The 56,529-nt window shown below is 62.7% G+C and carries 53 protein-coding genes and 1 riboswitch (2 of these 54 only partly in view); of the genes, 33 read left to right on the top strand and 20 right to left on the bottom strand.

The window, feature by feature from the left end; all coding sequences use genetic code 11:
• Positions 1-546, top strand: partial view of an ankyrin repeat domain-containing protein gene (locus tag ACP7EG_RS21650; RefSeq protein ID WP_426089244.1) — the 3' portion only. The gene continues 1,809 nt to the left of window position 1, outside the view; only the last 546 of its 2,355 coding nucleotides appear in the window; its start codon lies beyond the left edge, outside the window; it ends in the stop codon at positions 544-546.
• A gap of 498 nt (positions 547-1,044) precedes the next feature.
• Positions 1,045-2,085: a porin gene (locus ACP7EG_RS21645; RefSeq protein WP_426089243.1), complete on the top strand. Its 1,041-nt coding sequence runs from the start codon at positions 1,045-1,047 to the stop codon at positions 2,083-2,085.
• Here ACP7EG_RS21645 and ACP7EG_RS21640 read toward each other — a convergent pair.
• Positions 2,082-3,719 carry a putative bifunctional diguanylate cyclase/phosphodiesterase gene (locus ACP7EG_RS21640; protein WP_426089310.1) on the bottom strand — a complete coding sequence of 546 codons (1,638 nt, stop codon included), beginning with the start codon at positions 3,717-3,719 and terminating at the stop codon, positions 2,082-2,084. The genes ACP7EG_RS21645 and ACP7EG_RS21640 overlap by 4 nt on opposite strands.
• A gap of 15 nt (positions 3,720-3,734) precedes the next feature.
• Positions 3,735-4,166: a hypothetical protein gene (locus ACP7EG_RS21635; protein ID WP_426089242.1), complete on the bottom strand. Its 432-nt coding sequence runs from the start codon at positions 4,164-4,166 to the stop codon at positions 3,735-3,737.
• 238 nt (positions 4,167-4,404) lie between these two features.
• Here ACP7EG_RS21635 and ACP7EG_RS21630 point away from each other — a divergent pair, with 238 nt between their 5' ends.
• From ACP7EG_RS21630 to ACP7EG_RS21575, 12 genes are all read left to right on the top strand, one after another.
• Positions 4,405-5,145: a Crp/Fnr family transcriptional regulator gene (locus ACP7EG_RS21630; RefSeq protein WP_426089241.1), complete on the top strand. Its 741-nt coding sequence runs from the start codon at positions 4,405-4,407 to the stop codon at positions 5,143-5,145.
• Positions 5,146-5,190: 45 nt separating this feature from the next.
• Positions 5,191-7,434, top strand: coding sequence for a PAS domain S-box protein (locus ACP7EG_RS21625; RefSeq protein WP_426089240.1), 2,244 nt, complete (start codon positions 5,191-5,193; stop codon positions 7,432-7,434).
• A gap of 28 nt (positions 7,435-7,462) precedes the next feature.
• A complete protein-coding gene (locus ACP7EG_RS21620) occupies positions 7,463-8,269 on the top strand; it encodes a response regulator (protein WP_096233817.1) in 807 nt (268 codons plus the stop codon).
• Between the two features lie 39 nt (positions 8,270-8,308).
• The gene (locus ACP7EG_RS21615) at positions 8,309-8,563 is read left to right on the top strand and encodes a hypothetical protein (RefSeq protein ID WP_426089239.1); all 255 of its coding nucleotides are present in this window, start codon (positions 8,309-8,311) and stop codon (positions 8,561-8,563) included.
• 83 nt (positions 8,564-8,646) lie between these two features.
• Positions 8,647-8,762: riboswitch (TPP riboswitch) on the top strand.
• Positions 8,763-8,841: 79 nt separating this feature from the next.
• Entirely contained in the window at positions 8,842-10,755 is a 1,914-nt protein-coding gene (thiC, locus tag ACP7EG_RS21610) for a phosphomethylpyrimidine synthase ThiC (protein ID WP_426089238.1), read from the top strand.
• Positions 10,756-10,775: 20 nt separating this feature from the next.
• A complete protein-coding gene (thiS, locus tag ACP7EG_RS21605) occupies positions 10,776-10,979 on the top strand; it encodes a sulfur carrier protein ThiS (protein WP_096238285.1) in 204 nt (67 codons plus the stop codon).
• 143 nt (positions 10,980-11,122) lie between these two features.
• Positions 11,123-11,917 (top strand): thiazole synthase, encoded by a 795-nt coding sequence (locus tag ACP7EG_RS21600; protein ID WP_131688316.1) that lies wholly within the window; start codon positions 11,123-11,125, stop codon positions 11,915-11,917.
• Positions 11,918-11,925: 8 nt separating this feature from the next.
• The gene (gene thiD / locus ACP7EG_RS21595) at positions 11,926-12,681 is read left to right on the top strand and encodes a bifunctional hydroxymethylpyrimidine kinase/phosphomethylpyrimidine kinase (RefSeq protein WP_426089237.1); all 756 of its coding nucleotides are present in this window, start codon (positions 11,926-11,928) and stop codon (positions 12,679-12,681) included.
• Between the two features lie 10 nt (positions 12,682-12,691).
• A complete protein-coding gene (thiE, locus tag ACP7EG_RS21590) occupies positions 12,692-13,303 on the top strand; it encodes a thiamine phosphate synthase (RefSeq protein ID WP_426089236.1) in 612 nt (203 codons plus the stop codon).
• A 79-nt stretch (positions 13,304-13,382) separates the two neighbouring features.
• Positions 13,383-14,015, top strand: coding sequence for an ANTAR domain-containing response regulator (locus ACP7EG_RS21585; protein ID WP_096233822.1), 633 nt, complete (start codon positions 13,383-13,385; stop codon positions 14,013-14,015).
• 26 nt (positions 14,016-14,041) lie between these two features.
• Positions 14,042-15,148 carry an S-(hydroxymethyl)glutathione dehydrogenase/class III alcohol dehydrogenase gene (locus ACP7EG_RS21580; RefSeq protein ID WP_096233823.1) on the top strand — a complete coding sequence of 369 codons (1,107 nt, stop codon included), beginning with the start codon at positions 14,042-14,044 and terminating at the stop codon, positions 15,146-15,148.
• Between the two features lie 339 nt (positions 15,149-15,487).
• Entirely contained in the window at positions 15,488-16,342 is an 855-nt protein-coding gene (locus ACP7EG_RS21575; protein WP_426089235.1) for a hypothetical protein, read from the top strand.
• Here the strand turns inward: ACP7EG_RS21575 and ACP7EG_RS21570 are convergent.
• Positions 16,339-16,614, bottom strand: a complete 276-nt coding sequence (locus ACP7EG_RS21570; protein WP_426089234.1) for a hypothetical protein — start codon at positions 16,612-16,614, stop codon at positions 16,339-16,341. The genes ACP7EG_RS21575 and ACP7EG_RS21570 overlap by 4 nt on opposite strands.
• A gap of 109 nt (positions 16,615-16,723) precedes the next feature.
• On the opposite strand from ACP7EG_RS21570, the gene ACP7EG_RS21565 reads away from it, so the two are divergent.
• The gene (locus ACP7EG_RS21565) at positions 16,724-19,033 is read left to right on the top strand and encodes a UvrD-helicase domain-containing protein (protein WP_426089233.1); all 2,310 of its coding nucleotides are present in this window, start codon (positions 16,724-16,726) and stop codon (positions 19,031-19,033) included.
• Positions 19,034-19,289: 256 nt separating this feature from the next.
• Here the strand turns inward: ACP7EG_RS21565 and ACP7EG_RS21560 are convergent, their stop codons facing one another.
• The 3 genes from ACP7EG_RS21560 to ACP7EG_RS21550 form a co-directional block, all read right to left on the bottom strand.
• Complete coding sequence (locus ACP7EG_RS21560; RefSeq protein ID WP_426089232.1) at positions 19,290-20,081, bottom strand: BPSS1780 family membrane protein; 792 nt, start codon at positions 20,079-20,081, stop codon at positions 19,290-19,292.
• A 2-nt stretch (positions 20,082-20,083) separates the two neighbouring features.
• Positions 20,084-21,040, bottom strand: a complete 957-nt coding sequence (locus tag ACP7EG_RS21555; protein WP_426089231.1) for a homoserine kinase — start codon at positions 21,038-21,040, stop codon at positions 20,084-20,086.
• Between the two features lie 83 nt (positions 21,041-21,123).
• On the bottom strand, positions 21,124-21,519 hold the full coding sequence (locus tag ACP7EG_RS21550; RefSeq protein ID WP_096233830.1) for a hypothetical protein: 396 nt from the start codon (positions 21,517-21,519) through the stop codon (positions 21,124-21,126).
• 306 nt (positions 21,520-21,825) lie between these two features.
• Here ACP7EG_RS21550 and polA point away from each other — a divergent pair, with 306 nt between their 5' ends.
• The 4 genes from polA (at position 21,826) to ACP7EG_RS21530 (ending at position 28,569) form a co-directional block, all read left to right on the top strand.
• Positions 21,826-24,585 (top strand): DNA polymerase I, encoded by a 2,760-nt coding sequence (polA, locus tag ACP7EG_RS21545; RefSeq protein WP_426089230.1) that lies wholly within the window; start codon positions 21,826-21,828, stop codon positions 24,583-24,585.
• A gap of 91 nt (positions 24,586-24,676) precedes the next feature.
• Positions 24,677-25,561 carry a dienelactone hydrolase family protein gene (locus ACP7EG_RS21540; RefSeq protein WP_426089229.1) on the top strand — a complete coding sequence of 295 codons (885 nt, stop codon included), beginning with the start codon at positions 24,677-24,679 and terminating at the stop codon, positions 25,559-25,561.
• Positions 25,562-25,803: 242 nt separating this feature from the next.
• Positions 25,804-26,562 (top strand): ZIP family metal transporter, encoded by a 759-nt coding sequence (locus tag ACP7EG_RS21535; protein WP_096233833.1) that lies wholly within the window; start codon positions 25,804-25,806, stop codon positions 26,560-26,562.
• A 270-nt stretch (positions 26,563-26,832) separates the two neighbouring features.
• Complete coding sequence (locus ACP7EG_RS21530; protein ID WP_426089228.1) at positions 26,833-28,569, top strand: ABC-F family ATP-binding cassette domain-containing protein; 1,737 nt, start codon at positions 26,833-26,835, stop codon at positions 28,567-28,569.
• Between the two features lie 42 nt (positions 28,570-28,611).
• Here the strand turns inward: ACP7EG_RS21530 and ACP7EG_RS21525 are convergent, their stop codons facing one another.
• From ACP7EG_RS21525 to ACP7EG_RS21515, 3 genes are read right to left on the bottom strand one after another with little or no spacing between them, the layout of a single operon-like run.
• A complete protein-coding gene (locus ACP7EG_RS21525; protein ID WP_426089227.1) occupies positions 28,612-29,463 on the bottom strand; it encodes a sulfurtransferase in 852 nt (283 codons plus the stop codon).
• A gap of 13 nt (positions 29,464-29,476) precedes the next feature.
• Positions 29,477-30,400: a DMT family transporter gene (locus ACP7EG_RS21520; protein WP_426089226.1), complete on the bottom strand. Its 924-nt coding sequence runs from the start codon at positions 30,398-30,400 to the stop codon at positions 29,477-29,479.
• 56 nt (positions 30,401-30,456) lie between these two features.
• Entirely contained in the window at positions 30,457-31,557 is a 1,101-nt protein-coding gene (locus ACP7EG_RS21515; protein ID WP_426089225.1) for an aromatic ring-hydroxylating oxygenase subunit alpha, read from the bottom strand.
• A gap of 407 nt (positions 31,558-31,964) precedes the next feature.
• Here ACP7EG_RS21515 and ACP7EG_RS21510 point away from each other — a divergent pair, with 407 nt between their 5' ends.
• The 9 genes from ACP7EG_RS21510 to ACP7EG_RS21470 all read left to right on the top strand — a co-directional run bounded on the left by ACP7EG_RS21510 (position 31,965) and on the right by ACP7EG_RS21470 (position 42,364).
• A complete protein-coding gene (locus ACP7EG_RS21510; protein WP_046683420.1) occupies positions 31,965-32,216 on the top strand; it encodes an exodeoxyribonuclease VII small subunit in 252 nt (83 codons plus the stop codon).
• The gene (locus ACP7EG_RS21505; RefSeq protein WP_426089224.1) at positions 32,213-33,124 is read left to right on the top strand and encodes a polyprenyl synthetase family protein; all 912 of its coding nucleotides are present in this window, start codon (positions 32,213-32,215) and stop codon (positions 33,122-33,124) included. The genes ACP7EG_RS21510 and ACP7EG_RS21505 overlap by 4 nt, the downstream gene beginning before the upstream one ends.
• Positions 33,125-34,993: a 1-deoxy-D-xylulose-5-phosphate synthase gene (gene dxs / locus ACP7EG_RS21500; RefSeq protein ID WP_426089223.1), complete on the top strand. Its 1,869-nt coding sequence runs from the start codon at positions 33,125-33,127 to the stop codon at positions 34,991-34,993. It begins immediately after the preceding gene.
• A gap of 190 nt (positions 34,994-35,183) precedes the next feature.
• A complete protein-coding gene (locus tag ACP7EG_RS21495; protein WP_426089222.1) occupies positions 35,184-37,250 on the top strand; it encodes an FUSC family protein in 2,067 nt (688 codons plus the stop codon).
• A gap of 207 nt (positions 37,251-37,457) precedes the next feature.
• Complete coding sequence (locus ACP7EG_RS21490) at positions 37,458-40,022, top strand: hypothetical protein (protein WP_426089221.1); 2,565 nt, start codon at positions 37,458-37,460, stop codon at positions 40,020-40,022.
• A gap of 19 nt (positions 40,023-40,041) precedes the next feature.
• A complete protein-coding gene (locus ACP7EG_RS21485) occupies positions 40,042-41,190 on the top strand; it encodes a cytochrome-c peroxidase (protein WP_426089220.1) in 1,149 nt (382 codons plus the stop codon).
• A gap of 266 nt (positions 41,191-41,456) precedes the next feature.
• On the top strand, positions 41,457-41,654 hold the full coding sequence (locus tag ACP7EG_RS21480; RefSeq protein WP_157750908.1) for a hypothetical protein: 198 nt from the start codon (positions 41,457-41,459) through the stop codon (positions 41,652-41,654).
• Between the two features lie 65 nt (positions 41,655-41,719).
• A complete protein-coding gene (locus tag ACP7EG_RS21475) occupies positions 41,720-42,100 on the top strand; it encodes a glutaredoxin family protein (protein WP_426089219.1) in 381 nt (126 codons plus the stop codon).
• Between the two features lie 72 nt (positions 42,101-42,172).
• Positions 42,173-42,364 carry a hypothetical protein gene (locus ACP7EG_RS21470; RefSeq protein WP_096233840.1) on the top strand — a complete coding sequence of 64 codons (192 nt, stop codon included), beginning with the start codon at positions 42,173-42,175 and terminating at the stop codon, positions 42,362-42,364.
• Between the two features lie 56 nt (positions 42,365-42,420).
• On the opposite strand, the gene ACP7EG_RS21465 is transcribed toward ACP7EG_RS21470, so the two are convergent.
• On the bottom strand, positions 42,421-42,975 hold the full coding sequence (locus ACP7EG_RS21465) for a cob(I)yrinic acid a,c-diamide adenosyltransferase (RefSeq protein ID WP_096238290.1): 555 nt from the start codon (positions 42,973-42,975) through the stop codon (positions 42,421-42,423).
• 150 nt (positions 42,976-43,125) lie between these two features.
• Between ACP7EG_RS21465 and ACP7EG_RS21460 the strand changes: the two genes are divergently transcribed.
• Genes ACP7EG_RS21460 through glcF form a run of 3 tightly spaced genes read left to right on the top strand, consistent with a single transcriptional unit; the run spans position 43,126 to position 46,939 of the window.
• On the top strand, positions 43,126-44,616 hold the full coding sequence (locus ACP7EG_RS21460) for an FAD-linked oxidase C-terminal domain-containing protein (RefSeq protein ID WP_071079449.1): 1,491 nt from the start codon (positions 43,126-43,128) through the stop codon (positions 44,614-44,616).
• A 16-nt stretch (positions 44,617-44,632) separates the two neighbouring features.
• Positions 44,633-45,703, top strand: a complete 1,071-nt coding sequence (gene glcE / locus ACP7EG_RS21455) for a glycolate oxidase subunit GlcE (RefSeq protein ID WP_426089218.1) — start codon at positions 44,633-44,635, stop codon at positions 45,701-45,703.
• Between the two features lie 6 nt (positions 45,704-45,709).
• Complete coding sequence (glcF, locus tag ACP7EG_RS21450; RefSeq protein WP_426089217.1) at positions 45,710-46,939, top strand: glycolate oxidase subunit GlcF; 1,230 nt, start codon at positions 45,710-45,712, stop codon at positions 46,937-46,939.
• On the opposite strand, the gene ACP7EG_RS21445 is transcribed toward glcF, so the two are convergent.
• The 4 genes from ACP7EG_RS21445 to ACP7EG_RS21430 form a co-directional block, all read right to left on the bottom strand.
• Positions 46,932-49,043: a putative bifunctional diguanylate cyclase/phosphodiesterase gene (locus ACP7EG_RS21445; protein ID WP_426089216.1), complete on the bottom strand. Its 2,112-nt coding sequence runs from the start codon at positions 49,041-49,043 to the stop codon at positions 46,932-46,934. The two genes, glcF and ACP7EG_RS21445, sit on opposite strands and share 8 nt — an antisense overlap.
• Before the next feature lie 183 nt (positions 49,044-49,226).
• The gene (locus tag ACP7EG_RS21440; protein WP_426089215.1) at positions 49,227-49,712 is read right to left on the bottom strand and encodes a glutathione peroxidase; all 486 of its coding nucleotides are present in this window, start codon (positions 49,710-49,712) and stop codon (positions 49,227-49,229) included.
• A gap of 1 nt (position 49,713) precedes the next feature.
• Positions 49,714-50,853, bottom strand: a complete 1,140-nt coding sequence (locus ACP7EG_RS21435; RefSeq protein ID WP_426089214.1) for a PilT/PilU family type 4a pilus ATPase — start codon at positions 50,851-50,853, stop codon at positions 49,714-49,716.
• Positions 50,854-50,856: 3 nt separating this feature from the next.
• A complete protein-coding gene (locus tag ACP7EG_RS21430; protein ID WP_426089213.1) occupies positions 50,857-51,900 on the bottom strand; it encodes a type IV pilus twitching motility protein PilT in 1,044 nt (347 codons plus the stop codon).
• 70 nt (positions 51,901-51,970) lie between these two features.
• Between ACP7EG_RS21430 and ACP7EG_RS21425 the strand changes: the two genes are divergently transcribed.
• Together ACP7EG_RS21425 and proC are read left to right on the top strand one after the other, a co-directional pair.
• On the top strand, positions 51,971-52,675 hold the full coding sequence (locus ACP7EG_RS21425; protein ID WP_426089212.1) for a YggS family pyridoxal phosphate-dependent enzyme: 705 nt from the start codon (positions 51,971-51,973) through the stop codon (positions 52,673-52,675).
• 18 nt (positions 52,676-52,693) lie between these two features.
• Positions 52,694-53,524, top strand: a complete 831-nt coding sequence (gene proC / locus ACP7EG_RS21420; RefSeq protein ID WP_426089211.1) for a pyrroline-5-carboxylate reductase — start codon at positions 52,694-52,696, stop codon at positions 53,522-53,524.
• Here proC and ACP7EG_RS21415 read toward each other — a convergent pair whose 3' ends face one another.
• The 6 genes from ACP7EG_RS21415 to ACP7EG_RS21390 all read right to left on the bottom strand — a co-directional run.
• The gene (locus ACP7EG_RS21415; RefSeq protein WP_426089210.1) at positions 53,525-54,241 is read right to left on the bottom strand and encodes an anti-sigma factor; all 717 of its coding nucleotides are present in this window, start codon (positions 54,239-54,241) and stop codon (positions 53,525-53,527) included. It lies immediately after the preceding gene.
• On the bottom strand, positions 54,238-54,795 hold the full coding sequence (locus ACP7EG_RS21410) for a sigma-70 family RNA polymerase sigma factor (RefSeq protein WP_426089209.1): 558 nt from the start codon (positions 54,793-54,795) through the stop codon (positions 54,238-54,240). Before ACP7EG_RS21410 ends, ACP7EG_RS21415 begins: the two co-directional genes overlap by 4 nt.
• A gap of 90 nt (positions 54,796-54,885) precedes the next feature.
• Complete coding sequence (locus ACP7EG_RS21405; RefSeq protein WP_426089208.1) at positions 54,886-55,449, bottom strand: DUF3455 domain-containing protein; 564 nt, start codon at positions 55,447-55,449, stop codon at positions 54,886-54,888.
• 88 nt (positions 55,450-55,537) lie between these two features.
• Entirely contained in the window at positions 55,538-55,885 is a 348-nt protein-coding gene (locus ACP7EG_RS21400; RefSeq protein WP_426089207.1) for a hypothetical protein, read from the bottom strand.
• Positions 55,882-56,268 (bottom strand): phage holin family protein, encoded by a 387-nt coding sequence (locus ACP7EG_RS21395; RefSeq protein WP_096233852.1) that lies wholly within the window; start codon positions 56,266-56,268, stop codon positions 55,882-55,884. Before ACP7EG_RS21395 ends, ACP7EG_RS21400 begins: the two co-directional genes overlap by 4 nt.
• A gap of 50 nt (positions 56,269-56,318) precedes the next feature.
• On the bottom strand, positions 56,319-56,529 hold the 3' portion of the coding sequence (locus tag ACP7EG_RS21390; RefSeq protein ID WP_046683402.1) for a glycine zipper domain-containing protein. The gene runs 146 nt beyond the window's last position; only the last 211 of its 357 coding nucleotides appear in the window; the start codon falls outside the window, past its right edge; the stop codon is at positions 56,319-56,321.

Raw genomic sequence — 56,529 nt, 5'->3', positions numbered from 1 at the left:
CAGGAAAAGTCACTGTACGCCTATGCCGCCGAAGCGGGCAACGCCGGCGCGCTGGACTGGCTCAAGCAGCGCGTGCCCCGGCATGACGCGAAGGGAAAGGACCGCTGGCTCGACGCTGCGATGCGCGCCATGTACAACTACCAGCCGGCGTCCGAGGACGTGCTGCGCCAACTAGTGATACCCGGCATGCCATGGCAGCAAGTCGGACCCGCCGCCGAAGAGTCTTACCAGGGACAGCAGGCGGCGCTCGATTCGCGGCGTCTGGAAAAGGAGACGCTGCTGTGGCATGCGGTGCGCAGCCAGCGGCACGACTGGGTCGCCCGCCTGGCCGCGATGGGTGCGCCCATCGTCACCGGCGGTTATCTGCCGCCCTTGCTGGCGGCCGTCGAAAATAGCGACGCGGCGATGGCCAAGCTGTTGCTGAGCCTGGGCGCCGATCCGCTGGGCGGGGGATTGCCCGTGTTGAAGATGGCGCAGCAACGGGCGTCGACGCCGGAAAGTAAAGCCGTGCTGGCCTTGCTGAAGGCGGCCGCCGCAGCGCGCTAGACTCCGGCAGCCACACCGCTGCAACAGTGTTGGCCCTGGACCGCATGCGCCATCTTGCGCGGCGGCATGGCCGTTTTTTGGCGGCCTGGCGAGTCGTTTTCCTGCAACAGAACGGGGATGGCGGTGTCGCCGATGCTATAATGCCGGCCTCGGCGCCTCCTGCCTCATCCTTGCGGACGGCGCCAGCAGACGCGGTTGTATTAATTCTTCATATCCAGCACTCGTCCGCGTCTCAAGGCCAGCGCATCTGCGATGCCAGCCACCTTCAGCGCGCCCCCTTCGGGCCGGGCGCCTGAGCCACGCGCACCGCCAGCGGTGCACCATTCACGGCGGAATCAAAGCGGCGCGTCCATTGCACGCCGCTGCCGTCACAGCTTAGCCAGGATCTTTTGTCCGGCGCGTCGTCTTTTGATACGGCATCCCCCGCATGGCGCCTTGCCGCTTGTGGCCTCGCCGTGGCCGCCGCTTTCCTGGTTTCGCTTTTACAAGGAAATCATCATGAAAAAAATCGCCATCTTTGCCGGCCTTGCCACCACCCTGGGCGCCTTGCCTGCCGCACACGCCCAGTCGTCCCTCGACCTGTATGGTTTGATGGATGCGGGCCTGGTGCAGGAAGGCGGCGTCAGCAAGCTCACCAGCGGTATCTCGGCCGGTTCGCGCCTTGGTTTTCGTGGCACGGAAGCGCTGGGCAATGGCTTGCAAGCGGTGTTCACCTTGGAAGCGGGCGTGCAGGGCGACACGGGCCGCTCCGACCAGGGGGGGCAATTGTTCGGCCGTCAGGCTTTTGTCGGCCTCAATAGCCCGCTGGGCATGCTGACCATGGGCCGCCAGTACAACTTGCAAAGCCAGGCGCTGACGGACGTGGCCGATCCATTCGAAGGCGGCCTGGCCGGCGCGGCGACCAACCTGGCCGGCTATTCGGCCACGCGCATCGACAATACCGTGCGCTATACCTCGCCCGAGCTGCGCGGCGTCACCGCCACCGTGATGTACGGCTTTGGCGAACATACGGGTGTGGTGGCAGATCAGCGCTCGCTGGGCCTGGCCCTGGGCTATGTCAACGGTCCATTGACCTTGCGCCTGGCGCGCCAGAGCCGTGCCGGCGAGCCGGGCAAGGCTGCCGCCAACAACACCATTCTGGCCGGTAACTACAACTTCGGCGTGGCCACGGCGTTTGCCGGCTATGGCCGCAACACGGGCGATGGCAGCACCATGTTCTTTGCGGAAAATCCGTATGGTGCGGCGCAGGCGCCGGCCCAGTCGACGGACAGCCGCGACGCCATCGTCGGCGTGTCCGTGCCGCTCGGTGCGGCGACTTTGCTGGCCTCGTATGTGCACAAGGATGACCGCAATGCGGCCAACCGCGATGCGCAGCAGCTAGCCATCGGCGCCACGTATGCCTTGTCCAAGCGCAGCAAGATTTATGTGGCCTATGCGCACATCCGCAACCGCAACGACGCCGCCTACATGGTGGGCAATGCGACGGAAGTGGGCACGGGCAACCGCGCCTTCAACGTCGGCCTGCGCCACGCGTTTTAAGCAGCGGCCAGCATGCTGCCTTCGTGCAGCAGTGCTTCAAAGGCGGACACGGTCAGCGGGCGGCTGAACAGATAGCCCTGCATCTGGTCGCAGCCGTGCTGGCGCAAGAAGGCCAGCTGCTGCGGCGTTTCCACGCCTTCGGCGATGACTTTCAGGCGCAGGCTGTGTGCCAGCGAAATGATGGCGCGCACGATGGCTGCGTCGTCGTCGTGCGTGATGTCGCTGACGAAGGTCTTGTCGATTTTCAGTACGTCGATGGGAAAGTGGCGCAGGTAGGCCAGGCTGGAATAGCCGGTGCCGAAGTCGTCGATCGACAGTTGCACGCCCAGCGCCTTCAGGTTGGCCATGATGGCCGTCGCTTGTTCCACGTCATGCATGACCATGCTTTCGGTCAATTCCAATTCCAGATGGGCGGCGGCCAGCCCCGTTTCAGCCAGCGCCTGCGCCACCGCATGCAGCAGATTCCTTTGCTTGAATTGCCGCGCCGACAGGTTGACGGCCAGGCGCAGCGGGCCATGGCCGGCCAGCTGCCAGGCGCGCGCCTGGGCGCATGCGGTGCGCAGCGCCCAGTCGCCGATGGGGATGATCAAGCCCATTTCCTCGGCCAGGCCGATGAAGCTGGCAGGCGCAATGCGCCCCAGCTGCGGATGCTGCCAGCGCAGCAGCGCTTCCATGCCCACCACCTTGCCGCTGGCCAAGTCCAGCTGGGGCTGGTATTCGAGGTGGAACTGTCCCCGTTCCAGGGCATGGCGCAACTCGCTCTCCAGTCCCAGCCGCTCCAGGGTGCCCGCATTCATGCTCGAGGCATAGAATTGCCAGTGGCCCCGTCCCTGTTCCTTGGCGCGGTACATGGCGATGTCGGCGTGCTTGATCAAGGTGTCGGGGTCCAGGCCATCGTCGGGATACACGGCCACGCCCATGCAGCAGCTGAGAATAAATTCATATTCCCCCAGTTGCAGCGGCTGCGCCACGGCGTCCTGGATGCGCTGCAGGATGGCCGCGCCCGGTTCGCCATTGCCATGCTGGGGCAGCAGCAGCACGAATTCGTCGCCACCGAGGCGCGCCACCGTGTCGACTTCGCGCGTGGCGTCGCGCAGGCGCTCGGCGACGTTTTTCAGCACAGTGTCGCCCGCATCGTGGCCGAGGGTATCGTTGACGAATTTAAAGCGGTCGAGGTCGATGAACACTACCCACAAGGGCAGGCCGCTGCGCCGTGTCACGGCCATCGCCTGTTCCAGCCGCTCCCGCAGCAGCAGGCGGTTGGCCAGGCCCGTCAGAATATCGTGCCGCGACTGGAATTCCAGCTCCTGTTCGAAGCGCATGACGGTGCTGATGTCGTATTGCGCCACGACAAAGTGGCTGACGGGGCCATCGCCATCATCGCGCACGGGCGCGACGAACAGCTCGCTCCAGTAGCAGCTGCCATCCTTGCGGAAATTACGTACGATGGCCTTGCCTTCGCGCTGTTCGCGCAGGGCCGCTGTAATCTCATGCATGTCTTGCCGCCCCTGCTCGGGACCCTGCAAATCTTCCAGGCGCTGGCCGATGACTTCGCCAGCCGCATAGCCGGTGATGCGCTCGAAAGCGGGATTGACGTATTCGATCAGGTAGCCCGGCGCGTCGGCGCTGCACAGGATGATGGCATTGGCCTACACTTCGATGATGCGTTCGCGCAAACGCAGCGACTTCTCAGTGTGCATGCGCGCAGCGATGTCTTCGGACAGGCGCAAATTGGCAAACTGCAGCGCCGCCGTGCGTTCACCCGTGATGCGGGCAATCACGGAATTGCGCGTGACCAGTTGAAAGACATATGCCGTTGCCAGCAGGCTCGACAGCAGTCCGCCCAGCAGCACATACAGGGAGCCGCGATGGTTGGCGTCCAGGCTCATGCCGCTGGCAGGCAGCATGGCGGCGCGCAGCGTGTGACCGCTGGTGTGGTACTGCAGCAGCAGCCGGGTGCTTTCCGACTCGATCTGGCGTGCCGAGGCGTAGCACAGGGCCGTCAGGCTCAGCCCGACCGCCAGGGTGATCAGGGCCGAGGTGGAGACGGAAATGGAGATGCGTTTGAAAAATGATTGCATGATGGCGTCCGGTAAGCAGCGCCGGCGCCGATCCGTGATCCGGCAGCCCTGGCAGTGACTGACTGTAGAGCGCGGGGCACGTGGCGGTCCGTTCGCTGCCGAACAGACGGCGATGCCAGCAAGAAATATAGTGGCGGCACTGTGCAGGCGCTGTGTTACGCTCCGGCATATGGCGCCCCTCGTTCGGACGTTTTTTACCTATCCCCTAGCTGACGACTGGAAATCAGGAAAACTGCCCATGTCGAGTCCGCATGCCCAGCTGCACAACCCGAATCAAAACCATTTGCTCGCCGCCATGCTCGACGCCGATTTCGCGCGCCTGGCCCCCCATCTGGAGCAAGTCTCCATGTTGCTCGGTGACGTGATCTACGATTCGGGCGACAAGCTGCAGCATGTGCACTTTCCCACCACCGCCATCGTTTCCATCCACTACCTGCTGGAAAACGGCGGCTCGTCGGAAATTGCCGGCGTCGGCAATGAAGGCGTGGTGGGCGTGTCGCTGTTTATGGGCGGCAACTCTACCCCCAGCCGCGCCGTGGTGCAGACGGGCGGCGTCGGCTATCGGCTGAAGGCGCATTTGCTGATGGAAGAATTCGACCGCGCCGGCCCCGTCATGCGCTTGCTGCTGCGCTATACGCAAGCCCTGATCACGCAAATGTCACAGACGGCCGTGTGCAACCGCCACCATACGGTGGAGCAGCAGCTGTGCCGCTGGCTGCTGCTGACCATGGACCGCCTGCCGAACCGCGAGCTGACGATGACGCAGGAGTTGATTGCCAACATGCTGGGCGTGCGCCGCGAAGGCGTGACGGAAGCGGCCGGGCGCTTGCAGCAGCGCGGCTTCATCAGTTACCGGCGCGGCCATATCTCCGTGCTGGACCGCGCCGGCCTCGAAGGCCATGTGTGCGAATGCTATGGCGTGGTCAAGAAGGAATTCACGCGCCTGCTGTCGGACGTGCGCCAGCGCCAAGGTTCCTGATCACCGCATCCACTCTCTTATCGTTGTTACAGCCCAGGCTACCTCATGCAATCTGTTGAAAACATTCCTCCGCGCGCACCGTCGCGCTGGCCCATGGCACTGGCGTTTTCATTCAGCGCCATCGTGCTGCTGGCCATCGGCGTGCTGGCCTGGCGCGCGCCGTTCGAGACGGCCTGCGTCATCGATGCGCTGGTCTTCCTGTTGCTGATGCTGCTCGTGGCGCTGTACCGGCGCACGGTGTCGGCCAGCCTGCCGCGCCAGTTGCTCAAGGCGGGCGCCTTGCAGGACGCGATTTTCAATAGCGCCAATTTCTCGTGCATCGCCACCGATGCGCAGGGCGTGATCCAGATTTTCAACGTGGGCGCCGAACGCATGCTCGGCTACGAAGCCAGCGACGTGGTCGACAAGCTGACCCCGGCCGGTATTTCCGACGCGCAAGAAATCATCGCACGCGCCGCCGCCCTCAGTGCCGAACTCGACACGGTCATCACGCCCGGCGTCGAAGCGCTGGTGTTCAAGGCCACGCGCGGCATCGAAGACATCTACGAATTGACGTATATCCGCAAGGATGGCAGCCGCTTCCCCGCCATGGTCTCCGTGACGGCCTTGCGCGACGCGCAGAGCAAGGTTATCGGTTACTTGCTGATCGGCACCGACAACACGGCGCGCAAGCAGGTCGAGGCGGAACAGGCGCTGCTGGACCAGCGCTTGCGCGAACAGCAGTTCTATACGCGCTCGCTGATCGAATCGAATATCGATGCCCTGATGACGACGGATCCGCGCGGCATCATCAGCGACGTCAACCAGCAAATGGAAGCGTTGACGGGCTGCACGCGCGACGAATTGATCGGCGCGCCGTTCAAGAATTACTTTACGGAACCGGAACGGGCCGAGGAAGCCATCGCGCGCGTCTTGCGTGAAGGAAAACTGACCAATTACGAGCTGACGGCCCTGGCGCGCGACGGCAAGCAGACTTTTGTTTCCTACAACGCCTCGACCTTCCACGACCGCAACCGCAAGCTGCAAGGCGTGTTTGCCGCCGCCCGCGACGTGACGGAACGCAGGCAGTTTGAACAAGCACTGCAAGACACGAATATCGAAATGGAAAAGGCCCGCCAGGCGGCGGAGAAAGCGAATCTGGCCAAGTCCGAGTTTCTGTCGAGCATGAGCCATGAATTGCGCACGCCCCTGAACGCCGTGCTGGGTTTTGCCCAACTGATGGCGTCCGAGACGCCGGCACCGAGCGTGCCGCAGCAGCGCTCGATCGACCAGATCCTCAAGGGCGGCTGGTATCTTTTGCGTTTGATCAATGAAATCCTCGACCTGGCCATGATCGAGTCGGGCAAGGTCACCATGTCGGAAGAGGCGATGTCCTTGCTCGACGTGTTGCAGGATTGCCAGGCGATGATCGCGCCGCAGGCGGAAAAACGCGGCATCAGCATGCATTTTCCCCGCTGCGGCAAGGCCTTTTATGTGCATGCCGACCGCACGCGCGTGAAACAGGTGATGATCAATCTGCTGTCGAATGCCATCAAGTACAACCAGAGCGGTGGCAGCGTGAAAGTCGATTGCCGCCAGCACGGCGACAAGGTGCGCACCAGCGTCACCGACAGCGGCGCCGGCCTGAATGCCGAACAGATGAGTCAGTTGTTCCAGCCCTTCAACCGCCTGGGCCAGGAAAGCAGCACGGAAGAGGGCACGGGCATCGGCCTGGTCGTCACCAAGCAGCTGGTCGAACTGATGGGTGGCACCATCGGCGTCGACAGCACGGTGGGCGTGGGCACCACCTTCTGGGTGGAATTCAAGGCCTCGCGCGCGCCCGAACTGCACCTGGAACAGGGCGTAGCCTTGCCGGTGGTGCAGGAAGACCAGGAAAGCCAGCGTACCTTGCTGTACGTGGAAGACAATCCCGCCAACCTGGCGCTGGTGGAGCAATTGATCGCCCGCCGCAGCGACTTGAAACTGCTGACGGCCATCGATGCGCACCTGGGCATCGACCTGGCGCGCACCTACCAGCCGGACGTGATCTTGATGGATATCAACCTGCCCGGCATCAGCGGCTATGGCGCCCTGAATATCTTGCATGACGATCCCCTCACCAGCCATATTCCCGTCATGGCCCTGTCCGCCAACGCCGTGCCGCGCGACATCGAGAAAGGCCTGGAAGCGGGTTTCTTCCGCTATCTGACCAAGCCCATCAAGGTCGTCGAATTCATGGATGCGCTCGACGTGGCCCTGCACCATGCGGCCGCGCACGGCCTGGCCGACGACACTCACACAGTACGCTAATTCAGCATTTAATTTTAGGAATACCGCCATGCTTCAAGCCACCGAGATCCTGAACGCCAGCATCCTCATCGTCGATGACCAGGAGGCCAACGTCATGCTGCTCGAACAGGTGCTGCGCAACGCCGGCTATACGCGCATCACCTCCACCATGGACCCGCAAGCCGTGCACGCGCTGCACCAGCAGCACCGCTACGACCTGATCCTGCTCGACTTGCAGATGCCGGAAATGGATGGCTTCGAAGTCATGGAAGGCTTGCGCGACATCGAGGCGGGCAGCTATCTGCCCGTGCTGGTGATCACGGCCCAGCCCGGCCACAAGCTGCGCGCGCTGCAAGCTGGCGCCAAGGACTTCGTCAGCAAGCCCTTCGACCTGGTGGAAGTCAAAACGCGCATCCACAACATGCTGGAAGTGCGTTTGCTGTACCAGAAGCTGGCCGAATACAACAAGTCGCTGGAACAGATGGTGGAAGAACGCACGGCGGAGCTGCGCGAAAGCGAAGCGCGCTTCCAGCGCTTCACGGAACTGTCGTCCGACTGGTACTGGGAACAGGATGCGCAGGGCAACCTGACGCGCTTTTCCGGTCCCGTGGCAGAAATGCTGGGCATCGGCAGCGAAGAGGAGCCGCAGCGCTGGAACGCGGCTGAACGCGCCTTGCTCGACGCCAAGATTGCCGCGCGCGAACCGTTCCTCGACTTCATCTACAGCCGCGCCAACCTCGACGGCAGCACGCAGTATTTGCAGGTCAGCGGCGAACCGATGTTCGACAATGGCAGCCGCTTCATCGGCTACCGCGGCATCGGTCTCGATGTCACGGAGCGCCATCGCAGCGCCTGATTTATACTTGTTGCCATCCACATCGACAAGGAAAGCATCATGGCTGACAAATCTCCCTCCTACTGGTTTCCCGCCAAGACCTATGGCTGGGGCTGGGGTTTGCCCATCACCTGGCAAGGCTGGCTGGTGTTCCTGGCCGCACTGGCGCTGTTCGCCTGCGGCGCCTTCCTGTTCCCGCCGCAAACCATGCTGGTCGGCTACATCGTGTATGAAATGGCCATCGTTGCCGCGCTCATTTTCATCTGCAAGCTGAAGGGCGAACCGACCGCCTGGCGCTGGGGCAAGAAGAAGTAACGCCGAAGCACAAAGACGACAAAGCAAGAAATCATCTGGCCACGCGGCGCGAACCGCGTATAATTGGCTCGCTGCCGCAAGGCGGCAAACGCTAGGGGTCCTGCCTTTCGCTGTGGAAACACAGTGCAAGCGCGGGTGAGAAATACCCTCCGAACCTGATCTGGATAATGCCAGCGAAGGGAAGCTTTAGGATGAACGCACCCCGCCTTTCCGCGTGCGCAATTCCGAACCTCCTTAGCTGGCTCCAGGCTTAAAAATAGTCTAGCCAAGGAGCCAAAATGAACGCCAACCCGAAATTCCTCTCCGCCACCGCCACGGTCGACGAAGCCGCCATCGCGCCGCTGCCCAATTCGCGCAAGATCTATGTCGAAGGCAGCCGCCCCGACATCCGCGTGCCCATGCGCAGAATCAGCCAGTCCGACACGGAAGCGTCGTTCGGCGGCGAAAAGAATCCGCCGATCTACGTGTACGACACGTCCGGCCCCTACACGGACCCGGACGTGCAGATCGACATCCGCTCGGGCCTCGACACGCCGCGCCTGCCGTGGATCATGGAGCGGGCCGACACGGAAGAATTGCCCGGCCCTACCTCCGACTACGGCATCGCCCGCCTGGCGGACCCGAAATTGGCCGAGCTGCGTTTTAACTTGCACCGCAAGCCACGCCGCGCCATTGCCGGCAAGAATGTGACGCAAATGCACTACGCGCGCCAGGGCATCATCACGCCGGAAATGGAGTTCGTCGCCATCCGCGAAAACATGCGTCGCCAGGAGTATTTGCGCGAACTGCAAGCCTCCGGTCCCATGGGCGAGCGCCTGGCCGACCTGATGGGCCGCCAGCATCCGGGCCAGTCGTTTGGTGCCAGCATCCCGGCCGAAATCACGCCGGAATTCGTGCGCGAGGAAATCGCCCGCGGCCGCGCCATCATTCCCGCCAACATCAACCACCCGGAAGTCGAGCCGATGATCATCGGCCGCAATTTCCTGGTGAAAATCAATGCCAACATCGGCAATTCGGCCGTCACGTCTTCCATCGGCGAGGAAGTGGAAAAGATGACCTGGGCCATCCGCTGGGGCGGCGACAATGTGATGGACTTGTCTACCGGCAAGCATATCCATGAAACGCGCGAATGGATCGTGCGCAACAGCCCCGTGCCCATCGGTACCGTGCCCATCTACCAGGCGCTGGAAAAGGTCAATGGCAAGGCCGAAGATTTAACTTGGGAAATTTTCCGCGATACCCTCATCGAGCAGGCCGAGCAGGGCGTCGATTACTTCACCATCCACGCGGGCGTGCTGCTGCGCTATGTGCCGATGACGGCCAAGCGCCTGACGGGCATCGTCTCGCGCGGCGGCTCCATCATGGCGAAATGGTGCCTGGCGCATCACCAGGAATCGTTCCTGTACACGCATTTCGAAGAGATCTGCGAAATCATGAAGGCGTATGACGTGTCGTTCTCGCTGGGCGACGGCTTGCGCCCCGGCTCCATCTACGATGCCAACGACGAAGCGCAACTGGGCGAACTGAAAACCTTGGGCGAGCTGACGCAAGTTGCCTGGAAGCATGACGTGCAAGTGATGATCGAAGGCCCCGGCCACGTGCCCATGCAGCTGATCAAGGAAAACATGGACTTGCAGCTGGAGCAGTGCGGCGAGGCGCCGTTCTACACGCTGGGACCGCTGACCACGGATATCGCACCTGGCTACGACCACATCACCTCGGGCATCGGCGCGGCCATGATCGGCTGGTATGGCACGGCCATGCTGTGCTACGTGACGCCGAAGGAACACCTGGGCCTGCCCAACAAGGCGGATGTGAAGGACGGCATCATCACCTACAAGATAGCGGCGCACGCGGCCGACCTGGCGAAAGGCCATCCGGGCGCGCAGATCCGCGACAACGCCCTGTCGAAAGCCCGTTTCGAATTCCGCTGGGACGACCAGTTCAACATCGGCCTGGACCCGGACAAGGCGCGCGAATTCCACGATGAAACCTTGCCCAAGGATTCGGCCAAGGTGGCGCATTTCTGCTCCATGTGCGGCCCGCATTTCTGCTCGATGAAGATCACGCAGGAAGTGCGCGAATACGCGGCCGGCATGGGCATCGCGGAAGACAAGGCGCTCCAGCAGGGCATGGAAATCAAGGCCATCGAATTCATCAAGAACGGTGCCGAGCTGTACCGCAAGGTCTGAAGGAGAGCGTGATGCCTGCATTGATATCCATCACGCTCAACGGCGCACCGCACCAGGTGCCGCCGGGGCAAACCCTGGACCAACTGATCGCCGCGCTGTCGCTGGAAAACCAGGCGCTGGCGCTGGCCGTCAACCGCAACGTCGTGCCGCGCAAGGCGTGGCCGGGCAAGACCTTGCAAAGCCAGGATCAAGTGGAAATAGTCCGCGCCATCGGCGGCGGCTGAAAACGTCCAAGCAAACCTACTACGCGTCGCGCTTTGCGGCCTGCGATGCTTACCGTGCTCTAGCACGGTTGCGCGTCTCGGCCACAAATCATCGCCGCTCGCTACGGTTTTCTTCGGACGTTTAAAAACTTAAGGAAGAACTCATGCATACCGCAACAAATAATGACCTGCTGACCATCGCAGGAAAACAGTATCAATCACGCTTGCTGGTGGGCAGTGGCAAGTACAAGGACTTGCCGCAGACGCGCGAAGCGACGGACGCGGCCGAGGCGCAAATCATCACGGTGGCCATCCGGCGCGTGAATATCGGGCAAGACCCGAATGCGCCCAGCCTGCTCGACTTCGTGCCGCCGGACCAGTACACGATTTTGCCGAACACGGCCGGCTGCTACAACGCGAAAGATGCCGTCTACACCCTGCAACTGGCGCGCGAGCTGCTGGGCGGGCGCAATCTGGTGAAGCTCGAAGTACTGGGCGACGAGAAGACCCTGTTTCCGCACATGCCGGAAACGTTGATCGCCGCCGAGGCGCTGGTCAAGGATGGTTTTGACGTGATGGTCTACTGCAGCGACGACCCGATCCAGGCGAAGATTCTGGAAGACATCGGTTGCGTGGCCGTCATGCCGCTGGCCTCTTTGATCGGCTCGGGCATGGGCATTTTGAATCCGTGGAACTTGTCGCTGATCATCGATCAGGCGAAAGTCCCCGTGCTGGTGGACGCGGGCGTGGGCACGGCGTCGGATGCGGCGATTGCCATGGAACTCGGTTGCGATGGCGTACTGATGAATACGGCGATCGCCGGCGCGCGCGACCCCGTGCGCATGGCGCATGCGATGAAGCTGGCCGTGCGGGCCGGGCGCGAAGCGTTCCTGGCGGGGCGCATGCCGCGCAAATTTGCCGCCTCGCCTTCGTCGCCGATGGCGGGCCGCCTGGCGTGATGGTGCCGATGCGCCACACTGTGCTGGTGTTTGCCGGCCTCGACCCTTCGGGCGGCGCCGGCCTGGCCGCCGATATTCTGGCCATTGCGGCGCAGGGTGCGCATGCTTTGCCCGTGATCACGGCGCTGACGGTGCAGGACAACGACCGCGTGTTTGCTGTCGAACCTGTGGCGCCGGAATTGCTGCGCCGCCAGGCGCAGGCGTTGATCGACAAGGTGGTGATCAGCGCCGTGAAAATCGGCATCCCCGGCAGTGCCGCGAATGCGGCCGTCATCGCGCAACTGATCGCGCAATTGCGGCAGGCGCGGCCCGATTTGCCCGTGGTGCTCGACCCCGTACTGGCCAGCGGCCATGGCGACGTGCTCAGCCGGGACGACGCCGTGCTGGCGCTGGCGCCCTTGCTGCCGCTGACGACCGTGATCGTGCCAAACGGGCCGGAAGCGCTGGCCCTCGGTGGCGCAGAAAACCTGCGCGCGCAAGGCTGCCAGCACGTGCTGGTGACGGGCGGGCATGGCGACGGTGAGGCAGTGCTCAACCGCTGGTTTGACGCCGCTGGCGGCGAGCGCGAGTGGCGCTGGCCCCGTTTGCCGGGCGCCTTCCACGGCAGCGGCTGCACTTTGGCCTCGGCCATCGCGGCGCGCCTGGCACTGGGCCAGGCACTGCCCGAAGCGCTGGATCTGGCGCAAAGCTATTGCCATGCGGCCCTGGCCGATGCGTATGCGATTGCGCCAGGTCAACTCATGCCGCAACGATTCATTCAATAAGGAAATCATCATGCGTGGACTGTATCTGGTCACCCCGAACTGGGACGACACCGACCGCCTGCTCGACGTGAGTGAGCAAGCCTTGCAGGAAGGCGTGGCCCTGCTGCAATACCGCCACAAGAGCGCCGAGGCGGAGCAACGGCGCGAACAGGCGGGCGCCTTGCTGGCGCTGGCCCGCAAATATGGCGTGCCCTTCATCATCAACGATTTTATCGAGCTGTGCGAAGAGCTCGACGCGGACGGCGTGCACGTGGGCGGCACGGACGCCTCCGTGGCGCAGGTGCGCGCGCGCCTGGGCAAGGACAAGATCGTGGGCGCTTCCTGTTATGGCGACATGGCCCTGGCACGGACGGCCGAGGCGGGTGGTGCCAGCTATGTGGCCTTCGGCGGCTTTTATCCGTCGCTGGTGAAAAAGTACCCGGTCACCACGCCGCTCGATATCGTGCTGCAAGCCAAACGCGAGATCAGCTTGCCGTGCGTGGTGATCGGCGGCATGACGCCGGAAAACGCGGCGCCGCTGGTGGCGCGCGGCGCCGACATGGTGGCGGCCATCACGAGCGTCTATCAAGCGGACGATATAGATATTGCAGTGCAGCAATTCAATCAATTGTTTGCGGCATGAGCACGGGAATGGAAGGCTGATTTGGGGGAATAATCGGCATATAATAAGAACATCATTCATTACCGAGGTCCCTTTACCCATGAGTCAGCCAGCCGCCGCGAAACGCCTTATCCTGATCGTTGACGATGACCAGCTCCTGTTGGAATTCCTCGGCGAAATCCTGCGCCATGCCGGCTACGAGACGGCCCTGGCCAATTCGGCCGAAGTGGCGCTGCAAATGGTCGCCCAGCGCGAGCCGGACCTGGCCTTGCTCGACATCCACATGCCGGGCATGTCCGGCCTGGAACTGGCCAAGCGCCTGCATGGCGAGACGGGCGTGCCGTTCATGTTCCTGTCCGGCAGCGGTGACAGCGAATCGGGCAAGCAGGCGGCCGCCTACGGCGCCGTCGGCTATGTGGTGAAACCCGTCGACGAAGGCCGCTTGATGCCCGCCTTCGAAGCGGGCCTGGCGCGTGCCGATGAAATCCGCCAGCTCCGGCGCACCGAGCTGAACCTGAACGCGGCCCTGGCTGCGGGACGCGAAACGAGTTTGGCCGTCGGCTTGCTGATGGGAAAGTTCCAGACGGACCGCAACACGGCGTTCGAAGTGCTGCGCGACCACGCCCGCTCCAGCCGCCGCAAGATCAATGAAATCGCCAGCCAGCTGCTGCTGGCCGAGGAAACCCTGAATGGCTTGCACGGCGCCTTTTTGAACCGGGCGAAAACCAAGTAAGCGTTTCAACCATACACAGGACATACATGAAAACCAAAGCAGCGATTGCATGGAAGGCGGGCGCGCCTTTGACCATCGAAGAAGTCGACCTGGCCGGCCCGCGCGAGGGCGAGGTACTGGTCGAGATCAAGGCCACGGGCATTTGCCACACCGATTACTACACCCTGTCGGGCGCCGACCCGGAAGGCATCTTCCCGTCCATCCTCGGCCATGAAGGCGCCGGCATCGTCGTTGACGTGGGGCCGGGCGTGAAAAGCCTGAAAAAGGATGACCACGTCATTCCTCTGTACACGCCGGAATGCCGCCAGTGCAAATTCTGCCTGTCGCAAAAAACGAACTTGTGCCAGTCGATCCGCTCGACCCAGGGCCGTGGCCTGATGCCGGACGCGACGTCGCGCTTTTCCATCGACGGTAAACCCATCTTCCACTACATGGGCACGTCCACCTTCTCGAACTACATCGTCGTGCCGGAAATCGCCCTGGCCAAGATTCGCGAAGACGCGCCTTTCGACAAGGTCTGCTATATCGGCTGTGGCGTGACGACGGGCGTGGGCGCCGTGCTGTTTACGGCCAAGGTCGAGGCGGGCGCCAACGTGGTGGTATTTGGCCTGGGCGGCATCGGCCTGAACGTGATCCAGGCGGCCAAGATGGTCGGCGCCGATAAAATCATCGGCGTTGATATCAATCCGGCGCGCCAGGCCATCGCGCGCAAGTTCGGCATGACGCATTTCGTCAACGCCAACGAAGTGGACAACGTGGTCGACACCATCGTGCAACTGACCGATGGCGGCGCCGATTACAGTTTCGAATGCATCGGCAACACCACCACCATGCGCCAGGCGCTCGAGTGCTGCCACAAGGGCTGGGGCCAGTCCATCATCATCGGCGTGGCGGCGGCCGGCCAGGAGATTTCCACGCGTCCATTCCAGCTGGTGACGGGGCGCGTATGGAAAGGTTCCGCCTTCGGTGGCGCGCGGGGACGCACGGACGTGCCGAAGATCGTCGACTGGTATATGGAAGGCAAGCTCAATATCGATGATTTGATCACGCACCGTTTGAAGCTGGACGATATCAACCAGGGTTTCGACTTGATGAAGAGCGGTGAATCGATCCGCTCCGTCGTGCTGTATTAATTACGCCGTACCACGGCGTTTTTGCGGAGGCTGCGGCCTCCGCTTTTTTTGCCGCCGCATTTACCATCCATCGGGCCTATGGGCCGCCCGATCCTTCATCCCGGCAGCTCATCGCACGGCGCTGGCAGTGCCGGCGGCCAGCGGCTATCGTGATGCTCGTCGCTGTACCACAGCGGTTTTACGGAGGCCCCTGGCCTCCTTTTTTTTGCCCACGGCCCGCCATCCGTCGCGCAAGCCTGCCGTCCAGGCCAGCTTTTGTGCAGCCTGTCGCACCATGCTGGAGCCGTGAGCCATCCGCCGCTACAGTCAACGCTCCACTACTTTTGCGACGAGGCAGCCATGTCCACTTCCCACCGTTTGATCCTCAGCCTGGCCGGTATCTTGCTTGGCGGCAGCGCGCTGGCCGTGCAGCCGCCCGAGCCGCCCGTGCCACCGGCCGCACCGGCCGCGCCCAGCAAGAAAATCAATATCTCCATGGGTAGCGGCGATGGCTATGCGCTCGTCGACAGCAGCGAGGATAGCGTCACGATGGCAGGCACCGATGTCGATGGCCAGCAGATCAAGCAGCTGCAGCGTTCGCTGAAGGGGCATTTCCTGTGGTTCCGTGACCAGGGCAAGGGCTATGTGACGCAGGATGCCGCGCTGCTGGCCCGCGTGCGCGACGCCTGGAAGCCGTCGCAGCAGCTGGGCCTGGAAATGAGTGGCCTGGGCAAGCAGATGAGCGAACATGGCAAGGCCGTGGGCGAAATGGGCCGCAAGATGGGCGCCCATGGCGCAGCGCAGGCGAATGGAGTTTCGCGCGATGCGGAGCAGCTGCAAACGCTGGGCCGCCAGCAGCAGGAACTGGGCCGCAAGATGGGCGAGGCGGCGCGCCGTCAGGCGCAAGCGACCACGGAGACAGCGCGCCGTGCGGCAGGGCGTGAGGTGGAGCGTTTGCAGCAGCAGATGGAAGATGCGCAGGATGCCATGGAAGAGGTCAACGACCGCATTGCCACCAAGCAAGAGGTCGAAGCGGCCAAGGCAGACGCGCTGTCGCGCCAGATGGATCAGCGTGGCAAGCCGATGGAAACCCTGGGCAAGCAAATGGAAGCGCTGGGACGCCAGCAGGAAACGGCATCGAAAGCAGCCGACAAGACCACGCGCCAGGTGATCGCCCAGGCGCTCAGCGAAGGCAAGGCCAGGCTGGTGCGCTAGGCAAGATTCCAGGTGGCGGCCACGGCGCGGTATTGCGCCGGCAACCGCTCCCTGGCTTCGTCCTCGCCGGCATGCACGTCATCCTGCAGCGTTTCCCAGCGAGAGTCGCAGCTGAAACGGTATACGCGCGCCTCGTCTGCGTAGCGGCACACGGCCAGGCCGTGGATGGCGACGGGGGCGGCGCCATGCTCATCGGTGACGTGGCCGAACGGCAAGTCGGACCAGGCCCAGGCCAGTACGCGGGCGCCGTCTAGGTGAGTGGGGGGTGTCATGGGATACATGCTGCTGTGTCGGGACGCCGATTGTAGCGCGCACATGGAAAACTGGCGCGACCGCTGGACAAATGCACAGTATTTTTAGCCATGCCGGTATAATCACGGCATGCAAAATCTTCTTCACAACCTCAATCCCGAACAATTGGCTGCCGTCACCTTGCCGGCCCAGCATGCGCTGATCCTGGCTGGCGCCGGTTCGGGCAAGACCCGCGTGCTGACCACCCGCATCGCCTGGCTGATCCAGACCCAGCAGGTATCGCCGCCCGGCATCCTGGCCGTGACCTTTACCAACAAGGCCGCCAAGGAAATGCTCACGCGCCTGTCGGCCATGCTGCCAATCAACACGCGCGGCATGTGGATCGGCACCTTCCACGGCCTGTGCAACCGATTGCTGCGCACGCATTACCGCGACGCGGCCTTGCCGCAAACGTTCCAGATCCTCGACTCGCAGGATCAGTTGTCCGTGATCAAGCGCTTGTTGAAGGCGAACAATATCGATGATGAAAAATTCCCGCCGAAGACGGTGATGTATTTCATCAACAACGCCAAGGACCAGGGTTTGCGCGCCACGGATGTGGAAGCGTATGACGCGCACGAGCGCAAGATGGTCGAGCTGTACCAGCTGTACGACGACCAGTGCCAGCGCGAAGGCGTCGTCGATTTTGCCGAATTGCTGCTGCGCACGTACGAATTGCTGAGCCGCAACCAGCCCTTGCGCGAACACTACCAGGCGCGTTTCCGCCACATCCTGGTGGACGAGTTCCAGGATACGAATAATCTGCAATACAACTGGTTGAAATTGCTGGCCGGCCACGGCAGCCGCGATGGCGGCGCCCTGTTTGCCGTGGGCGACGATGACCAGAGCATTTACGCGTTTCGCGGCGCGAATGTCGGCAATATGAGCGCCTTCGAGCACGAGTTCCAGGTGAAGAACTTGATCAAGCTGGAGCAGAACTACCGTTCGCACGGCCATATTCTCGACAGCGCCAACGTGTTGATCGCGAACAATAGCAAGCGCCTGGGCAAGAATTTGCGCACGGACGCGGGCCATGGCGAGCAGGTGCGCGTGTATGAAGCCAGTTCCGATTTGCAGGAAGCGCAGTGGATCATCGAAGAGGCGAAAAGCCTGATCGCCGATGGCGCCTCGCGCAGCGAAATCGCGATTCTGTACCGCTCGAATGCGCAATCGCGCGTGATCGAACATGCGCTGTTTTCAGCCAGCATTCCGTACCACGTGTACGGTGGCCAGCGCTACTTCCAGCGCGCCGAGGTCAAGCACGCGATTGCCTATTTGCAATTGATGGACAATCCGCACAATGACTCCGCTTTCTTGCGCGTGGTCAATTTCCCCACGCGGGGCATCGGCATGCGCTCGATCGAGCAATTGCAGGCCGCGTCGGAACAGTACGGCATCTCGCTGTACGCCTCCGTGCCCTACGTGGCGGGCAAGGCGGGCAGCGTGCTGGCCGGCTTCGTGAAATTGATCGAAGGCGTGCGTTTCGAAACGCAGCAACTATCCTTGCCGGAAATGGTCAGAGTGGTGCTGGAAGCGAGTACCTTGCTGCAGCATTATCAGAATGAAAAAGAAGGCGCCGACCGCATCGAGAATCTGGAGCAGATGGTCAGCGCGGCCAGCCAGTTCGTTTCCGAGGAAGGTTTCGGCCAGGCAGCACCGGCCCATCTGGGGCCAGCCGCCCAGGCGCAGTCGGGCGCGCCCGTCGTCAACCAGGATGGCATCGAAATTCTGGATGCCGATGCGCCGTTGCCGGCCGTGATGTCGCCGCTCTCCGCGTTTTTATCGCACGCGTCGCTGGAAGCGGGCGACAACCAGGCGCAGGCGGGTCAGGATGCGCTGCAGATGATGACGGTGCACTCGGCCAAGGGCCTGGAATTCGACAACGTGTTCATTACCGGCCTGGAAGAGGGCCTGTTCCCGCACGAAAGCAGCTCGAAGGAAGACAATGGCGTGGAAGAGGAACGCCGGCTGATGTACGTGGCCATCACGCGCGCGCGCAAGCGGCTGTACATGAGCTTTGCGCAGACGCGCATGCTGCACGGCCAGACGCGCTACAACATGAAGTCGCGCTTCTTCGATGAATTGCCGGAAGAAGCGCTGAAGTGGCTGTCGCCGAAGGTGCAGGCGAACTGGTTCGGCAATCGCAAGTCGGCCTGGGACGAAGCGCCCAAGGTGGCCAGCCTGGGGTCGGACAATGCGATTGCACAAAAGATCGCGCAAAAAGCCACGGGCGGCGGCTGGCGCATCGGTGAATCGGTGGCGCACGCCAAGTTCGGCGAAGGCGTGATCGTCAATATCGAAGGCGGCGGCGGCAATGCGCGCGCGCAAATCAACTTCGGACAGCATGGCATGAAGGTGCTGGACCTGGGAATTGCCAAGCTGGAACGATTGGGACGGTGATCCGACACCAACGCGGGCGCCAACAATGTTGTCGGATTACGCATGGCCTTCGGCCCCGCTAATCCGACCTACTGGAAGAAACATTGCCGGTCGCGTAGGTCGGATTAGCGGCGGAACGCCGCGTAATCCGACGCTGCGAGGCCAACAATGGTGTCGGATTACGCCTTCGGCTAATCCGACCTACGTGTGGCATTGCAAGGCATTCGGCAAAAAGGGCAGCCTGCGCAGGCTGCCCTTTTTTACATCTGGCCGGCGATCACTCGCCGGTCTTGTCCAGCGACACCGTTTTGCTCTCATCGACGGGCACGCCGAAGATCTGGCGGTAGGCGGCGTAAAACGAGCAATGCATGATGATGGTGAGTATCATCGACAGCGGCATCATCAGCTGCATCATCAGCGGCGTACGGCCAAAGATGACGGCCAGCAACTGGCTGGTGACGACGCTGATGGCGAACCAGGTGGCGGCGAAGACGATGAAGGCCGACAGCGAACGCCAGACGGCGAAAAAGCTGAAGAACAGCGACTTGCCCAGGCCGGTTTGTTTCCAGTAAATCAGCGGTGCGGCAAAGCAGAAGGCCATGGCGGCGGGCACGTACAGCATGATGGCCAGCAGGATGCCCAGGCCCATACGCGATTCGGGGATGGCGGCGCGCGCCGCTTCTTCCGTCAATTGCCCCGTGACCAGTTGCCACAGCAAGCCGTCGTCCACCAGGGTCGAGGCGCCGATGGCAACGATGGCCATCAGGATGTACAGCACGCCCAGGCCCAGCAGGGAAGGAAACGCCGGCTTGCGGAAGCCCGAGATCAACAGGCTGGGCAAGACGCGCTTGCCCTGGTCGATATTCAGGCAGCCCTGCACGAAGGCGATGGAAAACACGGGGACCAGGATGACGGGCAGCATTTGTCCCAGCAGGGGCACGATGCTGACGGCCAGCATGCAGAACATATAGCCGAGAAACAGCATCGACATGCCGCCAGGTTGCTTGCGAAACAGGGAGAAGCCCTGTTTCACCCATTGCCAACCTGTACTTGCAGGTAATTTTTCCATGTTTAAAACAGTTCCGGAGCAGGTGTGGCGATACGTTCGCGCAGAATGCGTTCGAAATGCGTGGGATCGTGCGGGGTCAGCATTTCCGCTTCGCGCGGCTGGTAAAAATCGTACAGGCGTGACAGCCAGAAGCGCAGCGCGGCAGCGCGCAGCATTGCTTGCCATGCCGTTTGTTCTTCGTGCGTGAACGGGCGCACGGCCCGGTAGGCGTCCAGCAGGGCGCGCACTCTCGCCGTGTCGAGCACGCCCGTGGCCAGGTCCAGGCACCAGTCGTTGACGGTGACGGCCACGTCGAACAACCAGGTATCGCAGCCGGCAAAGTAAAAGTCGAAAAAGCCCGTCAGTTGCTCGCCGTCAAACATGACGTTGTTGCGGAACAAGTCGGCATGCACGGGACCGCGCGGGATGGCTTTATACGTATCGCAGGCAGCAAAGGCGTCCTGGAAATGGATTTCCGCGCGCAGCAAATGCGCCTTGGCATCATCGAGATGGTGCAAGACCAGCGGCGTGGTGGCGTTCCACCACTGCAGTCCCCGCAAATTCGGCTGTTGCAGGGGGAAGTCCTGCGCTGCCAGGTGCATCTTCGCCAGCATGGCGCCGACAGCCGCGCAATGCACGGCTTGCGGCGCCATCTGCGAGCTGCCGTCGAGTTTGCTGACGATGGCGGCCGGCTTGCCTTGCAGGGCCGTCACCAGTTCGCCGTCCGCATTGGCGATCGGTGCGGGCACCAGTACGCCCCGGTCCGCCAAATGGCGCATCAGTTGCAGATAAAACGGCAATTGCTCGAAGCTGAGGTTTTCAAAGATCGTCAGCACGTACTCGCCGCGCTCCGTGCTCAGGAAGAAATTGCTGTTTTCGATGCCGGACGCGATGCCCTTGAGCGCCAGAGGTTTGCCGAGTGGAAACTGCGTGAGCCACTGGCCGATATCGTCCAGGTGTAGCGCGGTAAAAACTGCCATGGGAAAGAGGGGAATGGTCTAAAAGGTCAAAAAAAGCCGGCTGCCCCGCAAGTGGCCGGGGCAGGGCAGAAGAGAGTGGCTGCTTACTTCGCTGCTGCGGGCGGCGCTGGGGCGTCCGCTGCCTCTTCATCGCGTTGTTTCTGTTTCTTCTTGCCCAGATCAAATTCCAGTACTTTCCATTGCGGGCCGCGCAGGGCGTTGCCATTGGCCTGGTCGGCGCCGGCGGCCGGCTTCATGTAATAGGTGCTGCCGCCCGTGGTGACTTTCACTTCGCTGGTGACGCCCGCTTCGCGTTTTTCGGTAATCTGTTGTTTGGCGGCGGCCGGCGCCACGGTGATGGGCGCTTCACCCATTTCCTCGATACGTTCGAGCTGTGGCGGCGCTTCGCTCGGTTTGGCCGGCGTCTGGGCGCTGGCGATGGCCGAACATGCCAGCAGGGGCAGGGCGAGGAATGTCCAGAGTGTCGATGTACGCATCATGATGGGTTCGCTTCCATGTGTGGGACTGCAGCGCGTGCAGTGCTGTATTGCCGTCAATTTATCTATAAGGCATTGTAACAAACTGGTAGACAATGCTGCTTAATACGGCTGATTAAATGCGCGGAAATAGGCCCTGTTCACCCGCCGGGCGGCCAGGCGAGGGTTCAGCCATGGCAAATTACGCAAAAAACGCGGGCCCTGTCCCCGGTGGCACGGACCTAAACTCTGCGATAATTGGGCGATATTCCACCCGCCCGCCGCTGTTTTCTTCCCGGCTGGCGCGGCTCACCTTATTTTATTGGCATTATGCAAAACACCCTGCTGTTAGTCGACGGTTCCAGTTACCTTTATCGCGCCTTCCATGCGCTGCCTGACCTGCGCAGCCCGGACGGTTATCCCACGGGCGCCATGCACGGCATGGTCAACATGCTGCGCCGCCTGCGCGCCGATTACCCGGCTGCCTACATCGCTTGCGTGTTCGATGCCAAGGGCAAGACATTCCGCGACGACATGTATCCCGAGTACAAGGCTACGCGCGCCTCGATGCCGGACGACCTGCGCCTGCAGATCGAACCGATCCACGAAGCCGTGCGCGCCATGGGCTGGCCCATCTTGATGGTCGACGGCGTGGAAGCCGATGACGTGATTGGCACTTTGGCCGTGCAGGCCGCTAGCGCCGGCATGAACGTGGTGGTCTCCACGGGCGACAAGGACCTGGCGCAGCTGGTCAACAGCCAGGTGACCTTGATCAATACCATGAGCAATGAAAAGCTCGACGAAGCGGCCGTGCTGGCCAAGTTCGGCGTGCCGCCGAACCGCATCATCGATTATCTGTCGCTGATCGGCGATACGGTCGACAACGTGCCGGGCGTATCGAAATGCGGCCCGAAAACGGCCGTCAAATGGCTGACCCTGTATGACAGCCTGGAAGGCGTCATGGAAAACGCGGCCAAGGTGGGCGGCGCCGTGGGTGAACATCTGCGCACGGCTCTGCCGTGGCTACCGCAGGCGCGTGCCTTGATCACCGTCAAGACCGATTGCGATCTGTCCGGCCACATGACGACGATCGCCGACTCGCTGGTGGCGAAACACGAAGACAAGGAAGCCTTGCTGGCCTTCTTCAACCGCTACGGCTTCAAGGCCCTGCTGCGCGAACTGGGCGCGGCGCCGCCACCGATGTCGCCTGTGGGTGCGCCGGTTACCGGTGCCTCCGCCGCCAACACGACAGGCGATATGTTTGCCGATGCCGCGCCTAAGGTGGAAGCCGTGTATGAAACCGTGTTGACCGATGAGCAGCTGGACAAATGGATCGCCCTGATCGATGCGGCGCCTTTGAGCGCTGTCGATACAGAAACCACCTCGCTGGAACCGATGACGGCGCAAATGGTCGGCATTTCCCTCTCCGTGGCCGAACACGCCGCCTGCTACATCCCGCTGGCGCACGACTACGCGGGCGCGCCGGATCAGTTGACCCGCGAGCACGTGCTGGCGAAACTGCGCCCATGGTTGGAAGATGCGAACAAGCCCAAGCTGGGCCAGAACCTGAAATATGACAGCCATATCTTCGCCAACCATGGTGTGACGTTGCGCGGCATCGCCCACGATACCTTGCTCGAATCGTATGTGTTCGAGTCGCACAAGAAGCACGACATGGACAGCCTGGCCCTGCGCCACCTGAACTACACGACGATCCCGTTCGAGGATGTGTGCGGCAAGGGCGTCAAGCAGATCACGTTTAATCAGGTGGAAGTGGAACAGGCGGCCAGGTATGCGGCCGAGGATGCCGACGTGACCTTGCGCTTGCACAATGCCATGTGGGGCAATGTGGCGAATGATGAAAAACTCACCTTCATCTATGAAAAGATCGAGATGCCGACGGCCGTGGTCTTGCAAAAGATCGAGCGCAACGGCGTGCTGATCGACGATGAATTACTCAACATCCAGTCGGCCGAGCTGGCCGTGAAGATTTTGGAGCTGGAAAAGAAGGCGTATGAACTGGCCGAGCAGCCGTTTAATTTAGGCTCGCCCAAGCAGATCGGCGAAATCTTCTTTGAAAAGTTGAAGTTGCCGGTAATTAAAAAAACCCCGACGGGAGCGCCCTCGACGGATGAAGAAGTGCTGCAAAAGCTGGCCGAGGATTATCCGCTGCCCAAAGTGCTGCTCGAATACCGTGGCATGGCCAAGCTGAAGTCGACCTACACGGACAAATTGCCGAAGATGATCAACGTCACGACGGGCAGGGTGCACACGAACTATGCGCAAGCCGTGGCCGTGACGGGGCGCTTGGCGTCGAACGACCCGAACTTGCAGAATATTCCCATCCGCAGCGCGGAAGGCCGGCGCATCCGCGAAGCGTTCATCGCGCCGCCGGGCAGCCACATCGTTTCGGCCGACTATTCGCAGATCGAATTGCGCATCATGGCGCATATTTCGGGCGATGAAGCCATGCTGCGCGCGTTTGCCGACGGCATCGACATTCACCGCGCCACGGCCGCTGAAATCTTTGGCGTGCCGGCCGCGGAAGTGCAGAGCGAACAGCGCCGCTACGCCAAGGTCATCAACTTCGGTTTGATCTACGGCATGAGCGCGTTCGGCCTGGCCGGTAACCTGGGCGTGGACCGCACGGCCGCGCAAAGTTATATCGACCGCTACTTTGCGCGTTTCTCGGGCGTGAAACAGTATATGGAAGACACGCGCCAGCAAGCGAAAGCGCGCGGCTACGTGGAAACCGTGTTCGGCCGCCGTCTGTGGTTGCCGGAAATCAATTCGCCGAACGGCCCGCGCCGCCAGGGCGCGGAACGGGCCGCCATCAATGCACCGATGCAAGGCACGGCGGCGGACCTGATCAAGCTGGCCATGATCGCCGTGCAAGGCTGGCTGGAAACGGACGGCTTGCAAACAAAAATGATCATGCAGGTGCACGATGAACTGGTGCTGGAAGTGCCGGACGCGGAGCTGGAACTGGTCAAGCGCAAGCTGCCGGAACTGATGGCGGGCGTGGCCGCGTTGAAGGTGCCGCTGACGGCCGAGGTAGGTATCGGTAAGAATTGGGACGAAGCGCATTAATAGTGTGAGGTAGCAGCAATGACCGTAGGTCGGCTTAGCGCGCAGCGCGTAAGCCGACATTTTTTGTCAACACACCCTTCAGGAGAAACGCATGAGCGACATGATCACCGATTGTGAAAGTTTGCTGGGCCAGAGCAGCCTGTCCGGGCCGGACGGCCGGCGTGGTTTCCTGAAGGTAGCGCTGGGCGCGGGATTTGCCGTGGCCGTGCTGCCCGTGGCGGCGCAAAACGTCATCAAGACGGATTCCGCCGGGCTCGTCACGGGCAGCATGTCGGTGATGGTCGATGGCCAGGCCGTGCCCGTGTATGCGGCCCAGCCGGAGGGCAAGACGGGTTTGCCCGTCGTGTTGGTCATTTCGGAAATCTTTGGCGTGCATGAACATATCGCCGACATGGCGCGCCGCTTCGCCAAGCAGGGGTATCTGGCGCTGGCGCCCGATCTGTTCGTGCGCCAGGGCGACCCCACCAAAGTCGCCAGCATCCCGGAGTTGATGAAAGGCATCATTGCCAAGACGCCAGACGCGCAAGTGATGGCGGACCTCGATGCTGTCGTTGCATGGGCAAAACAGAATGGCGGCGACACGAGCCGCCTGGGCATGACGGGCTTTTGCTGGGGCGGCCGTATCACGTGGCTGTACGCGGCGCACAATCCTGCCGTAAAGGCGGGCGTGGCCTGGTATGGCCGCCTGGTGGGCGAAGCGACTCCCTTGCAGCCGAGCAACCCCATCGATATCGCCCCGACCTTGAAAGTCCCCGTGCTGGGCTTGTATGGCGGCAAGGATACGGGCATCAGCCAGGAATCGATCGCGAAGATGAAAGACGCGCTGGCCAAGGGCGGCAACAAGTCGGAATTCGTCGTGTACCCCGATGCGGGCCACGCCTTCAACGCCGATTACCGCCCCAGCTACGTGGCGGCCGATGCAAAAGACGGCTATGCGCGTTGTTTAGCTTGGTTCAAGAGCCACGGTGTGGCGTGATCTGCAGCAGAAAAACACCGCATTTCCCAGAAGTTAACGCGAAAGGCGCACCGGGCTGTAAAATGCCCGCTGCGCGCCAATGCAGTACAATTGCATCTTCATCGCGCTACGCTGCCGCCAGACGCGCAAATGTAAATAATAGATAACAACGCATTCATCAGGCCAGACGCCAGCATCGCGGCGCCAGTGACCCGGCGCCATTTTGAGGTAAGAAAATCATCGATCCCGTCCTTATATCCATTTTGCTCGCGACCACGCTCGCGGGCGTGTTGAGCATTACCGCGGCGGCGATCTTTTCGTTTGCATTCCTGTCCAAGGTGGTCGAGCGCATGGTCAGCTTGTCCGTCGGCATCATGTTGTCGACGTCATTGCTGCACGCCTTGCCCGAAGCGTTCGAATCGCAGGCCGATCCGCGCAGCCTGTTCGCCACCTTGCTGGCGGGCTTGCTGGCCTTTTTCATGCTGGAAAAATTCGCCATTCTGCGCCATTCGCACCACCACGAAGGCGATGGCCACCACCATGCGCACGGCCACGACAAGCACGAGGCGGGCAAGGCCGGCTGGATGATCCTCGTCGGTGACGGCATGCACAATTTTACGGACGGCATCCTGATCGCCGCCGCCTTCCTGGCCGACCCGAAACTGGGCCTGGTCACTGGCCTGGCCATCATAGCGCATGAAATCCCGCAGGAAATCGGCGATTTTATCGTACTGCTCAATGCCGGTTTCTCGCGCCTGCGTGCCTACATCTTCAATCTGCTGTGCAGCCTGATGGCGGTGGCGGGCGGCTTGCTTGGCTATTTCACCCTGGACCGCGCCAGCAATCTGATTCCTTATGTGCTCGTGTTCGCCTCGTCCGGCTTCATTTATATTGCCCTGTCCGACCTGATGCCGCAGATGCAGCGCCGCGCCACCCTGCGCGAAACCATCCCGCAAGTGCTGCTGATCGGATTGGGCGTGTGCATCGTGCTGTTCCTGACGCATAAGCGCCACGGCGGTTGATGCGCCGTTTTACCGGCGCAGTGCCACCTATGCTATATTGCCTTTTTGACTAACTTGAACAGAAAGGAGGAAAATATGGAAATTTTTATGCTCGCCCTATGGGATGCGCGTTCTTTAAGCGCATTTGCCCGCTCTTGCCCACGTTCTATCGCGCTGCGATAACCTGGCCAGAGCAAAGTTACCCTCCTAGACGAGTCCTTTCCTGGTACTCTGTTGTCGTTAGCGCTCCTGTTAACGCGGATGCTTGCATCCCGAACAAAGACAAGAGCCATGACTACCCTTATCTCTACCCAAGCTTTACAGCTGGACACCCACGACGGTTTCCTCTTCAACGAACTCGCCTTTACCTTGCGCCAGGGCGACCGCATCGGCCTGATCGGCCACAATGGCTGCGGCAAATCCACCTTGCTGGGATTGCTCAGCGGCACGCGGGAAGCCACGTCCGGCACCATCCATGTCGCTCGTGCCTGCCGTTTGCAGCACGTGGAACAGCACTTGCCGGCCGAACTTGCCAACCTGAGCCTGTACGACGCCTTGCTGGCGCCCGTGCTGGAGCAGCCGGAATTGCATTGGCGGATCGACAGCCTGCTGGCCGAGTTAGGCTTCGAGCACGAGACGGCGCAAGTGCCCGTGCATTCCTTGTCCGGCGGCCAGCACACGCGGCTGCTGCTGGGGCGTGCCCTGCTGCAGGAACCGAACGTGCTGCTGCTCGACGAGCCGAGCAATCACCTGGACTTGCCATCGCTGCTGTGGCTGGAGCAATTCCTGCTGGCCTGGCGCGGCGCCTTCATCCTCGTCTCGCACGACCAGCGCCTGCTCGACAACGTGGCCACGCGCAGCTGGATCTTGCGCGATAGCCGGCTGTACGATTTCGACTTGCCGTGCGGCCCCGCGCTGGCGGCGCTGGCCGAAGCCGATCTTGCCGCTGCCGCCAGGCATGCGGCCGAACAGAAGGAAATCGACCGCCTGGCCGTCAGCAGCACCCGCCTGGCGCTGTGGGGCAAGATCTACGATAACGTCGGCATGGCGCGCAAGGCCAAGAGCATGCAGCGGCGCATCGACAAGCTGCAGGATGAACAGTCGTTCGTCAGCGATGGCGCACCCTGGCGCCTGATCCTGCGCGGCAAGGCGCTGGCGGCCGACCAGCTGCTGGCGCTCGATGGGCTGGCGGTGCGCGCCGTACCGGCCTCGCCGCTGCTGTTCCAGGTGGGCCAGCTGTGGCTGAAACCGGGCGACCGGGTCGCCTTGCTGGGCGCCAACGGCAGTGGCAAGTCGTCGCTGCTGCGCCTGTGCTGGCAAGCGATCCAGGCACAGGAGGAACGCAGCGACTTGCGCTACCACCACGCGGCCAACATCGGTTACTACGACCAGTCGCTCAGGCAACTGGCCGATACGGCCGACCTGTCCGACGCCCTGTACCCGTTTGCCGTGCAAAACGAGGCGGCGCGCAGCCAGGTGGCGCGCAAGCAGGCGTTGATCTCGGCCGGTTTCCCGTATGCGCGCCATGGCCAGACGGTGGCCACCCTGAGTGGCGGCGAGCGGGCGCGGCTGCTGTTCCTGGGGCTGTCGCTGGCCAGCTATCATTTATTGTTGCTCGATGAACCCAGCAACCACCTGGATATGCAGGGCAAGGCGGAACTGGGGCAAGCCTTGCGCGGCTTCGAGGGAGGCTGCCTGCTGGTATCGCACGACCGCGACCTGATCGAGACGGCGTGCAACCGTTTTTGGGTGGTGGCCGATGGCCAGCTGGAAGAGTGGCCGGACGCGGCCAGCGCTTATGCACGGCTGAGCGCCGAGGATGGGCCGGCGTTGCCGCCCGCGCCGCGCGTGGAGCATGCGTCTGCGGTGCTGACGGACATCGACGTGCAACTGGAGCGTTTGTGCGAACTGGAGCAATTGCTGGCGGAAGACCTGGCGAGAAAACCGCGCCACCAGAAGCCGGCCAGCCAGCAGGCGTGGCAGGCGGAACTGGAACAGTTGAGTCAGGCGCTGGGGATAACGTCATAGTTATCCACTGGATATGAAAAAGCGGACCGAGGTCCGCTTTTTTTAGTTACCCGTCGCCACCGGCCGCGCCGGATCGGCGCACCATTCGCTCCACGAACCCGGATACAGGGCCGCGCCGCTTAAACCGGCCACTTCCAGGGCCAGCAAGTTGTGGCAGGCCGTCACGCCGGAGCCGCATTGCATGATGGCCGCCTCGGGTTTGTCGATCAGGCCGGCGAATTCCTGTTCCAGTTCCTGGGCCGACTTGAAACGGCCGTCCGCCTGCAAGTTATCCTTGAAGAAACGGTTTTTCGCGCCGGGGATGTGGCCGCCCAAGGGGTCGATGGTTTCGTTTTCACCGCGATACCGGTCGGGGGCGCGCGCGTCGATCACCGTCAAGGCCTGGGTTTCCAGGTTGGCAATCACGTCCTGCACGCTGACCGTGCGCGTCAGGCTGGCTTTTTCCGTCAGCTTGCCGACAGGGCGTGGCGCCACGGGCGTGACCAGCGGCAAGCCTTGTGCCTGCCAGGCGGCCAGGCCGCCGTCGAGCACGGCGACGGCAGGATGGCCGAGCCAGCGCAGCAGCCACCACAAACGGGCGGCGAACATGCCGCCCTGGCCGTCATAGGCGACCACTTGCGTGTCGTCGTCGATGCCCCAACTGCGCAAGGTGGCCAGCAGGGCGTTGCGCTCGGGCAAGGGATGCCGTCCGGTAAATTTGGGTCCGCGCGCCGTCTTGGGGCCGGACAGGGCCGTGTCGATGTCGGCAAACTGCGCGTTCTGGATGTGGCCGGCGGCAAACGCGTCGCTGCCGGCCGTGGGGTTGAGCAACTCGTGGCGGCAATCGAGAATGACCCAGTCGCTGTCATTCAGGTGGCTGGCCAGTTCGCTGGCCTGGATCAAGGTGGTGTACATCAGGAACGCTCCTTTACACTTCGCTGGCAATGGGATCCGTGCGCGCGATCGCTGCGCCACGGGCCGTGTTGCGGGTATTGTAATAGGTGGCGGCGATGCCAGAAGCGAGAATGATGCCGATGCCGGCCCAGCCGTGCCAGTCGAACAGGTCGCCAAAGATCACCACGCCCCAGAAGCTGGAAAAGACGATGCCCGTGTATTGTAAATTGGCAACCACGAGGGTCTTGCCCAGGCGATAGGCACGCGTCATGGCCATCTGCGCCATGGTGGCGCACAGGCCGATGGCGGCCAGCAAGCCGATGCCATAGGCACTTGTGTGCGCATGCCAGACGACGGGGCCGCCGCCGGCGCTGGCCACGTGGCCGATCACGCCGGCGAGGAAGTTGACGACCGAGAAATAAAACACGACGCGGTATTCGGGTTCGCCCAGCAAGCCCAGTTTGCGCACCTGCAAGTAGGCAAGGGCCGACAGCATGCCGGAAATCAAGGCCGTGACGGCGCCGCCCACCTGGTCCGTCTCGAACACGGGTTGCAGCAGCAGAGTCACGCCGACAAAGCTCATGGCAATCGCCGCCACCAGCGGCCACTCGACTTGCTTCGTCGCTTTCCACCATCCGCCCGTCAGCAGGATCACGGCAATCCAGATGGGCGCCATGTAATTGAGGGTCATGGCCGTAGCCAGTGGCAGGATGGCGATGGCATAAAACCACAGCCACAGGGCGATCACGCCCACCACGCCGCGCCACAGATGCTGGCCCGGCATCGTCGTTTTAAAGCTGCCGCCCTGGTACAAAATCGTGCAGCTCATGACGCTCATGCCGATGATGCCGCGGTACATGACGATTTCGGAGGTCGAATACATATCCGACGCCAGTTTGACGCACACGCCCATGATGGCAAACATGAAACTGGCGAATAACATCCAAAGCGATTGCATGAGTAAATCCTGGTAATGAAAATGAAAAAGGCCGCACGAGGCGGCCCTTGAGGGAATTACAGTTCGATATTGTTGCGGTACCACTCGTGGAAGTGCTGCATGCCGTCTTCCATCGGTGACTGGTAAGGACCCACTTCGTTCTCGCCGCGCGCCATCAGGGCCTTGCGGCCCGCATCCATGCGCAGGGCGATTTCATCGTCCTCGACGCAGGTTTCCATGTAGGCAGCCCGTTCCGCTTCGACGAAGTCGCGCTCGAACAGCACGATTTCCTCTGGGTAATAGAACTCCACCACGTTGCGCGTCTTTTGCGGACCGTCGGGCCACAGGGTCGAGACGATCAGCACGTGCGGATACCATTCGACCATGATGTTCGGATACAAGGTCAGCCAGATGGCACCATATGGCGGCACTTCGCCGCCACGGAATTGCAGCACCTGCTCCTGCCATTTTTTATAGGCAGGCGAACCGGCCTGCTGCAGGCCGCGGTGCACGCCCACCGTTTGTACGCTGTAATCCTTGCCGAATTCCCAGCGCAGGTCGTCGCAGCTGACAAAGCTGCCCAGGCCCGGGTGGAACGGTTCCACGTGATAATCCTCGAGGTAGACTTCGATGAAGGTCTTCCAGTTGTAGTCGCACTCGTGGATTTCCACGTGGTCGAACATATAGCCGGAAAAATCGAGGTCTTTCGAGACGGACAAATCTTTCAATTTTTCCATCACGTTGTAGCCATTTTGCTCGAACAGCAAGCCATTCCAGCTTTGCAGCGGCGTTTTCGACAGGTTCAGGCACGGCGTCTCGGGGAAATGCGGCGCGCCGATCAGTTCACCCTTGAGGTCGTAGGTCCAGCGGTGCAGCGGGCAGACGATGTTATTTGCATTGCCGCGGCCATTGAACATCAGCGCCTGCCGGTGGCGGCACACGTTGGACAGCACTTCGATACCATTGGCGTTGCGCACGAGCATACGCCCTTCGTTCTCAGACGCCAGGGTCGCAAAATCGCCGGTTTCCGGCACCATCAGCGCATGCCCGACATAACGCGGGCCGGCTTGGAACAATTGCTGCATTTCACGCTGCAACAGCGTTTCGTCAAAATAGACGTGGACCGGAAGTTGCGCGTTTGAACGCGCCAGCTTGGCGTGAGTAGCCAGATCGGACATCCCAACCCCCCATAAATGTACAACGGTCAGCAGTGCCCCAGGCCATTCCCTGGGCAACCGCTACAGAGAGAAAGAATCCGCAAAGACCTGAATTCAAATTTGTTGAAACGGTATTTCGGACAGAACCGGCGATTATAGCGCGTATCGGCCTCGGCATTACCAAACCCCTTCGGCAAATAGGCTACTTTAATGATAAACATTGTCATTTAGCGTGCAATTTCCGACCGATGGGGGCGATTGCGCTAGAATTGACTGCCAAGCTGGCAACGTCTTCCCCTTTGAACACGCCGATTGCGCTTTAGTTTTCACTTAATAGTGTGGTTTGTTCTAAAATAACGCTTCTATGCTGGCCGGGAGTCCCCGGCGTCTCCCTACATACCCCTCGTGCCACGAAGAGATCTGAGTCTATGTCGAAGAAATTAACTGCCGCTGCCGCAGCGCCGGCCTCGTTTGAAGAGGCAATGGCGGAACTGGCGCAGCTGGTAACGCAAATGGAAGCGGGCCAGTTGCCGCTGGAAGCATCGGTCGCGGCGTATCAGCGCGGCTCGGAACTGGTCAAGTATTGCGCCACCCAGCTCGATAGCGTCGAGGCGCAAGTGAAAGTACTGGAAGGCGACATGTTGAAACCGTTCGTGGATGCCGGCGAGGCCGCGCAATGATGGCCAGCGTACAGCAAGACGGCGTCACCTTCGGCGACTGGATGCAAGCGACCCAGTCCGGTGTGGAAGGCCGGCTCGAGCAATTTCTGCCTGCGGCGGGCGCCGTACCGCACAAGTTGCACGCGGCCATGCGCTATGCGCTGCTGGGCGGCGGCAAGCGCGTGCGTCCGTTGCTGGTGATGGCGGCCGGTGAATTGTTTGATGCCGATCAAGATACCCTCGCGCGCGCCGCTTGCGCCTTGGAAATGATTCACGTGTATTCGCTGGTGCACGACGACATGCCGTGCATGGATGACGATGCCTTGCGCCGTGGCAAGCCCACCGTGCACATCGCCTACGATGAAGCGACGGCCCTGCTGGTCGGTGACGCGCTGCAATCGCAGGCGTTCATGCTGCTGGCCGACGGCGCGGCGATTCCTCCGGGGCGGCAAATGGCGATGATCAAGCTGCTGGCGCACGCTTCCGGGTCAAGCGGCATGTGCGGCGGCCAGGCGATCGATCTCGACAGCGTTGGCCTGGCCTTGACCCTGCCGCAGCTGGAACAGATGCATCAACTCAAAACGGGCGCCTTGCTGCGCGCGGCCGTGATTCTGGGCGCGCTGGCGGGCAAGGACCTGGCGCCGGACGAGATGACGGCGCTGAACGCGTATGCGCGCGCCGTCGGCCTGGCATTCCAGGTGGTGGACGACGTGCTCGACGCCACGGCCGATTCGGCCACCCTGGGCAAGACGGCGGGCAAGGATGCGGCCGCCAACAAGCCCACTTACGTATCGATACTGGGGCTGGAGCCATCGAGAGCCCTGGCAGAACAATTGCGGTGCGACGCCCATGCGGCGCTGGCGCCATTCGGGGACAAGGCACGCCGTCTGCGCGAGCTGGCAGACCTGGTCGTGCAGCGGAAGGCATAAATGAAACTGTTAGAAACCATCAATGAACCAGCGCAAGTGCGCAAGCTGGCCCGCTCGCAACTGGTGCCGCTGGCGCAGGAATTGCGCAGCTTCCTGCTCGACTCCGTTTCCAAGACGGGCGGCCACTTGTCGTCCAACTTGGGCACGGTCGAGCTGACCGTCGCGCTGCACTACGTGTTCAACACGCCGCACGACCGCATCGTCTGGGACGTGGGCCACCAGACCTATTCGCACAAGATTTTGACGGGCCGGCGCGAGCGCATGCACACCCTGCGCCAGAAGGATGGCATTTCCGGTTTTCCGAAGCGCGACGAGAGCGAGTACGACACCTTCGGCACGGCGCACTCGTCGACGTCCATTTCTGCCGCGCTGGGCATGGCGCAGGCCGCCAAGATCAAGGGCGACCCGCTGCACGCGATCGCCGTGATCGGCGACGGTTCGATGACGGCCGGCATGGCTTTCGAGGCGATGAACAATGCAGGCGTGCAAGAAGACATCAACCTGCTGGTGATCCTGAACGACAACGACATGTCGATCTCGCCGCCCGTGGGCGCGCTGAACCGCCACCTGGCGCGGCTGATGTCGGGCCAGTTCTATGCGGCGGCGAAAAATGTCGGCAAGTCCGTCTTGCCCGGCCCCGTACTGGAATTGGCGAAGCGCTTCGAAGAGCATGCCAAGGGCATGGTCGTGCCCGCCACCATGTTCGAGGAATTCGGTTTTAACTATATCGGTCCCATCGATGGCCACGACCTCGATTCGCTGATCCCGACCTTGCAAAATATCAAGCAATTGAAGGGTCCGCAATTCCTGCACGTGGTCACCAAGAAGGGGCAAGGCTACAAGCTGGCCGAGGCCGAACCGATCTTGTATCACGGCACGCCGAAGTTCAATCCACTGGAAGGCATCAAGCCGGCCACGGCGCCGGGCAAGATGACGTACACGGAAGTGTTCGGTAACTGGCTGTGCGACATGGCCGCGCACGACAAGCGCCTGGTGGGCATCACGCCGGCCATGCGCGAAGGCTCGGGCATGGTCAAGTTCGAACAGCAATTTCCGAACCGCTACTTTGACGTTGGTATTGCCGAACAGCATTCCGTGACCTTCGCTGCGGGCCTGGCTTGCGAGGGATTGAAACCCGTCGTGGCCATCTATTCGACTTTCCTGCAGCGCGCCTACGATCAGCTGATCCACGACGTGGCGCTGCAAAACCTGGACGTGACGTTCGCGCTGGATCGCGCCGGCCTGGTGGGTGCCGACGGCGCCACGCACGCGGGCAACTACGACATGGCGTTCTTGCGCTGCATCCCGAACATGGTCGTCATGGCCGCGTCCGACGAAAACGAATGCCGGCAAATGCTGACGACGGGCTACCACTATCCGGGCCCGGCAGCCATCCGCTATCCGCGCGGCGCCGGTGCCGGCGTGGCCATCGTGCCGGAACTGACCAGCATCGAGATCGGCAAGGGCGAGCTCAAGCGCCAGGGCAAGCGCATCGCCATCCTGGCCTTCGGTTCCATGGTGGCGCCGAGCGTGGCAGCGGGCGAGAAGCTCGACGCGACGGTTGCCAACATGCGCTTCGTCAAGCCGCTCGACGTGGCGCTGGTGAAGCAACTGGCGGCCGAGCACGATTATCTGGTGACGGTGGAAGAGGGCTGCATCATGGGCGGCGCCGGTTCGGCCGTAGCCGAGGCCCTGGCAGCGGAAGGGATCGTCAAGCCGATTTTGATGCTGGGCCTGCCGGACGTCTTCATCGACCATGGCGACCCCGTGCAACTGCTGAAAAGCGTGGGCCTGGACGCTGCCGGCATCGCCGCCTCGATCGAGCAGCGTTTTCCAGCAGTCGGGCCGCGCCTGGCGATGGTCAGCTAAGACGCTCAAGCAAGATACCAGCGGCACTGCGGTGCCGCTTTTTTTTGTCTGGCGAGATTTTACGCTGCACTGCAACATTTTTTATCCGGGAATGCTACGATGACGCTTTGATACCTTCTCAAAGTCCACCTTGCATTTCAGGAAACTTCACCGCCGTTCGCGTGCACTGGCCGGCCGCTGGCTGACGGGCATGCACGCCTACACTGATAAGCTGTCGCAGCGCCGTCCCCTGTGGATGGTCACTCTGGCCATCGACGAAACGAATCTGTCCGAGGGCTTGCGGGCCGCCTGTGCTTCCAGCGCCATGCTGCTGCTGGGCCTGCTGTTCGATCAACCCGATTTTTCCTGGGCCGCCATCGGCGCCTTCTGGACCTGCCTGGCCGACGCGGCTGGTACGCGGCGCATGCGTTTTGTCTCAATGCTGGGCTTCGGCCTGCTGTCGACGGTGGCCGGCGGCCTGACGGCGCTGGCGGCCGGCCATGGCGTGGCGACGGCCGCCATTGCCGTGCTGCTGTTTTCCTGGGCCGGCGCGCTGGCGCGCATCTGGGGCGCGGCCACGGCGCAAGTGGCCATCCTGGCGGCCACGGCTTGCGTGGTGATGGTCACGCACCCATTGGAATCGATGACGCAGACGGCGCCCTTCCTGGGTCTCTACATGTTCGGCTGCCTGTTTGCCACGGTGCTCAGTTTTACCGTCTGGCGCATCCACCCGTTCAGCCCTGCCAGGCGCGCCATCCGCGCCGCGTATTCGCGCCTGGCCGGCATCGCGCGCGACAATGCGCGCTTCCTCGAACATGACGCGCCGCAGGCGGACGCCGCTGCGCATGGCGCCAGCTACCGTTCGCAGGCGCGCGCCGCGCTGGAAGCGGCGCGCGTGGCGCTGGCCGCCGTGCCGCCCGCGCGCGCGGGCCGCAGCGCCTTGTACGACAACCTGCTGCTGGCGCTCAGCGACGCCGAGCGCATCTTCGCTTATCTGATCGCCGTCACGCATACGTGCGAGCGCGAGCAGCAGCGCCTGCGCCGGGACCCGCGCGCGCGGCGCAGCCTGGAAGTGATGGCCGTGCTGCTGCGCCGCCTGGGGCAGGCCGTGCAGCGCCAGCCGGAAACGCCGCCCCTGGAATTGCAGCGCCGCCTGGCGGGCTGCGGACGGCGCCTGGAAGCGTCGCTGGGCGCCTTGCTGCCGCTGCGCCTGAACGTGGACTTCATGGAACTGGGCTTGCCGCGCGCGGCGCAGCTGCCGTGGCGCGAGGCGGCCTTCCTGGCGCTGGGGCAGGCGTGGCAGACGGCGAAAGTCAACGCCACGCCGCAGTCGCTGAGCTGGCGCCATGCGGCGCGCGTGTCGCTGGCGACGACGGCCGGCTTCCTGCTGGTCGAGGCGCTGCATATTCCGTTCGGCTACTGGGCCACCATGGCGACCTTGCTGATACTGCAGCCGTCCGTGTCGACCACCTGGCCGCGCGGCATCGAGCGGGTCGCTGGCAGCGTGCTGGGCGCCGTGCTGGCCGTGCTGATCGGCCTGGTCATTTACACGCCGCTGGGCATCTCGCTGGTGGTGTTTCCCCTGATCGTCGCCACCATGGCCTTGCGCCGCGTCAGCTACAGCCTGCACGTGCTGTTCATGACGCCCGCCTTCGTGCTGGTGGCCGACTATGCGGCCCCGGCCAGCGAGATGGTGTATGCGGCCAGCCGCCTGGGCAACAATGTGCTCGGTTGCGTGCTGGCCCTGCTGGCCACGTTTTTCCTGTGGCCGGATCGCGAAGCGGACGACCTGGACCAGCGTCTGGCGAAAGCCGTGTCGGCCAACCTGAAATACCTGCTGGCCGTGCTGGCGGCCGGTGGGAAATGGGATAGCGCCATCGCGCACCTGCGCCGCGAGGCGGGGCTGGCCAGCAATAACGCGGAACAGGTGCTGCAGCGCCTGCGCATCGAACGCCGCCTCGACCGCAGCAGCGGCGTGGGCCTGGCGGCGCTGCGCACCTTGCCGCTGTTGCGCCGCGTGGCGGGCAGCACGGCGCGCATCAGTCTGAGTCCCCAGGCCGAGCCGGCGCCGCCCGAGCTGCAGCAGTGGATTGCCGAGGTCAGTGCTGAAATGGATGCCTTGCTGCGCGGTGTCCCTCCTGCATCCGCGCCCGGGCCCTGTGCGGCCGAGGGTTTGACTGCCTTGCAGGCCGACGCCGTGGGGCAAGTGCAGTTGTTGCGTGGCTTGCTGCGCGAGCATGTGCATGCGCAGCCGTCCAGGGTGGCGGCTCCCGCATAAGCGAGCGGCGTGGCGCAGATGCCACAGGCTGCCTGAAATTTTTACGCATGTCAAAAAAACAGCCGCGTTTTGATTTTCCTGTCTTGTAAATGAGAATAGTAATAGTTATCATTTGCAACTGGCAGCATGAGAAGACGACACTGAAGGATCGAGTGAAGGGCGGCATCATGAGACTGCCCCTTTCCCATCCGCAGTTGAAGGTTCTTCATGTCTTCCATTCTTACCCTGCGCCAGTCCGTGCTGGCCATCGGCCTGGCCTTTGGCGCCAGCGCCGCCTCGCCCCTTGTTCTTGCCGCCGAAGCGGACGCCGATGAACCTGCACCGCAGGTGCTGCCCGAAGTGCGCACGCAAGCCGAACGTGTCTCCGTGGGCGAACAGCGCCTGGACAGGCGCCAGATTGAAGCGCTGAATGGCATCGACGGCAATGTCACGAGCTTGTTGCGCATCAACCCCAGCGTGCAATTCGATAACAAGCAGCAAGCGTCCGCCACCCAGGGTGAGCTGGCCCCGGCCGACATCAGCATCAATGGCGCCAAGTTCTACGATAATCTGTACCAGATGGATGGCATGTCGCTCAACAACGATATCGGCCCCACCAACAATCCCGGCAAAGGCGTCGGCTTCACCAACAACAATACCACGCCACCGTCGGCCAGCCAGGGCTTTGCCGTCGACACCAGCCTGCTGTGCGACGTGACGGTGCTCGACTCGAACATCGGCGCCGAATATGGCCGTTTCAAGGGCGGCGTGGTGAAGGCCAACACTTGCGCGCCTACGCGCAAGCTGTCCGGCCAGGTTTCCGTGGAAAGCACGCGTTCGTCGTGGATGCAATACAAGCTCAACGACAGCCAGCGCGACAGCGCCGCCAATTCGGCCACGGCCGATTTGCAGCCAGCCTTCGAAAAATGGACGTACCGCGCCGCGCTGCAGGGCAAGGTGACGGAGAATTTCAGCCTGATCGGCAGCCTGGTCCGCAAGACTTCGGAAATCCCCCTGAACGCCTATGTCAACGGCTTGCAAAGCGCCGGCGACGCCAATCGCAAGGTACAAAAGCGCGGCAGCGACAATGCCTTCGTGCGCGGTTTCTGGACCATCCGCCCCGGCGTGCAGGCCGATTTCTCGCTCATGCATGCGCCGGCCAGCGGCGATTATTTTCTTGCCAACTCGAAAAACAGCGACTTCCACCTGCAGAGCGGCGGCAATGGCGTCAACCTGGGCTTGACGCACCCGCTGGCGCTGCTGGGCAACGCCACCGCAGAACACCGTTTGAGCTGGAACAAGATGGACAGTTCGCGCCGTGCCGATGAAAGCATCTGGAAATTATGGCGCTACTCGAATGACAAGAACTGGGGCGTGAAGACGACCGGCTCGGCATGGAATAGCGGCGAGGGCGGCTATGGCGACGTGGATCAGGAGCAGGAAAACGCCCAGTATCAGGGCAAGCTGAAGTGGGAACCCGTCGACTGGCTGGGCATGTCGCACACCTTCCAGGCGGGCCTGGAACTGGGTACGCAGCGTTCGAGCTACCGCCGCAACACCCAGTATGAACAATACACGGGGTCGTTCGATATCAATTCCTGCAACAGGGCGGGCGGCGGGGTGGATACGCAATTTTGCTCCCTGGCCACGCCCTGGGACGCGGCGCCAAACGTGCGCGGCCAGTACCTGAAGCGGCGCATCATTTTCTACGCGGGCGCCTATGAGCTGGGCAACAAGACGCGCGGCGCCTTCCTGCAGGACGACGTCAGGCTGGGCGACGTGCGCCTGCGCCTGGGTGCGCGCTACGACAGTGACGAGCTGTCGCCGAAGTCCAGTATCGCGCCGCGCCTGTCGGCTTTCTGGGATGTGGCCGGCAAGGGCACGACGCAGATCGAGGTGGGCGCCAACCGCTACTATGGCCGCAATTTCTTCGATTTCTATGCGCGCTCGAAACGCCTGGCACTGCAGGCCTCTCCGCAAGATCGTACCTTGACGGGTGGCTTGCTGAAGGATTGGGCGGCGCCCGAGATGGCCACCAACTGGGCCTGGTACAAGACGGGCGAGATGAAGGTGCCGTACACGGATGAAAAAATGCTGGGCATCAGCCAGCAATGGGGTGGCGTGAAGTGGAGCGCCAAGCGCGTGCTGCGCGAAGGCCGCGACGAGATGGTGCAGCACCTGGAATCGGCCGCGAATTACCGCTGGGACAACATCGGCCGCAGCGACAGCAAGGTGTGGACCCTGGCCGCCGAAACGGCGCGCCCGCTGCGCTGGGGCGGCAGCGCCACGCAGCTTCACTTCGGCTATGACCACACGCGTACCAGCAGCTCGCATGCCGATTACGACAACACCCTGAACGAACTGTCGGACGACCTGGGCAAATACATTTATTACCAGGGCAAGTTCATGCGCTGGGTGGACCGCCCGGCGAACAATTACAATCGTCCATGGACGGCGCGCCTGCTGCTGTCGACGGATATCCCCACCTACCGCCTGAAAGTGGACAACTTCTTGCGCGTACGGGGGCCGGAAACGGGCATGGCGGCGACGGGCGAGGCCAAGCTGTTTGACGGTGAGGTGGCGAAAGTCTACCGGGACGTTACGGTAGGCAAGTCCATCACCTGGGACCTGCGCGTGCAGTACGCGCTGCCGAAGACGGGCCCGGGCGAGGGCTTTGTGAACCTGGGGATCGAGAACGTCAGCAACCGCAGCAATCCCCTGTTACAGGCGACGACCGAAGTCGTGTATGAAAAAGGCCGCCAGTTCACGCTGGAACTCGGTTACCGTTTCTAATCAACTCATCGGCAGGCGCATGAACATGGCATCCCACCTGAAAAAAACCACTGTCGCCCTGGCCGCCTTGCTGGCGGGCGGCGCCCTGTTACTCAGCCTCGATGGCCAGGCGCGCGAGGGCGCTGCCGCAGCCGTTGAACCTTGCGCTGGCGCAAGCGGCTGGGACCTGGCCTGTCTGCGCCAGACGTATGCGCGACCGATCGCCGGCTGGCCCCGGCCGCAGGTGGCCGACGGCGTCACGCCGCTGGAAATGGCCCCGGTCTCGGCCATGCCCGTGCCGTCCTTGGCGCCGGCCGTCGTGGCGCTGGGGCAGCGTCTGTTCAACGACCCCCGTTTGTCGCGTTCGAATGCGGTGGCTTGCCTCAGCTGCCACAGTCCCGCGCACAGCTTTGCCGACAGCAAGCGCGTTTCCGTCGGACACGAAGGGCGGCTGGGCCAGCGCAATACGCCGGGCTTGCTGGGCGTGGCGCAGATCAAGCCGCTGTTCTGGGATGGCCGCGCCAGCTCCCTGGAAGAACAGGCGCTGGGGCCCTTGCAGCATCCGGACGAGATGGCCATGGACGTGCCGGCCCTGGCGGCCAAGCTGGCCGCGCTCGATGATTACACGGCGCAGTTCGATGCGGCTTTCGGCCAGGGCACCGGTGTGACCCTGCCGCGTATCCTGACGGCGCTGGCCGACTATCAGCGCACCTTGCTGCCACCCGTCACGCGTTTCGATACTTTCCTGGAAGGCGAACGCACGGCCCTGAACGACCGCGAGCTGCTGGGCCTGCATCTGTTCCGCACCAAGGCGCGCTGCATGACGTGCCACAGCGGTGCCTTGCTGACGGACCAGCAATTTCATAACCTGGGGCTGACGTATTACGGCCGCAAGAAATATGAAGACCTGGGGCGCTACCTGGTGACGGGCAAGGATGGGGACGTGGGCAAGTTCCGCACGCCGGGCTTGCGCGGCGTGGCGCAATCGGGGCCGTGGATGCACAACGGTCTGTTTCCGCAGATGGTGGGCTTGCTGAACATGTATAACGCGGGCATGTCGCGCCCCGTGCCGCAAAACGCGCAGCAGGCGGCCGATCCGAAGTTTCCCGTCACCTCGCCCCTGCTGCAGCCATTGCAGCTGACGTCCGGGGAAATCATCGCATTGAAGAGTTTTCTCGAAGCGTTGTAGCCGCTCGGCCGGTTGCGCCCGCAACCGGCCTTTCCTGCTTGCGGCGCCGATATTGTATAGACGTTTGGCGCCCCGCAATCTCTCCAAATGCCACATTTCACGGGCCTTGCCGATATATTTTCCAAAGTGGAAATTTATCGAAAGGAAACGTTAATTCTAAAATAAGTGCGGTCTATATTCGTTTTTGCAGGATGTAAATTCTATAAAGTAATAAGCATCGCACTGCAGATGGTATTCCTTTTTCCACGTCAATCGAAAGGTAGAAAATGTTTAAAAAGATCGCACTTTTCCTGTTCGCCGTTGGTGTCAGCGCATCCTATTCGGTAGGGGCGGCCGGCAATGGCTTGAGTGACTGCCAGCGCGAGTGCTATGGCGCCTTTACCGATTGCATGGATTCTGGTCATTCCAACAACACATGCAAGGCATTGTTAAATGCATGCAAGGCCGAATGCGCCTTGAATTAAGAAAACCGGGTTTGCCGGGGCGAACAATCGCCCCTGCTTAAAGGTAACGATGTCAAGGCGGCTTCATGATACAAAAGAAAATGAAAACCATCGCCATGTATGGCTTGATCCTGGCCGCCGGCCTGGGCAGCGGTTATGGTTTGTCCCTGTTGCCCGGCTTGCTCAAGTCGAATTACACCGAGGGCAATTACGCCGCGTATTTCCCGAATGCCCAGGCGAAGGTGGTGTTGTACGGCACGGACTGGTGCGGCTATTGCGCCAAGACGCGTGCGTATTTCAAGGAAAACAAGATCGAATTTGTCGATCTCGATATCGAGAAATCCCCGGCAGCAAAAAAAGCCCATGAGGAACTCGGCGGCGGCGGCGTGCCGGTGGTGTTGATCGGCAACCGCAAAATCCAGGGTTTCAATACGGGCGCGCTGGAAGCGGCGCTGAAGAGAATCTGATTACCGGATGGCGCGTAAGAAACGGCGCGCCATGGATGTCAGTGATCGTCTGTCAATTCAACAGGAGTGCTTATGTTCAAAAAACTGGGTTTCTTTTTGTTTGCCATGGGCGTCAGCGCTTCGTATGCGATTGCCGGCGGCGAGCCGGAATGCTATGCGCAATGCGATGAAGGGCTGGACCAGTGCATGACGGATCATCCGAGGTCGCCAGGCGCCTGCACCAAGATTCATCAGCTGTGCTACAACCGCTGCGCTCAAGACTAGCATTCAATACAGTTTGCCGGCTGGCCTGTACGCTGGCCAGGCCGGCGTTGGCGACGTTAGCCCCGCGTGCGGTCGTGCCGCCACAGCACGTCGCTACCGCCGGCAAAGCGGTTCAGCACGCGCGACAGCACGAACAGCAGGTCCGACAGGCGGTTCACGTACTGGCGCGGATGCTCGTGGATGGTTTCCGCATTCGCCAGCGCGACGATGCTGCGCTCGGCGCGGCGGCACACGGTGCGGCATACGTGCGCCAGCGAGGCGGCGCGCGAACCGGCCGGCAGGATGAATTCACTCAAGGCGGGCAAGTCCGCATTGTATTTCGCCAGTAAATCATCGAGGCGCAGCACATGCTCTTCCTTGATCAGCTGGTAGCCGGGGATGCAGATTTCCCCGCCCAGGTCGAACAGATCGTGCTGGATGGCCACCAGCTCTTCGCGCAAGGCGTCGGGCATGGCTTCGCACAGCAGCAAGCCGATATTGGAATTGAGTTCGTCCACGTCGCCCATGGCGTGGATGCGGGCGCTGTCCTTGCTGGTGCGGCTGCCGTCGCCCAGGCCGGTGCTGCCATTGTCGCCCGTGCGCGTGGCGATTTTCGAGAGTCGGTTGCCCATGATGCTGATCCTGTCAATGAAGAATGGGGGCAGCATACGACACTGCGCGCCGCCTGGCCGCGGATTTGGCTTCGGAATGGACAAAAAAAGCGCTGCGCGCCACTTTTGTGCTTACAATCGTTGCACGCCCATGCCCTTTCCCCCCATCTTATGCTCAATGCTGCCCCTGAACCTGGATTGACCGCCGCGCGCCAGCAAGCCGTCGTCGCGGCCTTGCTGGCCGTGCTGCCGGCCCGCTGCGTGCTGTCCGACGCCGAAGATACGCGCCCGTATGAATGCGACGGCCTGGCCGCCTACCGCCAGCTGCCGATGGTGGTCACCCTGCCGGATACGGAGGAACAGGTCATCGCCATCCTCGGCGTCTGCCGGGAACTGAAGGTGCCGATCGTGCCGCGCGGCGCCGGCACGGGCTTGTCGGGTGGCGCCTTGCCCATCGCCGACGGCGTGGTGCTGTCGACGGCGCGCCTGAACCGCATCGTGCGTCTGGACGCCTACGCGCGCACGGCCGTGGTGCAGCCGGGCGTGCGCAACCTGGCCATTTCCGAAGCGGCCGCGCCCCACGCGCTGTACTACGCGCCCGATCCCTCCTCGCAGATCGCCTGCAGCATCGGCGGCAACGTGGCGGAAAACTCGGGCGGCGTGCATTGCCTGAAATACGGCTTGACCGTGCACAATGTGCTGCGCGTGCGTATCGTCACCATCGATGGCGACGTGCTGGAACTGGGCGGCGAATGCCTCGACTCTCCGGGCCTCGACCTGCTGGCCATTTTCATCGGCTCCGAAGGCATGCTGGGCATCGTCACGGAAGTGACCGTGAAACTGATCCCGAAACCGGCCACGGCCAGGGTCATCATGGCGTCCTTTGACGACGTCGTCACGGGCGGCAACGCCGTGGCCAACGTGATTGCCGCCGGCATCATCCCGGCCGGGCTGGAAATGATGGACCAGACCTCCTCGCGCATGGTCGAACCGTTCGTCAAGGCCGGCTACGACATCGATGCAGCGGCCATTTTGCTGTGCGAAGCGGACGGCACGCACGAGGAAGTGGAAGAGGAAATTGCCCGCATGACGGCCGTGCTGGAAGGGGCGGGCGCCAGCGCCATCGCCGTCTCGCAGTCGGAAGCGGAACGCATGAAGTTCTGGTCCGGCCGCAAGAATGCGTTTCCCGCCGCCGGGCGCATCTCGCCCGATTACTACTGCATGGACGGCACCATCCCGAGAAAAAAACTGGCGGAAGTCCTGACGGGCATCGCCGGCATGGAAACGACGCATGGCTTGCGCTGCGCGAATGTGTTCCACGCGGGCGACGGCAATCTGCATCCGCTGATCCTGTTCGATGCCAACAAGCCCGGTGAATTCGAGCGCGCCGAAGCGTTTGGCGCCGACATCCTGGCCCTGTGCGTGGCCGTCGGCGGCACCATCACGGGCGAGCATGGCGTGGGCATGGAAAAAATCAATTCCATGTGCGTGCAGTTTACGCGCGCCGAACTCGATGCCTTCTTTGCCGTCAAGCGCGCCTTCGACCCGCATACCCTGCTGAACCCGGACAAGGCGATCCCCACCTTGAACCGCTGCGCCGAATTCGGCAAGATGCATGTGACGGCAGGGCGCCTGCCATTCGCCAACCTGCCCCGTTTTTAATTTGCCGGAGACTCCTTTGCAAGCGATAGTGGAACAATTCAGGCAGGCCATCCTGGCGGCCAGCGCGGCGGGCAAGCCGTTACGCCTGCGCGGCGGCGGCACAAAAGACTGGTATGGCCAGCAATTCGACGGCGAGGTGCTCGACACGCGCGCGTATGCTGGCATCATCGACTATGAACCGACGGAGCTGGTGATTACGGCCCGCTGCGGCACGCCGCTGGCGGAAATCGAGGCGGCGCTGGCCGCGCGCAACCAGATGCTGGCCTTCGAGCCGCCGCACTTCGGTCCTGGCGCCACGCTGGGCGGCGTCGTCGCCAGCGCGCTGTCCGGCCCGCGCCGCGCCAGCGCGGGCGCGCTGCGTGATTTCGTGCTGGGCGCCGTGCTGATGGACGGCCACGGCGAACGCCTGGCCTTCGGCGGGCAAGTCATGAAAAACGTGGCCGGCTACGATGTCTCGCGCCTGCTGGCCGGCTCGCTGGGCAGCTTGGGCCTGATCCTGGAAGTGTCGCTGAAGGTGCTGCCCCTGCCGCTGCGCGAAGCGACTTTCCGCGTGGCGTGCGCGGAAATCGCCGCCTTGCGCTTGCTCAATGAATGGGCGGGCAAACCGCTGCCGATATCGGCCAGCTGCTGGCATGACGGCGTGCTGACGGTGCGCCTGTCCGGCGCCGAGGCGGCCGTCTCGGCGGCGCTGCGCACGCTGGGTGGCAAGCTGCTGGCAGCCGATGAGGCGGCCGCCTTCTGGCTGGCCGTGCGCGAGCAGACGCACGCTTTCTTTGCGGGCGCGGGCAGCTTGTGGCGCTTGTCGCTGCCGCCGCACGCCAGCGCCGTGATTTTAAAAGGGCGCCAGCTGATCGAGTGGGGAGGCGCGCAGCGCTGGCTGAAGCTCGACGGCGACGCCGATGCGGCCAGCAGCGAGTACATCCGCCAGGCCGTGGCCGCTCTTGGGGGCCACGCCACCCTGTTCCGTGGCGGCGACAAGGCGGTGGGCGTGTTCCACCCGCTGGCGCCCGCCATCGCCACCATCCACCAGCGCCTGCGGCAGGCTTTCGACCCTGCCGGCATCTTCAACCCGCACAGAATGTATTGAGCGCGCATGCAAACCAATCTCGCCGATTTCATCAAGAATACGCCGGCAGGTGACGAAGCCGAAGCCATCTTGCGCGCCTGCGTGCATTGCGGCTTTTGCACGGCCACCTGTCCCACCTACCAGCTGCTGGGCGACGAGCTCGATGGCCCGCGCGGACGCATCTACCTGATCAAGCAAGTGCTCGAAGGCGCGCCCGTCACGGCCAAGACGCAGACGCATCTGGACCGCTGTCTGACCTGCCGCAACTGCGAGTCGACCTGTCCCTCGGGGGTGCAGTACGGGCGCCTGGTCGACATCGGCCGCAACGTCGTCGAGCAGCGCGTGCAGCGCCCCTTGCGCGAACGCGCCTTGCGCTTCGCCCTGAAGGAAGCCTTGCCGCGCCGCTGGCTGTTTACGCCCGTGTACATGGCGGGGCAGGCGCTGCGGCCCTTGCTGTCAAAAAGTTTGCAGGATAAATTGCGTCCCGGTGCCGCCGCCGGCGCATGGCCCGCGCGCCAGCACGCACGCAGCATGCTGCTGCTCGACGGCTGCGTGCAGCCGGCCATGTCGCCCAACATCAACGCGGCCACGGCGCGCGTGCTCGATGCGCTGGGCGTGCAATTGATCGTCGCGCCGAAGGCCGGTTGCTGCGGCGCGCTGCGCCATCACCTGAACGACCAGGAAGCGGCGCTGGACGACATGCGCCGCAATATCGACGCCTGGTGGCCGTATGTCGACAGCGCCGAAGCCATCGTCATGACGGCGTCCGGCTGCGGCGCCACGGTGAAGGAATACGGCCACCTGCTGGCGCACGACGCGCAGTATGCGGAGAAGGCGCGGCGCATCGCCGCACTGACGCGCGATTTGTCCGAGATCATGCCGGCGTTTGAAAACGAGCTGGTGGCGCAGCTGAAAGGGCGCATCGGCAAAAAAGTCGCATATCACCCGCCCTGCACCCTGCAGCACGGCCAGCAAATCCGCGGCAAGGTGGAGCAGGTGCTGCGCGCCGTCGGCGTCGACGTGCGCCTGTGCGCCGACAGCCATTTGTGCTGCGGTTCGGCGGGCACGTATTCGATCCTGCAGCCGGCCCTGTCGCAGCAGCTGCGCGACAACAAGGTGGCAAACCTGGAAGCGTGCGAGCCCGATGAAATTGTGTCGGCCAATATCGGCTGCCTGAGCCACCTGCAGTCGGGCACCGAGACGCCCGTGCGGCACTGGATCGAGCTGATCGACTCCGCTTTGTCCCAGGTCAAATAGACACTTCGCTATATTGCGCAGTTTTCCATTGCGGCGCCGGGATGAAATTGTTCGCCCACTCCAGCACGGCGTCGGCCGGCATGGGGCGGGCGATGCCATAGCCTTGCGCCAGGTCGCAACCCAGCTGGATCAGGCGCGCGCCATGCTCGACGCTTTCCACGCCTTCGGCGATCACCGTCAAGCTGAAGGAACGGGCCAGGCCGATGACGGCGCGCACCAGGTGCAGGTCGTCGCGGTCGTTGAGCATGTTGCGCACGAAGCTCTGGTCGATCTTGACGATGTTCGCCGGCAGGCGCTTCAAATACGACATCGACGAATAGCCGGTGCCGAAATCGTCGAGCGCGAACGTGATGCCCAGCGCCTGGCAGGCGCGGATGATGCGGCGCACGTCCTCGATGTCGTGCAGGGCTGACGATTCGAGGATTTCCAGTTCCAGCATGCTGGCGCACACGCCGGGAAATTCGCCGAGGATGGTTTTCAGGCGCGAGACGAAATCGGGTCGCTGGAAATGGCGCGCCGCGATATTCACGCTGACCACCCAGTGCTTGCCGCAAGCCACCCAGCGCTGCATCTGCCACAGGGCCTGGCGCAGCACCCATTCGCCGATGTCGATGATCAGGTCCGTCTGCTCCACCAGTGGCAGGAATTGCGCCGGTGCCAGCACGCCGCGGCGCGCATGCTGCCAGCGCAGCAGCGCTTCCATGCCCACCACCGTGCCGGCACGCATGTTCACCTTGGGCTGGTAGTACAGCCGCAGTTCGCCGTTGATCAGGGCCTGGCGCACTTCCGTGCGCTGGTTGTGGTGGGTGCGTACTTCTTCATCGAGGTTGGTATCGAAGAAGTGATACTGGTTGCGCCCCGTCAATTTCGCCTGGTAGACGGCGTGGTCGGCGTGGCGCAGCAGGCTTTCCGTATTCAAGTCCTTGCCCGCATAGACGGCGATGCCGACGCTGGCCGTCATGTGCAACGCCTGCTGGTCGCACTGGTAGGGGCGGCTCAGTTCCTGCATCAATTGCGTGACGTTCTGCTCGATGCTGGCGATATTGGCCTGGCCGCACAGCAGCATGACGAATTCATCGCCGCCCAGGCGCGCCGCGTAGTGGACCTGGCCCGTAAAACTGTGCAGGCGGCCCGCCACCTGCTTGAGGATTTCATCGCCCGCTTCGGCGCCGTAGCGGTCGTTGATGACCTGGAAGTGGTCGAGGTCGAACAGGCAGACGGCCAGCAGGCGCTGGCGTTCGCGCGCCAGGAACAGTTCCTGTTCGAAGCGGGCTGCCAGCGCGGCACGGTTGGGCAAGCCCGTCAGTACATCATTGTAGTTTTGCCATGACAGTTTTTGCAGCGCCTGCTGCATGTGCACGGTTTCGTTCAGCTGCTCGCCCAGCTGGCGCTGGCTGGTCTTCAGCGAGGAAAACAGTTCTTCGACATCGCCGGCCATGCTGTTGAACGAGTGCGATACGGCTTGCGCTTCGGGCGTGGCGCCAGCCGCCAGGCGCACGGCGAAGTTGCCTTCGCGGAAGCGGTCGGTCGCTTGCACCAGCCGCGCCAGCAAGCGGCGGTGCGTGGCCAGGATCGAGCCCAGCAGCAGGAAGACCAGCGCGATATTGATGGTGCTGAGGACGGCCTGTTCGCGCACCCGCTGCCATACCTGCGCCAGGGGCAGGCCGGGCGTGTAGTGCAGGTCGAGGATGCCGTCGCCGCCGTCCGGCAGCGCCACCGTCAGGCGGCTGCGGATGGCATTGATACCGGCCAGGCGCGCGAACCACGCCGGCACCGTGGCCGCCATGCTGTCGGCCAGCGGTTTGTCGGCCAGCACTTCGACATGCCCGCCAGCCGTATTCCAGTGCACGGAGGCGAGGCTGCGGTTCAGCGGCAGGGCGCTGCGCAGCACCTGGCGCATGCTGTCGTGCATCGTGTGACTGTCCGTGCGCACGGCCAGCGGCAGCACGCTATTGGCCAGGAACAGGTCGAGTTGCCGGGCATCGCTCTGGTAGCGCGCATTGGCCAGCGCGCTTTCCGTACCGAGCAGGGCGTGATAACGGATCGCGGAAACGCAAAATATCAGGAAGAAAATAGGAATGAATAGGCGGGGATATATGCCCATCCGCATCCATGAAGATATTATTTTCCCAAAGACTGGCATCGTTTTTTGATCGATATCTGCGAATAATTATGTCAACATTATCACCGAAATTTGCTATTGGAAACACAATACTGATATCAAGCATGAAATAAATACGAATTGATTGATTTCAATGTTTGTTGTTTTAAATCAAAGCGTCGCGTGCTATTCCTGTATTAATTGCCGAATGTCGGCCGCCAGGCTAGCCGGTTTGCTGGCCGTCGCATAGCGGCGAAATACGCTGCCATCCTTGCGCACCAAAAACTTGGTGAAATTCCATTTGATCGACTGCGTGCCGAATATGCCGGGCGCCGCCTGTTTTAATTGCGCAAACAGGGGATGGGTATGCGGGCCATTCACATCGATCTTGGCAAACAGGGGAAAGGTGACGCCGAAGTTTTTCTCGCAAAAGGCAGCGATTTCCCCGTTCGAGCCCGGTTCCTGCTGGCGGAATTGATTGCAGGGAAAGCCAAGCACGACCAGGCCCTGGTCGTGGAATTCGCGGTACAGCGCTTCCAGGCCCTGGTATTGCGGCGTGAAACCGCAGGCGCTGGCCGTGTTGACGATCAGCAATACCTTGCCCTTGTAGCGCGCCAGGTCGACCGGCGTGCCGTCCAGCGCATCGGCCTGGCAATCGTGGATGGCGCTCATGTCAGAGCAGTCCCAGCGTGGTGGCGCCCGTTTGCGGGGCCAGTTCCGGCGCTGTTGCGCCCTTGAGCTTGATCGCCAGGCGCAGGTCGTTGACGGAGTCCGCATTGCGCAGCGCATCTTCATGGCTGATGGCGCCCGCTTCGTGCAGGTCGAACAGGGCCTGGTCGAACGTCTGCATGCCAAGCTCGCGCGATTTTTTCATCAGCTCCTTGATCTCGTGCACCTGGCCCTTGAAGATCAGGTCGCTCATCAGCGGCGAATTGAGCAGGATTTCCAGCGCCGCCTTGCGCCCGCCGCCTTCCTTGTTGGGGATCAGCCGCTGCGAAATCATGCCCTTCAAATTGAGCGACAGATCCATCAGCAGCTGCTGGCGCCGCTCTTCGGGGAAGAAATTGATGATGCGGTCCAGCGCCTGGTTGGCATTGTTCGCGTGCAGGGTCGCCAGGCACAGATGGCCCGTCTCGGCGAATGCGATGGCGTGGTCCATGGTCTCGCGGTCGCGGATTTCGCCGATCTGGATCACGTCGGGCGCCTGGCGCAGGGTGTTTTTCAGGGCCGTGGCCCAGTCGTCCGTATCGACGCCCACCTCGCGCTGGGTGACGATGCAGTTACCATGCGGATGGATGAATTCCACAGGATCTTCGATGGTGATGATGTGGCCGTGGCTGTGGGCGTTGCGGTGGCCCACCATGGCCGCCAGCGTGGTCGACTTGCCGCAGCCCGTGGCGCCCACCATGATGACGAGGCCCCGCTTGCTCATCACGATGTCTTGCAGGATGGCGGGCAGGCCCAATCCCTCCAGCGTGGGGATGGCGGTATTGATCAAGCGCAAGACCATGCCTGCCTGGCCCATCTGCACGAAGGCGGACACGCGGAAACGCCCCAGGCCGTCCGGGCTGATGGCGAAATTGGCTTCGCGGCTGGACGCGAATTCGGCCGCCTGGCGTTCATTCATGACGGCGCGCACGTAGCCGGCCGCCTGTTGCGCATCGAGCGCGGTGCCCGCCAGCGGCGTCAGCTTGCCGTCGAGCTTGATGGCGGGCGGAAAGCCGGCCGTGATGAACAGGTCCGAGCCGCCCCGTGCGCGCATCTGCGCCAGCAGCGCGTGCATGGCGCCATAGTATTCTTGCGTCGTTTGCATGATTTATCCGGGGAAGTTTTCGGGAACCTTGGCGGCCGCGCGGGCCGTCTCCGCCGTAATCGTGCCGCGCCGCACCAGGTCGGACAGGCACTGGTCCAGGGTCTGCATGCCCACGTTGCTGCCCGTCTGGATGGTCGAATACATCTGCGCCACTTTCGCTTCGCGGATCAGGTTGCGCACGGCGGGCGTGGCCAGCATGATTTCATGCGCGGCCACGCGGCCGCTGCCGTCCTTGGTTTTGAGCAAGTTCTGCGAAATGACGGCTTGCAAGGATTCGGACAGCATGGCGCGCACCATTTCCTTTTCCTCGGCGGGGAAGACGTCGATGATGCGGTCGATCGATTTCGCCGCCGACGACGTATGCAGGGTGCCGAATACCAGGTGGCCCGTCTCGGCCGCCGTCAGCGCCAGGCGGATGGTTTCCAGGTCGCGCAATTCGCCCACTAAAATCACGTCCGGGTCTTCGCGCAGGGCCGAGCGCAGCGCGTTGCTGAACGAATGCGTGTGCGACCCCACCTCGCGCTGGTTGATCAGGCATTTTTTCGGCTCATGCACGAATTCGATCGGGTCTTCGATGGTCAATATATGGTGGTTCAGGCGTTCGTTGACGTGGTTTACCATGGCCGCCAGGGTGGTCGACTTGCCGGAGCCCGTCGGACCCGTGACCAGCACGAGGCCGCGCGGACGCATGGCCAGCTCGCCGAAGATGCGCGGGGCGTTGAGTTCTTCCAGGGTCAGCACTTTCGATGGAATCGTGCGCAGCACGGCCGAGGCACCCCGTTCCTGGTTGTAGGCGTTGACGCGGAAGCGGGCCAGGCCGGGAATCTCGAACGAGAAATCGCATTCCAGCGCTTCTTCATAGGCTTTGCGCTGGCTGTCGTTCATGATGTCGTAGATCATGCTGTGCACTTCCTTGTGCTCGAGCGGCGCCACGTTCAGGCGGCGCACGTCGCCATGGACGCGTATCATCGGCGGCAGGCCGGAAGACAGGTGCAGGTCGGAAGCCTTGTTGTTGACGGAGAAAGCGAGTAGTTCGGAGATGTCCATTTATAATCCCTGTGCCTGCATTGATGGGCTGGCGCACTGTGCCGCCGCCCCTATACACTAGAAAATGATTATGTCCACAATCGAACAGAACTTGCAAGCCGTGCGCGACAGTATTGCGCAGGCCGCCGCTGACGCGCAGCGTGCGCCGGCCGACGTGGCCCTGCTGGCCGTGTCAAAAACCTTCGGTGCGGACGCCGTGCTGGCAGCCATGCGCGCGGGCCAGGCGGCGTTTGGCGAAAATTATCTGCAGGAAGCGCTCGACAAGATCGCCTTTGTGAAGGAGGCCGCACCGCAGCACGTCCCGGCATGGCACTTCATCGGCCCCATCCAGAGCAACAAGACGCGCCCCATCGCCGAACACTTCGATTGGGTGCACACGGTGGAGCGGGAAAAGATCGCCGTCCGCCTGTCCGAGCAGCGCCCGGCCGGCTTGCCCGACCTGAATATCTGCTTGCAAGTCAATATCAGCGGCGAAGCGAGCAAGAGCGGTGTGACGCCAGCGGAATTGCCGGCGCTGGCGCGCGCCGTGGCGCAATTGCCCCGCTTGCGCTTGCGCGGCCTGATGGCGATTCCCGAGCCGGAAACGGATGTCCACCTTCAGCGCGCTGCCTTTGCGCAATTGCGCGTGCTGTACCAACAATTGAAGGCCGATGGGCTGGCGCTCGACACCCTGTCGATGGGCATGTCGGCCGACTTGCGCGCCGCCGTGCTGGAAGGCGCCACCATCGTGCGCGTGGGCAGTGCCATCTTCGGTTCCCGTAATTACTCTCACTGATTGAATGAAAGAATCACCATGACGACAGAATTGAACATCGCCTTTGTGGGCGGCGGCAATATGGCCGCCGCCCTGATCGCCGGCCTGGCCGGCAAGCTGACCCTGGGCGGCAATATCCACGTGATCGACCCGCATGCGCCCGCGCTGGAAAAATTGCAGGCGCAATTCGGCGTCACGACGGCAACTTCCGCCGGCGAGGCGCTGCGCGCCGTGGACGTGATCGTGCTGGCCGTGAAACCGCAAAGCATGCGCGAAGTGGCGGCGCAGTTGCTGCCCTTCCTCGACGGGGAGCGGGCGCCATTGATCCTGTCGATCGCCGCCGGCATCCGCGCGGCCGACCTGTCGCGTTGGCTCGGTGATTATCCCGCCATCGTGCGTTGCATGCCGAACACGCCGGCCCTGATCGGCATGGGCATCACGGGCATGGTCGCCAGCAGCGGCGTCGGCGAGGAACAGAAAAAGACGGCAGACGCCATCCTGCGCGCCGTCGGCCAGACCGTCTGGCTCGACGACGAGGCGAAGATCGACCCTGTGACGGCCGTGTCGGGCAGCGGTCCCGCCTATGTGTTTTACTTCATCGAAGCGATGCAGCAGGCGGCCGCCGAACTGGGTCTCACGCCGGAGCAGGGCACGCAGCTGGCGATTGCCACCTTTACGGGCGCGGCGCAGCTGGCGGCGAACTCCAGCGAAGCCGTGTCGCTGCTGCGCGAGCGCGTTACGTCGAAGGGCGGCACGACGTATGCGGCGCTGACCAGCATGGAGGAGAGCGGCGTGAAGGCTGCCATCGTCAAGGGTATCAAGGCGGCCGCGCAACGGGGGCGCGAGATGGGTGACGAGCTGTCCAAGTAATTAGATCACCTTGACGGCGCGGCCGATGTACAGGATCGGTCCCGTTGGCCGGCCCGTGGGCGAACCCGTAGCCGGTTCCAGCGTGATTTCAAACAGTTGCTCCGGCTGCAGCGGCGGCAGCTTATCCAACGTCAGCTTGAGGCTTTGCCCTGGCTTGACCAGACCCAGCGAGACAGGCGCGTCCCAATCCTTGCCCTTGGTCCAGAATTGCAGGGCTTTTTGCTGCGGCACATTTGTTGGTCCCAGCGGGATCAGGCTCAGGTCGCGGTTCTTGCCGCCACGTCCGCCCGCCTGCACGATCCAGCCCGGCGATTTATCCTGTGGCGCCACCAGGACGACCAGGTAGCCGGGTCCGGCTGGTGCTTGCAGTTGCACGGCAACGAGCACGGCCAGCGCGGCCGTGGCCACCAGACCGCCGCCGGCCAGCAGTCTCCAGAAGGCCAGGCTGTTCCACCATGCCTGCCAGCCGCCCGCTTGCCGCACGGTGTTCGGCGTGAACAGGCTGGCGCTGATGCGCGGCCACAGTTGCGCGGACGGTGTTTCGGGCGGCACCAGGGTCGTCAAGGGCAGCAAACGCTGTTCCCAGGCATCGACGGCGTCGCGCAACGCCGGCTCGCGCAGCAAGCGCTGTTCCACTTCCGCACGCTCGGCCAGCGCCAATGTGCCCAGCACATACTCGCCGGCCAGCCGTTGCAATTGTTCGTCGCTATTCATCATCCCATGCACTCCCGCAAGGCGGCTAGGCCACGCTTGACCCAAGCCTTGACGGTGCCCAGCGGCGCTTGCAGGCGCTGCGCGATTTCACTGTGGGAACAGCCATCGACGTAGGCGTACAGGATGCTGTTGCGTTTGGGTTCGTCCAGGTGGCCCAGGCAATCGTGCAGCTTGCCCATGTTCGCCTGCAGGGCGTAGGCATCACCGGCGTCATCGCCTTGGCGTTGGTGCAGCAGGGTTTCCACGGTATCCTCGTCGGCCGATACTTCATGGGCGCGGGCGCGCGCCACGTTCAGTGCCTGGTGCCGCACCACCACATAGATCCAGCCTTTGCCGCTGCCGCGCGTGGCGTCGAAGCTGCCGGCACGGCGCCAGATATTCAGGAAGGCGTCGTGCAGCACGTCTTCGGCCAAAGCCCGCTGACGTACGATGCGCAGGGCCACGCCCAGCAGGTAGCGGCTTTCCTGCTGGTACAGGCCGTGCAATGCCTGCTGCTCGCCCCTGGCGCAGGCACGCAGGGCGGCATCGTAATCGAACGGAGTGGCTGGGGCTGGCAAGGTGGGCGCAATCGTTGAGTGAACGGTTAGCAAGTTTTCAAGGCCGAGTATAGGCCAGAAACCAGCTTGCCAACCGTCACGTCCATGGTTTTATAGTGATTTCCAGAAGATGTAGTCAGCCTGGTAGGGCACCCATTGTTTGGCGCCAACGGTGTCCATGCCGCACGGGCTGCTTGGCGCCACGCCGCCGCGGGTGACCACGCGCTGGATGTAGCTGACGCCCTGCATGGCGCCGTTGCCCATGGCCGGGTTGGCTTTTACCAGTTGATACGGGATATTGCCAGCACCGGCCGGCGCCACGGCCACTTGCGTCGCCGTCACTTTCGAGCCGTCCAGGTTGGCCCAGGTGGCAGGCGGACCCACATACGTGCCCACTTGCATGCCGCTGCGGTCGTTCAAGGCCGCATCCGGTCCCACGAAGACCCATTCGTGGCCCGTCATGTCTTTTTTCGCCTTGCATTCGTAGGCAATCTTGCCCACGCCCACTGTCTGCATGGCCACCTGGTGGCCATCGGGCACTTTGACGGCGGCGGGTAATTGTTCCTGTGAATAGCGCGCGCTCATGGGGGCGCAGGCGCTCAGCAGCAGGGCGGCGCCCAGTACAGTGAGTGCGGGGGCGGAAACGGCATGGCGTGGGGCAGTGAAGGCAAGCATGGCAAACTCCTGGTAGTTGGCTCAACCGGTTGGTTGATGTCATTACTACGCATGGGCTCGCCATTTGGATGCAGCCAGGAAAAAATATTTAAGGCGGCGTTTCTTTCTTGCTGAAACGCTGCGCCAGCGCCAGCACGACGGGCATGGCGGTGGTGGCGTGCTTGAGCAGCGCGCCGCTGGCCCGCAGCAGGGGCAGGAAGCGGCGCGGGCGCACCAGCAGCAGGCCCAGCACGCCGCCTCCTATCATCAGGGGAACCTTGAAACGTGTGGCCAGGGTGTGGCGCAGATTGCCGCCCGTCAGCGGTTCCAGCAGCTGGCGCGTTTGCACGCCCAGGGCCAGGCGCTGCAGCGCGCATTCGGCCAGCAGCGCGTCGCGCCGCTGCGCCAGGCTGGCGGCCGTGTGCACATGCGATAACTTGGTGGGATGCGTAGTCATGGCCGCTCCGATTCCCGGCGCGCCAGCAATTGCAGCTCGTCCAGGTCTTTGTTCAGTTCGGAAAGTGTGAAGGACAGCAGTTTCGGCTTGCTGCGGAAACTGGCGCGCACACCCAACAGGGTGGCGAGGGCGGCAGCGATGAAGACGGCAGCCGTGATGGCGATGGCGGCGATGCGGTGCGTGTCCCAAAATAACACGATGACGAGGAAGACCAGCAGCACCAGGCCGACAAACAGGCACAGCAGTGCCAGCATGGCCAGCGCCAGATAGGACAGGAAGCGCAGCGACTCTTCTTCCATTTCCACGGCCGCCAGGGCCAGACGGGTCTGGACGATGGCGGCGAGAGTCGCTGCGACTTGGGCGACATGGTGCACGATAGCCATATGCTGCCTTTCGCGTCAGGAGACGGCCAAGGCCGTCGGTACTGCTACTACTAGCGGCGTGACGAGGAAAGCAGCAGGCCGAACAGCACGCCCACGACGGCGCCCGCGCCCACGGCTTTCCATGGATTGTCCTGCACGTATTCGTCGGTGGCCTTGGCCGCCTTCTTGGTGCGTTCGAGTAAGTCTTCTTCCAGCTTGATCAAGTCTTTCTTGGCCGTTTCCAGGGTGGCGATGAACTTGTCCTTGACGGCTTTGACATTC

Origin of the sequence: Janthinobacterium sp. PSPC1-1 (genome assembly GCF_049897625.1) — a bacterium.
GTDB classification, from domain to species: Bacteria; Pseudomonadota; Gammaproteobacteria; order Burkholderiales; family Burkholderiaceae_D; genus Janthinobacterium; species Janthinobacterium tructae.
This window is presented reverse-complemented; position numbering and strand designations above follow the sequence as displayed.

Excerpts from the sequence above, each read along its gene's own strand:
- ACP7EG_RS21645 (WP_426089243.1), top strand. The coding sequence starts at position 1,045 with ATGAAAAAAATCGCCATCTTTGCCGGCCTTGCCACCACCCTGGGCGCC.
- ACP7EG_RS21635 (WP_426089242.1), bottom strand. The coding sequence starts at position 4,166 with ATGCAATCATTTTTCAAACGCATCTCCATTTCCGTCTCCACCTCGGCC.
- ACP7EG_RS21630 (WP_426089241.1), top strand. The coding sequence starts at position 4,405 with ATGTCGAGTCCGCATGCCCAGCTGCACAACCCGAATCAAAACCATTTG.
- ACP7EG_RS21625 (WP_426089240.1), top strand. The coding sequence starts at position 5,191 with ATGCAATCTGTTGAAAACATTCCTCCGCGCGCACCGTCGCGCTGGCCC.
- ACP7EG_RS21620 (WP_096233817.1), top strand. The coding sequence starts at position 7,463 with ATGCTTCAAGCCACCGAGATCCTGAACGCCAGCATCCTCATCGTCGAT.
- ACP7EG_RS21615 (WP_426089239.1), top strand. The coding sequence starts at position 8,309 with ATGGCTGACAAATCTCCCTCCTACTGGTTTCCCGCCAAGACCTATGGC.
- thiC (WP_426089238.1), top strand. The coding sequence starts at position 8,842 with ATGAACGCCAACCCGAAATTCCTCTCCGCCACCGCCACGGTCGACGAA.
- ACP7EG_RS21600 (WP_131688316.1), top strand. The coding sequence starts at position 11,123 with ATGCATACCGCAACAAATAATGACCTGCTGACCATCGCAGGAAAACAG.
- thiD (WP_426089237.1), top strand. The coding sequence starts at position 11,926 with ATGCGCCACACTGTGCTGGTGTTTGCCGGCCTCGACCCTTCGGGCGGC.
- thiE (WP_426089236.1), top strand. The coding sequence starts at position 12,692 with ATGCGTGGACTGTATCTGGTCACCCCGAACTGGGACGACACCGACCGC.
- ACP7EG_RS21585 (WP_096233822.1), top strand. The coding sequence starts at position 13,383 with ATGAGTCAGCCAGCCGCCGCGAAACGCCTTATCCTGATCGTTGACGAT.
- ACP7EG_RS21580 (WP_096233823.1), top strand. The coding sequence starts at position 14,042 with ATGAAAACCAAAGCAGCGATTGCATGGAAGGCGGGCGCGCCTTTGACC.
- ACP7EG_RS21575 (WP_426089235.1), top strand. The coding sequence starts at position 15,488 with ATGTCCACTTCCCACCGTTTGATCCTCAGCCTGGCCGGTATCTTGCTT.
- ACP7EG_RS21570 (WP_426089234.1), bottom strand. The coding sequence starts at position 16,614 with ATGACACCCCCCACTCACCTAGACGGCGCCCGCGTACTGGCCTGGGCC.
- ACP7EG_RS21565 (WP_426089233.1), top strand. The coding sequence starts at position 16,724 with ATGCAAAATCTTCTTCACAACCTCAATCCCGAACAATTGGCTGCCGTC.
- ACP7EG_RS21560 (WP_426089232.1), bottom strand. The coding sequence starts at position 20,081 with ATGGAAAAATTACCTGCAAGTACAGGTTGGCAATGGGTGAAACAGGGC.
- ACP7EG_RS21555 (WP_426089231.1), bottom strand. The coding sequence starts at position 21,040 with ATGGCAGTTTTTACCGCGCTACACCTGGACGATATCGGCCAGTGGCTC.
- ACP7EG_RS21550 (WP_096233830.1), bottom strand. The coding sequence starts at position 21,519 with ATGATGCGTACATCGACACTCTGGACATTCCTCGCCCTGCCCCTGCTG.
- polA (WP_426089230.1), top strand. The coding sequence starts at position 21,826 with ATGCAAAACACCCTGCTGTTAGTCGACGGTTCCAGTTACCTTTATCGC.
- ACP7EG_RS21540 (WP_426089229.1), top strand. The coding sequence starts at position 24,677 with ATGAGCGACATGATCACCGATTGTGAAAGTTTGCTGGGCCAGAGCAGC.
- ACP7EG_RS21530 (WP_426089228.1), top strand. The coding sequence starts at position 26,833 with ATGACTACCCTTATCTCTACCCAAGCTTTACAGCTGGACACCCACGAC.
- ACP7EG_RS21525 (WP_426089227.1), bottom strand. The coding sequence starts at position 29,463 with ATGTACACCACCTTGATCCAGGCCAGCGAACTGGCCAGCCACCTGAAT.
- ACP7EG_RS21520 (WP_426089226.1), bottom strand. The coding sequence starts at position 30,400 with ATGCAATCGCTTTGGATGTTATTCGCCAGTTTCATGTTTGCCATCATG.
- ACP7EG_RS21515 (WP_426089225.1), bottom strand. The coding sequence starts at position 31,557 with ATGTCCGATCTGGCTACTCACGCCAAGCTGGCGCGTTCAAACGCGCAA.
- ACP7EG_RS21510 (WP_046683420.1), top strand. The coding sequence starts at position 31,965 with ATGTCGAAGAAATTAACTGCCGCTGCCGCAGCGCCGGCCTCGTTTGAA.
- ACP7EG_RS21505 (WP_426089224.1), top strand. The coding sequence starts at position 32,213 with ATGATGGCCAGCGTACAGCAAGACGGCGTCACCTTCGGCGACTGGATG.
- dxs (WP_426089223.1), top strand. The coding sequence starts at position 33,125 with ATGAAACTGTTAGAAACCATCAATGAACCAGCGCAAGTGCGCAAGCTG.
- ACP7EG_RS21495 (WP_426089222.1), top strand. The coding sequence starts at position 35,184 with ATGCACGCCTACACTGATAAGCTGTCGCAGCGCCGTCCCCTGTGGATG.
- ACP7EG_RS21490 (WP_426089221.1), top strand. The coding sequence starts at position 37,458 with ATGTCTTCCATTCTTACCCTGCGCCAGTCCGTGCTGGCCATCGGCCTG.
- ACP7EG_RS21485 (WP_426089220.1), top strand. The coding sequence starts at position 40,042 with ATGAACATGGCATCCCACCTGAAAAAAACCACTGTCGCCCTGGCCGCC.
- ACP7EG_RS21480 (WP_157750908.1), top strand. The coding sequence starts at position 41,457 with ATGTTTAAAAAGATCGCACTTTTCCTGTTCGCCGTTGGTGTCAGCGCA.
- ACP7EG_RS21475 (WP_426089219.1), top strand. The coding sequence starts at position 41,720 with ATGATACAAAAGAAAATGAAAACCATCGCCATGTATGGCTTGATCCTG.
- ACP7EG_RS21470 (WP_096233840.1), top strand. The coding sequence starts at position 42,173 with ATGTTCAAAAAACTGGGTTTCTTTTTGTTTGCCATGGGCGTCAGCGCT.
- ACP7EG_RS21465 (WP_096238290.1), bottom strand. The coding sequence starts at position 42,975 with ATGGGCAACCGACTCTCGAAAATCGCCACGCGCACGGGCGACAATGGC.
- ACP7EG_RS21460 (WP_071079449.1), top strand. The coding sequence starts at position 43,126 with ATGCTCAATGCTGCCCCTGAACCTGGATTGACCGCCGCGCGCCAGCAA.
- glcF (WP_426089217.1), top strand. The coding sequence starts at position 45,710 with ATGCAAACCAATCTCGCCGATTTCATCAAGAATACGCCGGCAGGTGAC.
- ACP7EG_RS21445 (WP_426089216.1), bottom strand. The coding sequence starts at position 49,043 with ATGGGCATATATCCCCGCCTATTCATTCCTATTTTCTTCCTGATATTT.
- ACP7EG_RS21440 (WP_426089215.1), bottom strand. The coding sequence starts at position 49,712 with ATGAGCGCCATCCACGATTGCCAGGCCGATGCGCTGGACGGCACGCCG.
- ACP7EG_RS21435 (WP_426089214.1), bottom strand. The coding sequence starts at position 50,853 with ATGCAAACGACGCAAGAATACTATGGCGCCATGCACGCGCTGCTGGCG.
- ACP7EG_RS21430 (WP_426089213.1), bottom strand. The coding sequence starts at position 51,900 with ATGGACATCTCCGAACTACTCGCTTTCTCCGTCAACAACAAGGCTTCC.
- ACP7EG_RS21425 (WP_426089212.1), top strand. The coding sequence starts at position 51,971 with ATGTCCACAATCGAACAGAACTTGCAAGCCGTGCGCGACAGTATTGCG.
- proC (WP_426089211.1), top strand. The coding sequence starts at position 52,694 with ATGACGACAGAATTGAACATCGCCTTTGTGGGCGGCGGCAATATGGCC.
- ACP7EG_RS21415 (WP_426089210.1), bottom strand. The coding sequence starts at position 54,241 with ATGATGAATAGCGACGAACAATTGCAACGGCTGGCCGGCGAGTATGTG.
- ACP7EG_RS21405 (WP_426089208.1), bottom strand. The coding sequence starts at position 55,449 with ATGCTTGCCTTCACTGCCCCACGCCATGCCGTTTCCGCCCCCGCACTC.
- ACP7EG_RS21400 (WP_426089207.1), bottom strand. The coding sequence starts at position 55,885 with ATGACTACGCATCCCACCAAGTTATCGCATGTGCACACGGCCGCCAGC.
- ACP7EG_RS21395 (WP_096233852.1), bottom strand. The coding sequence starts at position 56,268 with ATGGCTATCGTGCACCATGTCGCCCAAGTCGCAGCGACTCTCGCCGCC.